The organism is Thermostichus sp. MS-CIW-37 (genome assembly GCF_054060065.1).
On the sequence record NZ_JBSSCV010000002.1, the window covers coordinates 168308 to 212613 of the forward strand.

Here is a 44306-nt window from a genome sequence, read left to right on the forward strand (position 1 = left end):
TCCTTCCACAACCAGATGGTGCTTCAGATACTGCAAATACAGCCCCTGAAGACTGGCCCAAACTAGGTTGAGGCCCTCGCAGATGGGAACCGTGATCTCCCGTCCCAGGTGAACGGGGTTGTCTCGGACTTGTTGGAAGGAGCGAGTCGAGGGGGATGGAGTGCTCATTGGCGCTACCAAAACGAGGTGAACAGGAGAAGCAAGGAGGCAAACGGCAGAGGTTCAGGGGTGGTCATCCCCTCCTGCAGATCTCTCAGGGGGATCCCAGGTTTGGAGAGACCAGCAGCGATCCAACCAATTCAGCCAGCCAGAGCGGTCAAGGGCGAAAAGGCGGAGCACACTGTGGACGAGGAGGGCTTCGGTGGGGGTGCGAATCATCACCCACAGTTGGCCGGTCGGGGTACAGCCACAGGTCAAATCCAGCTCCTGCAGACGGTAGAGAATCCGCCAGCGATCGCAACGGGGCACCTGCAGCACTTCAGCCGTTTTCGGTGGGGGAGAAACAAGGGGGGACATAAGCTCACCGGTTGGGAAGCAGGAGGGAGTCTCAGCAGAGGGCAGAACCGTTGGGTTTCTGTTCCCCCGCTTATATCCCCCGCTTATAGCAAGCGGCTGCAGGGGCTCAGGCTTGGCAGCGGGCGATCAGGATTGATTGAGTTATTGCCGATGTACTCAAACCCTGGAAGCTTGGCCCAGAGGGCAAAAAAAGTTTTTCTGAGGGCAGGGGGTTGAGTCTTTTGCCCGCAGGGATCCGGTATTTTTGGGGAAGGGTATGGGTATTTGAGCGAGTACATCCCCCCTGTCACAACAAGAAAGTCCGACGGCCTGCCGCCGCAATAGTCTTCACTTCCTTGGCGAGGACTTTGCCCCAGGGGGATCTTTCCTCAAACTCAAACGGCTATTTTCAGTACACTTTTGGGCTGATACGATATTAAATCGTAGCAATTGATGCAAAACGCAGCCGAGGCTGCGGCGCTTGAGTGCATCTGAGCAGATTTTTAGTATTTCTTAAGCATTGCCCCAAGCCCTTGTCGAATCAGGGATTCCGGGGATCCTCCCCACAGCCGGATCCCCCGCCCCTTTGGGTCAAAATACGGCATCCCCGGCCTTGAAAAACCAGACCCTTGACCCCTAAAAAAAGTTGGATTTGGCCTGCCATCAGGCTTTGCAGGTCTTGAGTACAAAGCCAATAAACTCGATCAGTTCTACCGGGCTGAGTGCAACGGAGCGGGCAGAGGGCGGTTGATATAACCGCCAGTAACGTTCTATCCCCTGGTTGACCCCACTATGCCGCCCCTTTCAACTCCGCCCCGCCAGGGATCCCCTTCCCCATCGGCCTGCGCTTGCAGCAGCAGCCCCCGCCAGGCCCTCCCCCCTCATCTGCAGCAGCGCATCGCCACCCATCCCTGCTACAGCGAAGCGGCTCACCATCACTACGCCCGCATGCACGTGGCGGTAGCCCCCGCCTGCAACATCCAGTGCAACTACTGCAACCGCAAGTTCGACTGTGCCAACGAGAGCCGGCCCGGTGTGGTCAGCGAGCTGCTGACCCCGGCGGAAGCCGCCCACAAAGTGCTGGTGATTGCCGGCAAGATCCCGCAACTGACGGTGGTGGGCATTGCTGGGCCTGGGGATCCCTTGGCCAACCCCAAGCAAACCTTCGAAACCTTTGCCCGCATCGCCGAGAAAGCCCCGGATCTCAAGCTTTGCCTTTCCACCAACGGCCTGATGTTGCCGGACTACATCGACGAGATCAAACGGCTGAACATCGACCACGTCACCCTGACCATCAACATGGTGGATCCAGAGATCGGAGCCAAGATCTACCCCTGGATCCGCTGGCGGCGCAAGCGCATTCGAGGGGTGGAGGCAGCCCGCATCCTGCACGAACGGCAGATGGAAAGCCTGGATCTGCTGCGGGAGGCAGACATCCTCTGCAAAGTCAACTCCGTTCTCATTCCCGGCATCAACGACACCCACCTCTTGGAAGTGAACCGGGTGATCCAGGAGAAAGGGGCTTTCTTGCACAACATCATGCCCCTGATCTCGGCGCCTGAACACGGCACCTACTTCGGCCTTATCGGCCAGCGGGGCCCCACCCCTCAGGAGTTGAAAGCCCTGCAAGATCGGTGCTCCGGCAACATGCGGATGATGCGCCACTGTCGCCAGTGTCGGGCGGACGCGGTGGGCCTTCTGGGGGAAGACCGCAGCCAAGAGTTCACCAAGGAGCGCTTTATGCAGATGACCCCCGAGTACGACCCCGAAAAACGCCGCCAGGTACAGGCAAGCATTGCCCAACTGCAAGCTCAGCAGCAGGCAGCCCCGACCCACTGGACAGCCGACCTGCCTCCCGACAGCCCCTCCATCCTGGTGGCCGTGGCCAGCAAAGGCGGTGGCTTGGTCAATCGCCACTTCGGCCATGCGCGGGAGTTTTTGATCTACGAGGTCAACGCCCGTGGGGCGCAGTTTGTCGGCCACCGCAAGATCCCGCAGTACTGCCACGGGGGATCCGGGGAGGACAACAACCTAGAGCAAATCCTGGATCTCATCAGGGATTGCCGAGCCGTGCTGGTCTCCAAGATCGGCGATTGCCCCATGAAGCGTATTCGCGAGGCCGGCATCGAAGTGGTGGAAGACTACGACCTCATCGAAACGGTGGCCCTCAAGTTTTACCGCACCTGGTTGGTCAACCAGGCCCTGGACAGCAAATCTCCCCGATCCTAAAAATCTCGCTTTGGAGCTTGGCTATGGCTACTGCAACTGCTCTCACCAAAGGCGGACTGCCCTGGATCCCACAGTTTATCGAAAGCCTGGATATCACCCGCTGCCTCGGCTGTAGCCGTTGCCTCAAAGTCTGTGGCCGTGGTGTGTTTGCCCTCAGAGCCCTCAACGAAGACGGCGAGTTTGTCGACAACGAAGAGGAAGAGGAAAGCGAGCGTAAGGTGATGACCATCCTCAACGCTGCCCTCTGCATCGGCTGTCAGGCTTGCGCCCGCATTTGCCCAAAGCAGTGCCATTCTCACGCTCCGCAAGCCGTTTAACTTTGCCCAACCCCTATCTTGTACCGGAGCCTGTATGAACCCTGTGATCTACCTGGACAACAACGCCACCACCGCTGTGGATCCCCTGGTTCTGGAGGCGATGCTGCCCTATTTGCAGACCTTCTACGGCAACCCCTCCTCGATGCACAGTTTTGGCGGCCAGGTGGGGCGTGCCCTCAACCAAGCCCGCGAACAGGTGGCAGCCCTTCTGGGAGCCGACCCGACGGAGATCGTCTTCACCAGTGGCGGCACCGAAGGCAACACCACGGCCATTTATGCAGCCTTGGCAGCCCAACCCCAGAAGCGCCACCTCATCACCACGCAGGTGGAGCATGCTTCAGTGCTGAATGTCTGCAAGCACCTGGAAAAACAAGGCTACCGCGTCACCTACCTCTCGGTGGATGAGCAAGGCTGCCTGGACTTGCTGGAGCTGGAGGCAGCCCTGACCGGCGATACTGCCCTGGTGAGCTGCATGGCCGCCAACAACGAGACGGGCGTGCTTTTCCCCATCGAGGCGGTGGGATCCCTGGCTCGCAGCTATGGGGCTGTTGTCCATGTGGACGCAGTACAGGCGGTGGGCAAAATCCCCCTCGATCTGCAGCGCCTGCCAGTGGATCTCCTCACCCTTTCCGGGCACAAGCTGCATGCCCCCAAGGGGATCGGCGCCCTCTATGTGCGGCGGGGCTTGCGCTTCCGTCCTTTGCTGCTGGGAGGGCATCAGGAGCGAGGCCGCCGCGCCGGGACGGAAAATGTGCCGGGCATCATCGCCCTGGGCAAGGCAGCGGAGCTGGCCCAAGCCCACCTGGGGGATCCCCATGAGCGGCTGCTGCGGGATCGCCTGGAGCAGGGCTTGCTGCAGCGGATCCCGGATGTCCAGGTTAACGGCCACCCCACTCAGCGGCTGCCCAACACCACCAACTTGGGCTTCAAGTTCGTGGAAGGGGAAGCGATCCTCTTCTGGCTGAACAAATACGGCATCTGCGCCTCCTCCGGCTCCGCCTGCACTTCCGGATCCCTGGAACCCTCCCATGTGCTGCGGGCCATGCGCCTGCCCTACACCGTTTTGCACGGCTCGATCCGCTTCAGCCTCTCCCGCTTTACCCAGCCGGCAGAGGTGGAGCGGGTGCTGGAGGTTTTGCCGGGGATCATCGAGCATTTGCGGGCCATCTCCCCCTTCAGCCACGAGGCGGAAGACTGGCTGCAACAGCAGGAACGGGAACTGGCTCGCCGCTGACCCCCCTCAAACTCATCTTCCCTCGACCGTTAGCATCCTCAACTCAGGATCCAGCCATGTGGGACTACAGCGAAAAAGTTTTGGAACTCTTCTACCACCCCAAAAACCAAGGGGCAATGGATCCCAGCTCCGAGCCTGGTGTTCGGGTGGTGGTTGGAGAAGTGGGCAGCATCACCTGCGGCGATGCCCTGCGGCTCTACTTAAAGGTGGACGAGGCCAGCGAGCGCATCTTGGCTGCCAGCTTCCAAACCTTCGGCTGCACCAGCGCCATCGCCTCTTCCTCGGCTCTGACGGAGCTGATCACCGGCCTCACTCTGGATGAAGCCCTGCGGATCGACAACCGCCAAATCGCTGACTACCTAGGCGGCCTGCCCCCCGCCAAGATGCACTGCTCGGTGATGGGGCAAGAGGCTCTGGAGGCAGCCATCTACAGCTATCGCGGCCTTCCTCTGCCTGACCACACGGATGATGACAGCGCTTTGGTCTGCTCCTGCTTTGGCGTCAGCGAGCAAAAGATCCGCCGCTTGATCCGGGAAAACCACCTCACCTCCGCTGAGGAAGTAACAGCCTACAGCAAAGCGGGTGGTGGCTGTGGTTCCTGCCTGGCCCAGATTGAAGACCTGATCGCCGCTGTTCTGGCCGAGACTGACGCAACCCCTTCAGAAGATTCAAGAAATTCAAAAGGGAACTCCCAAAACCAGACAGAGCCCTCTCCCGCTGCTCCCTCTCCCCTCACCACCTTGCAAAAGATCGCCCGCATTCAGGCCGTCCTGGAGGAGGAAGTTCGCCCGCTGCTGTTGGCCGATGGCGGCGATGTGGAGCTTTACGACCTGGAAGGGGATCAGGTGTGGGTGCGCCTCAAGGGATCCTGCACCACCTGCCCCAGCCAGCAAAACACCCTGCGGTTGCTCATCGAAACCCGCCTGCAAGAACAGGTGTGGCCCACCTTAACCGTGCATGCCCTCTAGTTGCCCATTCTCGATAAGCCTGAGAGCCCTATGATCTGCCCCACTGTTACTCCCCGTCGCTTCCCCCATCTCCTGCCTCGATTCGGGAGAGCCCCACCGTTCAACCGGTTTGCTTTTGGATTCCAAGGGATCCAAGGCTGCCTTCCCGCGAGCTGAAATCCTTTGCAGTAAGGATCCCGTCTCGCTAATGCGACCAGTTGCGCCCATTGGCAAGAGATTTCTAACCCTTAAGTCGCCCTCAAGTTTTTCCTCAAGTCTTCATTAGGAGAACTGAACCATGAGACAAATTGCATTCTACGGCAAAGGCGGTATCGGCAAATCCACCACCTGTCAGAATACCGTTGCCGGTATGGCCGAATTGGGACAGCGGATCATGATCGTCGGCTGCGACCCGAAGGCCGATTCCACCCGCCTCATGTTGCACTGCAAAGCCCAGACCACCGTCCTTCACCTGGCGGCTGAGCGGGGATCCGTAGAAGACGTGGAGCTGGAAGAAGTGGTTCTCACCGGCTACAGAGGGGTGCGCTGTGTGGAGTCTGGTGGCCCCGAGCCTGGCGTTGGCTGTGCCGGACGAGGCATCATCACCGCCATCAATTTCTTGGAAGAAAACGGTGCCTACGAGGATCTGGACTTTGTCTGCTACGACGTGCTGGGGGACGTGGTCTGCGGCGGTTTTGCCATGCCCATTCGGGAGGGCAAGGCCCAAGAGATCTACATTGTTTGCTCCGGCGAAATGATGGCCATGTATGCGGCCAACAACATCGCCCGCGGCGTGCTGAAATACGCCTACTCTGGCGGCGTGCGTTTGGGTGGCCTGATCTGCAACAGCCGCAAGGTGGATCGCGAGATCGAGCTGATCGAGGCTCTGGCCGAAAAGCTCAACACCAAGATGCTGCACTTCATCCCCCGCGACAATGTGGTTCAGCACGCAGAATTGCGCCGCATGACGGTGATCGAGTACTCCCCCGACTGCAACCAAGCTGACGAGTATCGGGCCTTGGCCAAAAAGATCATCAACAACACGGATCTGAGGATCCCCACCCCCATCTCTATGGATGAGCTGGAACAGTTGTTGATAGAGTTCGGCGTTTTGGACGACGACCAGAAAATCGCCCACCTCATCGGCAAAACCGAAAAAGAGCTGGCCCCTGTCTGATCCCCGAAAAGACGGGCTGGGGGTAGCTGGTTTCCTCCCTCAGCCCCCCTTCGCACTGTGGCTTTTATCCATGACACCCAATAGCTGAGGTTCTCATGACTACTCTGAAAAGTACCCTCAAAGAGGAAACCCGGAAAATCGTAACGGAGGTTCTGGAAACCTACCCCGAAAAAGCTCAGAAAAAGAGAGCTAAGCACCTCAACGTCTATGACGAGGGCAAAGCAGATTGCGGAGTAAAATCTAACATTAAATCCATCCCCGGCGTCATGACCACCCGCGGCTGTGCTTACGCCGGTTCCAAAGGAGTGGTGTGGGGGCCGGTCAAAGACATGATCCACCTCAGCCACGGCCCCGTGGGCTGCGGCTACTACTCCTGGTCGGGACGGCGCAATTACTACGTGGGAATCACCGGGGTGAACACCTTCGGCACCATGCAGTTCACCTCCGATTTTCAGGAGCGGGATGTGGTGTTCGGGGGGGACAAAAAACTGGCCAAACTCTTGGTGGAAGCCAGCGAACTCTTCCCCTTGGCCAAAGGCATTACCATCCAGTCCGAATGCCCCGTCGGCTTGATCGGGGATGACATCGAGGCAGTGGCCAAGAGAGTTTCCAAAGAAATTGGCAAGCCGGTGGTACCGGTGCGCTGCGAAGGCTTTCGGGGGGTCTCCCAGTCCCTGGGCCACCACATTGCTAACGATACGGTGCGGGACTGGGTTCTGCCCATTGCTGACAAGAAAGCGAAGGAGGGATCCCTCAACTTTGAGCCCGGCCCTTATGATGTGGCCCTGATTGGGGACTACAACATCGGCGGCGACGCTTGGTCTTCCCGGATTTTGCTGGAGGAGATGGGCCTGCGGGTAGTGACCCAGTTTTCCGGCGATGGCACCTGGAACGAGATGCTGCTTGCCCCTCGGGTGAAGCTGAATCTCATCCACTGCTACCGATCCATGAACTACATCTGCCGCCACATGGAGGAAGCCTACGGGATCCCCTGGCTGGAGTTCAATTTCTTTGGCCCTACCCAAATTGCCAAATCCCTGCGGGCCATCGCCCAGCGGTTCGACGAGACCATTCAGGCCAAGGCGGAGCAGGTGATCGCCAAGTACCAGCCCCAGAGCGAGGCTGTCATTGCCAAGTACCGTCCCCGCCTGGAGGGCAAGCGGGTGATGCTGATGGTGGGCGGACTGCGGCCCCGCCACGTCATCCCGGCCTTCCGGGAGCTGGGCATGGAGGTGATTGCCACCGGCTACGAATTCGGCCACGGCGACGACTACAAGCGCACCACCCAGTACATCGACGACGGCACCCTCATCTACGATGACGTGTCCGGCTACGAGTTTGAAGAATTTGCCAAGAGGTTGAAGCCAGATCTCATCGCCTCCGGCATCAAGGAGAAGTACGTCTTTCAAAAGATGGCTTTGCCCTTCCGCCAGATGCACTCTTGGGACTACTCCGGCCCCTACCACGGCTACGACGGCTTTGCCGTGTTCGCTCGCGATATGGATTTGGCTTTGAATAGCCCCACCTGGGATCTGGTCAAAGCCCCCTGGAAGTCTTAGCTTGCCGCCGGGATCCCAGACGCCAACGGCCCTTCCTTCCCCTGCCCCTCATTAGGAGACCGACCATGCCGCAAGATATCCAAGACATCAAAGATCATGCCCGCCTGTTTCAAGATCCGGAGTATCAGGCGCTTCTGCAGTGCAAGCAAACCTTTGAAGATCTCCCTTCCCCAGAAGAAGTGGCCCGGGTGGCCGAATGGACAAAATCTTGGGAATACCGGGAGAAAAACTTTCAGCGGGAAGCTTTGACGATAAACCCTGCCAAGGCTTGCCAGCCCTTAGGGGCCATCTTCGCCGCTGTCGGCTTTGAGGGAACTCTGCCCTTTGTCCATGGATCCCAGGGGTGTGTGGCCTATTTTCGCACCCATCTCACCCGCCACTTTAAGGAGCCCTTTTCGGCGGTCTCCACCTCGATGACGGAAGATGCGGCGGTGTTTGGCGGCCTCAAAAACCTAATCGAGGGACTGGAAAATGCCTACGCCCTCTACAAGCCCAAGATGATCGCCGTGTGCACCACCTGCATGGCGGAGGTGATCGGGGATGACCTGGGAGCCTTCATCACCACGGCCAGAAATGAGGGAGTTATTCCCCACAACTTCCCGGTGCCCTATGCCCACACGCCAAGCTTTGTGGGATCCCACATCACCGGCTACGACAACATGCTCAAGAGCATTCTCAGCACCCTCACCGAGCCGGTGGGCCGCACGGGTAGCAATGGCTACATCAACGTCATCCCCGGTTTCGATACCTACATGGGCAACTTGCGGGAGATCAAGCGCATCTTCGGCTTATTCGGGATCCCGCTGACCCTGCTGGCGGACAACTCCGACTATTTGGATTCGCCCAACGACGGCACTTTCCACATGTATCCCGGAGGAACCCCTTTGGAGGCGGCTGCCCAATGCCTCAACGCCGAGGCTACTTTTTCCTTCCAGCGCTACACCACGCCCAAGACCCTGGAGTTTCTAGCAGAGGCCTCGGGTCGGCCCACCCTGACGGCGCGGCCAGTGGGTATTCGGGGCACAGATGAGTTTTTGATGCAGCTATCCCAGTTAACGGGCAAGCCCATTCCCGCCGAGCTGGAGATCGAACGGGGCCGGGCGGTGGATGCTTTCACGGACTCCCAAGCGTGGATCCACGGCAAGCGGGTAGCCCTGTATGGGGATCCGGATCTGGTGATGGGCTTGCTCAGCCTGTTGCTGGAGCTGGGAGCGGAGCCGATCCATGTGGTGGTGACCAACAGCAACGAGGAGTTCGAAGCCGAGGCGCGGGCACTGCTGGCCTCCAGTCCCTATGGGCAGGGGGCAACCGTCTGGGGGGGCAAGGATCTCTGGCATCTGCGCTCTCTGATGTTCACCGAGCCGGTGGATCTGCTGATCGGCAATTCCTACGGCAAATACCTATGGCGGGATACGGGCACACCTTTGGTGCGCATCGGCTACCCCATCTTCGACCGCCACCACCTGCACCGCTACCCCACCTATGGCTATGTGGGGGCGCTCAACCTCCTTAACTGGATTGTCAACACCATTCTGGATGAGGCAGATCGGCGCAGCATCATCCCCGGCAAAACCGACATCTCCTTCGACTTAATTCGTTGATGGCCAGAGCAGCGGGATCCCAAAGGCCGGACTTTGTCGGACTTTGTCAAGGATCCCCTGCTCCAAAGACTCCACCCCGCTAAGAGGAACAGCCAAGCCTTACAGGAATCTGATGAATTCTGCGGCAACTTGGTTGAGCTTTCTACCCTGGACATGATTGCCCTGACGCAACCGGGGTCCCGCTAGCGGTGCGGAGCACCATCGACGGTTACCGATTGCCTTGTCAGGCCGTAGGCCTTGGAGGATGGATCCCATGAATTCCTCTGTTACCATCAACGACACCACCCTGCGCGATGGGGAGCAAGCAGCAGGGGTAGCCTTCCAAATCCCCGAGAAAATCTCCATTGCCGCCCTCTTGGATGCCATTGGCGTACCCGAAATTGAGGTGGGGATCCCGGCCATGGGCGCCGTGGAAACGGAAGCCATTCGCGCCATGCTCAGCCTGGGGCTGCGGGCCCACCTGCTGGGGTGGAACCGGGCTGTGCCCAGCGATATCCTCGCCTCTATTCGTTGCAGCCTCAAGCGGATCCACATCTCCGTGCCGGTCTCGGATCGGCAAATCGCTGCCAAGTTCCAAGGGGATCGCCCTCGGCTGCTGCGACAGTTGCGCCAATGCGTGGAGATGGCCTTGGAGCAAGGGCTGTGGGTCTCGGTGGGGGCAGAAGATGCCAGCCGCACCCCCCTGGAGCAGGTGATCGAGTTGGCCCAAATGGCCCAGAGCTGGGGCTGTCGGCGCTTCCGCTACTGCGATACGGTGGGCGTTTTGGATCCTTTTAGCACCTACAAGCAGATTCGCCGTCTGGTGCGGGCCATCGATATCCCTGTGGAGATGCATACCCACGACGACCTGGGCATGGCCACTGCCAATGCCTTGGCCGGAATCCGCGCCGGCGCTCAGTCGGTGAACACCACCGTCAACGGCCTGGGGGAACGAGCCGGCAACGCCCCCCTGGAAGAGGTGGTGATGGCTCTGCGCTGCACCTTGGGGATCGACGTTGGGGTGGATACCTGCCGTCTGCGGGAGCTGTCTCAACAGGTGGCGCGGGCCAGCGGTGCTCCCCTCCCCCCCTGGAAGGCCATCGTCGGTGACAACGCCTTTGCCCACGAGTCGGGCATTCATGCGGCGGGAGTGCTACGGGATCCCCAGACCTATGAGCCTTTCCCGCCAGAGGCGGTAGGCAGCCAGCGGCGGCTGGTGTTGGGCAAACACTCCGGCAGGCATTTGCTGCTCCAGATCCTCAAGGAACACGGGATCCCTGTCGAGCAGATCCCACCTGGCCAACTGGAAAAGCTCCTGGAACAGGTGCGGCAGCACGTCACCCACTGCAAGCATCCGATCCCACCGGCGGAACTGGCCCGTTATTGCCGCGCAACGCTGACGCAATGGGCGCAACACACTCCAGAACCCATCCCAGAGGAGAGCCATCCCGATGTTGTCTAACCGCTTGTCCGGAAAGGAAACTTCCAAATCTCAGGCCATTTTGGCAGCCGTGTCTCGACGGGCGCGCCAAGTAGGCCGCAGCCTAACCCGCCAAGAGCTTTGTCAGGTGCTGGCAGAAATCACAGGAGGTACCCCATGAGCGACGAACTGGAGCTGGATCGCCCTCCCCAATTTGAGCTGGGCGACAAAGTCCGCATCCGTAAGGTCATCCGCAACGATGGCACCTTCTTCGGCCAGCCGGTGGGAAAAATCTTAGCCGTTCCCGGCGACGAAGGCTATGTCATCTCCATTGGCACCTTTCTACAACGGTTTTACGTCTATGCCGTCCACTGCTTGGCCAAAGGCTTGGTGGTGGGGTGCCGTGCCCAAGAGCTGGAACTTGTGGAGAAAGGGCTATGAAAGTCATCCTGCACGAAAGTGCCTACGGGCATTTGATGGTCTACGTTCCCAAAAAAGATCTGGAAGAATCGGTTGTGGCCACCCGTTCAGAGGCCGGGGAAACCATTTTCACCTTGAGCAACGGTTGGGAATTGTCCATCCCGGAGCTGCCGGAGCCTTTGTCTCTGCCCAAGACAGTAGAGGCCAAACGCCTCTAGCCAACGGTTGGCTGAACAATTCAAGCAATTCTATTCCTATCGGCTCATCCTCGAAAGGGCTGAGAGAATGGGTTGAACTCAGCTCTAACAAGCTCCAAATACCCATGAAAAGGGTTGGATCCCCCATTACTTTGTATAGACAACCAGCCTATGGAGGGAGATGGCTTTTTATCCTCCTGGGGCTCCTGGTTCTTCTTTGCCTGGGAACCGTCTATTCCTGGAGCATTTTCCGCAAGCCTCTGGAAACAGAGCTGGGGATCGGGGCCAGTGAGAGCCTGCTGCCCTACACCGTTGCCCTCGTGTTCTACGCTACCCTCATGCCCATCACAGGGTTTGTCATCCCCCGCTGGGGATCCCGCCGAGTACTGGCTCTGGGGGGCAGCTTGGTGGGCCTGGGCTATGGGCTGGCCAGCTTCGCCCCCTCCATTGGGTGGATTGCCCTCTGCTATGGGGTGATTGCCGGTAGCGGAGTAGGGGTTGCCTATGGGGTGCCGATGGCCGTGGCAGCCCGTTGGTTTCCCGATTGCAAGGGATTGGCGGTGGGATCCACCATTGTCGGCTTTGGCCTATCTCCCCTGCTCACTGCTCCCCTGGCCAACTGCTTGATCGAGGCACTGGGGGCTCGGCCTACGCTGCTGATTTTGGGGATCCTCTTTGCAGCGGTGATCTTGGGGATCGCAACCCAACTGAGATTTCCTCCCCCCGATTGGATCCCTTCCTCACCTTTTCCAAGAAAATCCACGAATGGCCCAGATCGCTCTCCGTTGACTTCTCGGCGCTCTCTCCCTCTGCTGAGGAACCCCTCCTTCTATGGCCTGTGGATCTGCTATGCCATCGGCACCCTGGTTGGTTTAAGCGCCATTGGGATTTCTGGTCCTGTGGGGGAAGAGCTGATCGGCCTGGATCCCCCTGCGGCTGCCAACAGCGTGGCTCTCTTCGCCATTTTCAACGGGATCAGCCGTCCTCTGTTTGGCTGGTTGGCCGATCGCTTACATCCCCATCAGGTCACTACGGGATCCTACGGGCTCATCCTGCTGGCCTGTGGGCTAATGCTCCTGCCTCCCCAGGGATCCCTTCTGGGCTATTGGGTAGCCTTTTCCTTGCTTTGGTTTTGCCTGGGGGGGTGGCTGGCCATGGCTCCCGCCCTGACCCTGCGCTTGTTTGATCCCGAACGCTACGCCCAGAACTACGGCATCGTGTTTACCGCCTATGGAGTTGGGGCCTTGGTGGGAACGATGATCGCGGGGCAAATTCGCGATAGGCTGGGCAGCTATAGCTATACCTTTTATGGGATGGCCGCCTTGGCGGTGGTGGGGATCTGGGTGGCCAACGTTTTTTTGAAAGAGAAGTTGTAGGAGCTTCAAGCCAGCGGGCACAGCAGGGATCCCATCAGCAGGGGCAGCAATCCCCTACTTCATACCCTCCACTGCAGGGCTGGGTGAACCAACTTAAAGACTTGCCCCCCCAAGGCAAGCAGTTTGGTAGAGTAGTACGGCTATTGCCGACAGATTGGGATCGTGGCGGAATGGTAGACGCTACGGACTTAAAATCCGTTGTTCCTCAAGAACGTGAGGGTTCGAGTCCCTCCGATCCCATCATCCCTTGATCCCTGTCTGTTCCAGCACATTCAGCAAGTCCGGGATCCGAACCCAGGCATCTTCTCGATCCAAATCGGGGCTGGAAAGAAGAGCCACCAAAGCCGGATCGCAAACAGGCGCCACCAAGGGGAAATACCTTAACCCTGCCACCTGAGCAATACTCCAAAAATAGGGAAGCACTGCATTGCTGGGCAAGATCTCGATGACGGTGGTGCCGGGTGGACAAAAGGCGAGGTTGGTTAGGCCCGCCCCGTGGATCCCGATCACCGCCTCTGCCCCCTGCATCAGGGCTATTTGCTCGGGAAGAGAAAGGGTTTCCATTTGCACCGGTGCAAATCCCCAGGGGCGCAAGCAGGCCAGCACCTCCGCTTCGTTGATCACCCGCCGCCAGCGGGCAGACCGACGGCTGATGTAAATCCGCCGCGGCTGCAGGGGGTCGATGGAGAAACTCGGCTGGGCCAGTTGCCGCAGCACCTCCAATCCCCTAGGCGTCAAGCACCCCACCGGAGCGCCTGCCGAGGGCACGATCAGGTTTTGGGCTTGCAGATGGGATCCCCCCAACTGCTCAAAGCTGAGGATGCGCTCGGCTGGGATCCCCAAAGCAGCCAAGCTCTGCACCTGAAAGGGCTTTCTTTGATACCCGTGGATCAAGATGGGGATGTCCTTTTCCAGGGCGCCCGACCGCTGCAGGATATCGAGGGCCGGCAGAATATCCACCATCCAGTGAAAGTAATTAACTGCCCCCAAGGGCAAAAGGGCAACGGGGCCATCCAGTGGGATCGGCGGGGGAAGATGGGGCAAGCCCAGCAGGGGGTGGTGTCGCAGGTGATCTGGCCTGTAGTCCCAGTCGAGGAACTCCGGCGGCGGCAAGCTCAGGGATAGATCGGCGAGCAATTCTCCCCGGCGGGTGAGCACCCCGCTGGCAAAGCTGGCGTAGAGGTGGCGGGGATAGTGGCCCACGTGGACGGATCCTCGGGGGATCTGGGCGACAAAGGTCTCTGCCAAGGGGATGCGCTGCGGGCGCAACTTTTGCAAAATGGCGGGATCAGCGGCAGGGGGCGCTTTTAGACAGAGAACCCCCCCTGGATCCAGCAGTTGGTAGTCCCCTTCGCCCGTGGCCTGATGCCACTGTCGGGTGGTGAGGTAGCCTTGGGTTGGCACTGGCCAGAAGTCGGTTGTAGGGGGGGTGTTCTGGGAAAAAGAGTCCGCTTGAAGGGCAACGCCTTCTGGAGCCCAACGCTGCCGCCAAGCCGAGTACAGCAGGCAATCGGGGCCCTCCCCTCTGCATGCCTGCTCCAGTCCAGACCGCAGAGGGCTTTCTCTGCCACTGCCCTCGCACCACGCCTGCACCCAATTCCGTTCCGCTGCCACCGCTCGGCAAACCTTCTCCCAAGCCGCCTCAGGGTGAGCCAACCGCACTTCCGCTTCCGCCCAGTAGCTGTAGAGCTGCGCTGTCCCGGTGCCCCGCGCCTCAGCCGCCTGGAAACACCCCACAGCCTGAACTGGATCCTGCAGATCCAGCCACGCCAGGCCCATCTGTACCCAGGGATCCCCCCACTCAGGGCGCAGCCGCGCAGCCTCCTGCAGAGGGGAAATCGCCTCTCGCAAACGGCCCAGCTTCATCAGGGCCAAGCCCCAGCGCCAAAAACTCTCTGCCGCCGTCGGATCCTGCTGGCAAGCCCGCTCAAACCACTCCGCTGCCGCAGCCCACAGCCGGCTCCGCTCTTGGGTCAGGCCAATGCGGTGAGCAGCCAAAGCCTGGCCAGAAGACAGCTCCAGCTGTCCATCCCCCAACTCCAGAAGCTGCCGATACAGAGCTGCTGCCTGCGGCCAATGGCCCTTCTCCCACAGGCTTTCCGCCAAAGCCTGCAAGCTCCTCAGCAGGTGGTAAGCGGCCTCGGATTCGGCCACGCCCTCTGCATGCAGCATTGCCAAGCCCTCTTGCCACGCAAGCTGCCCCTCCAGTTCCCGACCCAGCAGGAGATAGGCAGATCCCAGATCCCAATACAGCTCTGGAGACAGGGATCCCTGCTCGAGCCGCTGCTGCAAGACCTGAATGACGTGCTCGTAATGCCCCTGCTCCCAATCCTCAAGGAGAAAAGCAGAAGACAACAGATGGGGGGGTAGAGCTGGGTTGGGAGCCATGTCTTTGTGGATGAGAAACAGTGTTACAAACTGCAACAATCCTCCCCCTCTGGGCCCATGCCCCTAGTATTCTAGGCTTGGCCTCCCATTCAGGGATCGGACAGCGATCCTTCTCAGCTCAAAGAGGGATACTTGTCCGGTCGCGGGTCAGCCTCTTCATCCCCTTCGATGGCACTGTCCTCGGCCTTTGTCGGCAGTTTTTTCGATCAAAACGGAGTTTAAGAGATCGATGGGTATCAACGTATCCGCTGGCGCAGTCGTTTCCAGCCCCCGTCTGTACCAAACCGTGCCTGTATCGACCATCTCCCAAGCGGAACAGCAGGATCGCTATCTGGGACGCACCGAGTTGGATCGCCTCGAGGATTTTTTCTCCAGCGGCCTGAAACGGCTGGACATTGCCCAGGTGATTGCAGCCAACTCCGAAATCATCGTCAGTCGCGCCGCCAACCGCATCTTCACGGGGGGCTCGCCCATGGCCTATCTGGAGCGGCCCGAAGTTACTCAAGATGAGAAGGAAGCCTTCAAGCTGGGCACTGCCTTCTATGTGGAATCCACCGGCGGATTCATCGAGGCCATCCGCAACATCTTCAGCGCCAGCGGCGTGGAGATTCCCCCCAACTTCCGCCCCATCAACATCTCCCGCTACGGGGCTGCCAACATGCGCAAATCGCTGCGGGATCTGAGCTGGTTTTTGCGCTACGTCACCTACGCTTTGGTGGCCGGGGATCCCAGTATCATCGCCGTCAACACCCGCGGCCTGCGGGAGATCATCGAAAACGCCTGCTCCGCCGAGGCCACCATTGTCGCCATTCAAGAGATGAAACGGGCGGCGGCTGGCTACTTCCGCAAAGATGCCGAAGCAGTTGCCATCATCAACCAATATTTCGATGTTTTGCTGAGCGAGTTCATCGCCCCCGCCCCTTCCGACAAGCTGCGGCAGCGCAATGCCAGCACCGCCGACGGGATCCCTCTGCAAGGGCTGCAGCTACCCCAGATCTACAACTTGGCTGCCGAGAAAGTTCCCGTTTTTGCCATGAAGCCGGGGCTGTCCAACGCCGAGAAGGAAGAAGTCATCAAGGCCGCCTATCGACAGGTGTTTGAGCGGGATATCCGCCGCGCCTACGGCCTCAAGCTTTCCGACCTGGAGTCGAAGGTGAAAAACGGCGAGATCTCCATGAAGGAGTTCATTCGCCGCCTGGGCAAATCGGAGCTGTATCGCAAGCAGTTCTACGAGCCTTACATCAACAGCCGCGTTGTGGAGCTGGCCTTCCGCCACTTCCTGGGGCGGGCTCCCGAAACCCGCGAGGAAGTGCAGACCTACTTCTCCATCGTCTCCAGCAAGGGTCTGGCTGGCCTGGTGGACGCGCTGGTGGATAGCCGCGAGTACGGGGACTACTTCGGCGAAGAGACGGTACCCTACCTGCGCAAGCTGGGGGTAGAAGCGCAAACCAGCGCCAACTGGGGGGCCAAATTCGACCTCTACAACTACGCTGCCCCCCGCCGCAAGGTGCCCCAGTTCATTACCCTCTTTGCCCGCTACAACCGGCCTCTGCCGGATCAGCATGCCTATGGCTCCGGCAACGACCCGCTGGAGATCCAATTTGGGGCCATCTTCCCCAAGGAAACCCGTTCCCTCAGCGCCCGCCCTGCTCCCTTCAACAAAGATGTCAAGCGCATCCTCATCCGGCGCGGCTTTGCCCTGACCAACGAGCGCACCAATCCCAGAGCAGCAGGGGATCCCGGCAGCCTTGGCCCGAAGGTTTTCAAGCTCACCCAGACTCCGGGAGATCGCAGCCGACGGCTGGGGGTGCGGGCCGGCATTGTTGGCAGCGAGGGATCCACCCAGGCGGTGATCCGCGCCTGCTACCAACAGGTATACGGCTATGTGCCCTACGAAGGCCAACGGCTGACCCGCTGGGAGATCAAGCTGGAGTCGGGGGAAATTCCCGTCAAAGAGTTTGTGCGCCAACTGGCCAAGTCGGATCTCTTCCGCAACAAGTACTGGTCCAGCTTGTATGTCTGCAAAGCCATCGAGTTCATCCACCGCAAGCTACTGGGCCGACCCACCTACGGACGGCAAGAGATGAACCGCCTATTTGACATCGCCTCCAAGCAGGGGTTCTACGCGGTGGTGGATGCCATCTTGGACGGCGAGGAGTACCAGCGGGTCTTCGGGGAAGATATCGTGCCCTACGAGCGCTACCTCACCCCCGGCGGCCTGGCGCTGCGGCGGATGCGCCCCGGCTCCACCGACATGGCAGTGACCAAGCCCATTCGCACCGACGAGGACATTCCGCTATTTGTCAAGTTGGGCCAGCCCCAGGACATGCCTTCCGGCGAGCTGGAAATCCAGCGGCGGGCTCAGCAGGGGGTGCCCAAGGTACGCCAAGAGATCCCCATCTTCAAGCTCACCAGCCTGGCCAACAAAGCGGAAGTGAACAACCTCATCCGCGCCGCCTATCGGCAGGTCTTCGAGCGGGATATGGACATCTACAACATCAGTGCCGAGCTCAGCTCCGCCGAGTCCAAGCTGCGCAACGGCGAGATCACCGTCAAGGAGTTCATCGAGGCGCTGGGGTGTTCAGAGCTGTACCGCTCCGAGTTCTATGCCCCCTATCCCAACACCAAGGTGATCGAGCTGGGCACCAAGCACTTTCTGGGCCGTGCGCCCCTCAATCAGCAGGAGATCCGCAAGTACAACCAGATCTTGGCCACCCAGGGGGTGAAAGCCTTTGTGCGCGCCCTGCTGAACACCCAGGAGTATCGGGATCTCTTCGGCGAGGACACGGTGCCCTATCGCCGCTTCCCCACCTTGCCGGCGGCCAACTTCCCCAACACCCAGGAGCTGTACGGTCGCCTTACCAAGCAAAACCGCGAGCTGGTGGTGCCCAGCTTCAGCCCTGTGGGCAATGACCGTAGCTAGATGGGGCTCTCAACTGCTCTCTTTCTTGTGAGAGAGGGGTCGGGGGTGAGGGGAGAGACGAGTTAGCTCCACAAAGGCAGAGGAGACTGGGCTTCATAGCCCAGATGCCGTAGCGCAGCAGGGGTAACCACTCGACCCCGGGGCGTGCGCTGCAGGTAGCCGATCTGCAGCAGATAAGGCTCATACACTTCTTCAATGGTTTGGGGATCCTCACCCGTCACCGCGGCCATCGTCTCCAAGCCCACTGGCCCTCCACCGAACTGCTCCACCAGCACCGTCAGCAGCTTGCGATCTGTCCAATCCAGCCCCATAGGATCCACCTGGAACAGCTCCAGAGCGGCTGCTGCCACTTCTCGGCTAATGTGGCCGTCCCCTCGCACCTGGGCGTAATCTCGCACCCGCTTGAACAGGCGGTTGGCAATGCGGGGTGTGCCCCGAGAACGGCGGGCGATCTCTGCAGCCCCTTCTGGATCGGTGGAGACATTTAAGAGGCGAGCCGTGCGCAGCACGATCTGCACCAGCTCGTGAGGCTCGTAAAAGCGCAGCCGTTGCACATGGCCAAAGCGATCCCGCAGCGGAGAAGTGAGGGCGCCAATGCGGGTTGTGGCCCCGATGAGGGTAAAGCGTTCCAAGGGCAGAGAGGTGATGCGGGCAGAGCGACCTTTGCCAATGGTGATATCAAGACGAAAATCCTCCATCGCCGGATAGAGCAATTCTTCTGTAACCTTGGGCAGGCGGTGGATCTCGTCAATAAACAACACATCCCCCCGCTTCAAGCGCACCAAATACCCGGCAATGTCGCGGGGACTCTCCAAAGCCGGCGCGGTGGTCATGTAGAACTGGGATCCCATTTCTGCCGCCAGCACTGCTGCCACCGTGGTTTTGCCTAGACCAGGCGGGCCGTAGAACAGCAGGTGATCCAAGGGCTCTTGGCGAGCGCGGGCCGCTGCAATGGCAATGGAAAGCACTTCTTTAAGTTCCGTCTGGCCGATGTATTCCGCCAGAGTGCGCGGGCGAAGCGATTCTTCCTGGGCTTCACCGAGGTGGGCTTGCGGCTGCAACAGGGCAGAGGGATCCGCTTCCCTTTCCCCGGCAAGGCTCAACTCCTCGCTTTCTTTTCTCCAGGCTGAAGACTTTTGCTGCCGCCGCTTGGGGCTCTCAGCGTTCTGGCCTGCATCTCGAGAAGAAATAATTGCCATGTTCCTAAGTCACAGAGGCAATGGCCCCAATTTAACCCCAGAAAAGCTCTGGGAAAGATCACCCCAGCAAAGAGAACAAAAAAATCCCCCAGACCAAGCCGGGGGATCCACCAATGCTGTTGAAGCGTCAGGTCAGGCCATCAGCCACGCACCGCAGGCGCTACCTCCACCGCCGCCAAGTCCAGCGGGAAGTTGTGCGCATTCCGCTCGTGCATCACTTCCATCCCCAGGTTGGCACGGTTCAACACGTCTGCCCAGGTCCCCACTACTCGACCGTTGCTGTCCACAATCGATTGGTTGAAGTTGAACCCGTTCAGGTTGAACGCCATAATGCTGATCCCCAGCGCCGTAAACCAGATCCCCACCACCGGCCACGCCGCCAGGAAAAAGTGCAGGCTCCGGCTGTTGTTGAACGACGCATACTGGAAAATCAACCGGCCAAAATACCCGTGCGCCGCCACAATGTTGTAGGTCTCTTCCTCTTGCCCAAACTTGTACCCCAGGTTCTGGGACTCCTCTTCCGAGGTCTCCCGAATCAGGGTGGAGGTCACCAGCGACCCGTGCATGGCGCTAAACAACGCCCCACCAAACACGCCGGCCACCCCCAACTGGTGGAACGGGTGCATCAGGATGTTGTGCTCCGCTTGAAACACCAGCATGAAGTTGAAGGTGCCCGAAATCCCCAAGGGCATCCCGTCCGAAAACGACCCCTGCCCAATCGGGTAAATCAAAAACACTGCTGTGGCCGCTGCCACCGGCGCCGAGTAGGCCACCGCAATCCAGGGACGCATCCCCAGCCGGTAGCTCAGCTCCCACTCCCGGCCCATGTAGCAGAACACCCCAATCAAAAAGTGCAGCACAATCAGTTGGTAGGGGCCGCCGTTGTACAGCCACTCATCCAGTGAGGCGGCTTCCCAAATCGGGTAAAAGTGCAGGCCAATGGCTGCCGAAGAGGGCACTACAGCCCCAGAAATGATGTTGTTCCCGTACAGCAAGGAACCGGAAACGGGCTCGCGGATGCCGTCGATGTCCACCGGCGGAGCCCCGATGAAGGCGATGATGAAGCAGGTGGTGGCAGTCAGGAGGGTGGGAATCATCAGCACCCCGAACCAGCCGATGTAAAGGCGGTTGTCGGTGGAGGTGACCCACTCGCAGAACTGCTCCCACACGTTGCTGGTTGAGCGACGTTGGATAACAGTAGTCATGAGGACAAACTTCCCTAAGGAAGCGCGAAGATTGACAACCTAACCTTAAAACATCCGTTAAGTTTCGTCAACCACCCAATACAAAAAGGAGGGAGAAAGATCGTGTCCGCCCCTCGGTGGATGTTAGGGATCCACACCACCACACCCGTTTTGGGCCTGGCCCTGCTGCCGTTGGAGCCGGGGCTGGGAGAACCCCGCAGCCAGAGCTGGTGGCTGGATCGGGAGATGGCAGCGCAGTTGCACCCCTGCTTGAGAGACTTCTTGGCCCGTCAGGCTTGGTCACAGGTAGCCGGGATCGCTGTGGCTTTGGGGCCGGGCAGCTTTACGGGCAGCCGTTTGGGGGTGAGTGTAGCCCGCCTGCTGGGCCAGCAACTGCGCATCCCCGTGTTCGGCTACTCGGCTTTGGCCGTCCTAGCCCGCCATGTGTGGATCTGGCAGGGATCCCCGGCACAGCCCTTGACGGTGGCGGTGCAGATGGACGCCAAACGAGAAGAGTGGTATGGCGGCGTGTATCGGGTGACAGAAGAGGGTGTCGCTGCAGAAGTGGCCGATCGGCTCTGGGAGGAAGAGGCTTGGCAGGCAACTCTCCGACAGTGGCCGCAAGCTCTATCCGTGAATGCCGCCGATTTTGTGGATCCTGCACCTGTGGTGGCGTTGGCAGAATTGGCCCGCGCCGATTTTCGGGCTGGGTTGCGCCCTCAGTGGCAGGAGGTGCTGCCCCTCTACGGTCGCCAGCCCCCGATTGATCTCAGAGGGCTGAATCGGACTCCGCCTCCCCAGCGCGAACGGAGTGCCCCATCGTCACGGTAAGATTGGGAAGTCTAAGCAACGGATCCCTCTGCTGACATGATCTCAAGCAACGATTTGCGCCCTGGCGTCTCTGTAGAAATTGATGGAGCTCCCTACAAGGTGATCGAGTTCCAGCATGTGAAACCCGGCAAGGGGGCAGCCTTTGTGCGCACTAAGCTCAAAAACATGCAGACTGGCAACGTTGTGGAGAAAACCTTCCGCGCCGGTGAAACCCTGCCCGCAGCCACCATCGAAAAAGTCGAGATGCAGTATCTCTACGCGGAAGGGGACAACTTGGTGTTTATGGACATGGAGACCTATGAGCAGGCTCCAATTACCGCCGCCCAAATTGGCTCCGCCGTGAAATATCTGAAAGAAAACATGCAAGTGTCAATCCTGCGCTGGAATGGGCAGGTGATCGATGTGGAGCTGCCCAACACCGTTGTTCTGGAAGTGGTGGAAACAGATCCAGGGGTGAAAGGAGATACCGCCACTGGGGGAACCAAGCCGGCCAAGCTGGAGACCGGTGCCGAGATCCAGGTGCCTTTGTTCATCAAGGTTGGAGAACGGATTCGGGTCGATACCCGCACCGACACCTATCTGGGCCGGGAGTGAGTTCTCCCTCTCCTTTTCGGTTATGGATTTCTGTTGTGGACAGGTGATGCATCAGGAGTGAACCTTCCCTTGGATGTTGTCAATTGGCAGGAAATTCGTCTTCTCCTGGCCGCTCTGCAAGAGAGCGATGTTACCGAGCTAACTCTGGAGTTCAAAGATTTTCGCCTCACCTTGCGCAAAGGGATCCCGGCTGAGCTTTCCCCCACCCCCACCAGTCCGGCTGCTGTCTCCCCCGCACCTCCCCCTCCCACTCCTGCAGAAGCGCCCCCTCCTCCCACTGCTCCCAAATCCACCCCCAGCCATTGGATAGACGTGACGTCACCAATGGTGGGCACTTTCTACAGCGCCCCAGCTCCAGATGAACCTGACTTTGTGCGGGTTGGCCAACGGGTGAACAAGGGCCAAACCCTGTGCATCATCGAGGCCATGAAGCTGATGAACGAGATCGAGGCCGAAGCGGCAGGCGTGGTGACCGAGATTTTGGTGAGCAATGGGCAATCGGTGGAGTTTGGGCAGGTGTTGATGCGGTTGGATCCCACGGGTTAGTGGGCAAGGGAGAAGCCGGATTTTGGCGACCCAATTTCCTTTGCCTTGCCGGTGCAGCGCTCCCGAGAGGGGCCAGGTGAGCTTGACTTCTCTCTCAAGCAGGAAGAAAGTGAGTTGGCTTTAGAGCCAACATTGATGTCTGTCAGTTACAGCAAGAGCACGAGGCCCAAATGGCGCGGCTTTCCGGCTATGTTCCCCCAGAGCAGGTGGAAAGCTTACAGGTGCAGCTACAACAACTGCAAGCGGAAATGGCGCGGCTGATGGCAGCCAACCGTGACTACGAAGCGCACATTGCCCAACTGGAGGAGCAACTACAGCAGAGCCAAGCCCTGATCCTTCAGCTCAGGACAAAACAGGCCGAAGCCGACCAGCGCATTGTCCAACTGGAGGGATCCCTGCAAGCCCGCCAAGAAGCCTTGGAGCAAGCTCAACAACAACTGAAAACCACGGGATCCCGCCTCAGCGCCCTTCAACAGCAGCAGGCCAACTTGACGGTGGAACTGCGAGACGCGCGAGAGCTGCTGGCGGCCTATCGGCAGAGCCTGGAGTCCCTGCAAGAGAATCTCAAGATTGAGCAGAAAAGTGCTCCGCACCGCTAACGCGATCGCAACCGTCTGCTGCAGGTGAGTTACGAACAGCAAAAGCTGATCGCCGAGGCAGCGCAGGCTCAGTTGAGAGCAGCCAACTTCTCTGGCTCAACCGCCAAAGATGGGCCAGCACGCTTGCGTGAGCGAAACGCAGTCCTTACAGGGAGACCGGAGGAACCCGAGACCGACGCCGACACTCCTGAGGATACGCCGACGGATCCCTTGTTGGCAGAACTCACCCCATGGGCCAGGCATCTGTTCCAAAACTTACAGGCGGCGGGCCTGCTGGATCGGCCCCAGATCCAAGATATTCTCAGCCGCTGGCAACAATCAGGGGGCAAGCTGACTGCGGTCATCGGCGAGTGTACCGGCCTGAAGGCAACCACGGTCGCGTTAGCGGTGCGGTTCCCGGTAGGGTGCCGGAGGCATAGCACTTTCAAGTTCTTTGCCGATGGGGGGTATTCTGCCCGTTTGTCGGGGTGCCGCATGGTGGGAGAGTTTCTCAGGGCTGCCGACTTGTTGGCTGCTGAAGTGCTGGAGTCCTTGCCGCCGATGGATGAATCTTCGCCCCACTGGGGGGATCCCTTGGTGGAGCGGGGGTTATTGCGACCGGAGACGCTGCAGTATTTTCGCAAACATTTTCTGCCAGCTTCTGCCAACGGTTGACCAAAAAAACTGGGTTTAGCGCTCCGCCCTTGAGGGCGGCTTTGTGTTATGGTGCCGGTTGAACTCCGCCAACTTGAATAGGGCGCAGTGTCAGCAGGGAAAGTATCTGGGAGTTCATCCCAGTGGTTGGGGTCATGGCATCCCTCATCATTGGCAAGGGCGGTGTAGCCCAGGAAGTAGGAATCATCCTGCGACCTAGAAGGAATTCTTGCCCTTTAGGGCAGGAAGAAGGTCAACTCGTCCTCTCCTGCTGAGATGATGCAACGACTCTGTCCGAGTAGCGCGAATGGAGTTGCAGCCGCCGAGACCGCTGACCGGGTGAAGGTCTTGCCTCCGCAGCACATTGTCGGGCAGGAGATGGCGGCACGACTGCTTGTGGCGGCCCTGGAGAAGGGGCGGGTGACTTCCAGCTACTGCTTCTTGGGCCCCCAAGGGGTGGGGCGGAAGCTGATGGCCCGTTGGTTTGCCCAGGCCCTCTTGTGCGAATCCAGCTCCGGGATCCCTTGCGGCAAGTGCTCCAACTGCCATTGGCTGCTGGCGGGCAACCATCCCGATCTCCATTGGGTCAGCCCCACCTACCTACACCAAGGCCGCCTGATCGCGGCAGATTCCCCGGAGGCGCAAACCTTGCAACGGCGCCCGCCGCCCCAAATTCGCTTGGAGCAGGTGCAGGGGGTATCCCGCTTCTGTGCCCGCAAGCCGATTCGAGCCCAGCGAAAGGGCTCCGCCCCGCTAAAGGACTCCGTCCCGCTTACGCGATCGGGAGCGGTGGTGGTGCTGGAGGGAGCCGAAACCTTGGCGGAAAGCGCTGCCAATGCTTTGTTGAAAACCCTGGAGGAGCCAGGCCCAGCCCATATTATACTCATCGCCCCCCAGGCGGCCTCGCTGTTGCCGACGCTGTTGTCCCGCTGCCAGATGGTGCCTTTTCGCCGCCTCAGCCCAGAAGAGGTCGACCGGGTGCTGAGTGGGTTGGGTTGCCCAGATCTGGCAGGGATCCCTCGATCCGAGCTGATTGCCTTGGCCCAGGGCAGCCCCGGCTTGGCACTGCTGGCCCACCAGCACCTACGGCAGATCCCGCCGTCGCTCCTTGAGGAACTCAAACGTTGGCCCTGGCACTCTTCTCTCCAGCAGGCGTTGGAATTGGGCAGGGCGGTGGCCGGTTTGGAGCTGCCGACCCAACTGTGGCTGATCGATTATTTGCAGCAGCATTTCTGGGCACAGGGATCCCGTCAGCCGCTCGCGTCAGGGGTACGGGGTGCCATCCGGCAATTGGAACGCATTCGCCAACAACTGCTGCAATCGGTGCAGCCACGCCTCTGTTGGGAAGTCAACCTGGCCAACGAAGGACTCCGTCCCGCTAGCGCGAACAGTCTGGGTGGGTGATGTGGTAGCTGCCGTCAGCCTGTACCCAGGCGATCTCTGGGATCCCACATTGGCAAGCATAGACTTCTATCTCTTCAGGAGCTCGATCCAGCAATTCCAGCTCCACTGCCTCCATTCGCGTCAGCGGTGCGGTTCCCGTTAGGGTGCCGTAGGCATAGCACTCTTCTCGCCAGCGGGCGGCCAAGGCCAGCGCCGCCGGGATCCCTGCCGGCACCAGGGGCACCACCAACCGTTTGCAGCCCATCTCCTCGGTTTTGGGGTCGGGGGGCAAGAGCCGGAGCAGCGTATCCGGCAGAAGGGTAAAGCCGATCCCCGGCTGTTCGACCTGCTGAGGGCTGTAGAGAGCATGCAGCCGGTCGTAGCGTCCCCCCAAGGCAATGATCTCCCCGCCTGCCACTGCCTGAAAAACGATGCCGGTGTAGTAGGCCAGGGTTTGCAACAAGCTCAGATCCAGCACCACCCGCACCCCATGTTCCTCCAGCACCTGGCAGAGCTGCCGCAGATCCCGCAGCCGCTCAGGCGGCACAGGCAACTGAGCCAGGTCAGAAAGAACTGAGCCGGGCTGGCCCCGCAGCCCCAGAATCTGCAAGCCAATCTGGCGGGCGGCTTCCGGCAGAGGGGCCGATTCCAGGTAAACGTAGTCGAGCTGGGCAATGGCACGGCGCACTGCCGCTTGAGCCGTGGGGGCAACGGCGCTGAGCAAACTCTCGGTGAGGCTGACATCTCCCAGCAGCAGCGTCCAGGCGGCCTCCGTCCCGTTTACACAAGAAGAGATGCCGATCGAGCGAATGCAATCGGCCAGCAGCAGCAGAATCTCGGCATCTGCCAGCCATCCCCCTGCCCCGATCAGCTCCACTCCGGACTGAAAAAACTCCTGGCTACTGTAGGATCCCTCCTCCCGCCGGCTGTTGCGAAAAACGCTGCCGTGGTAGTAGAGCCGCAACGGCAAAGGCCCACCGGCTAGACGGGTGGCTGCCGCCCGCACAATGGAAGCAGTGAACTCGGGGCGCAGCCCCAGCATCGTCCCTTCGCCATCCCGCAGTTGCAGCACCGACTCGGCACGGATGGATCCCCCCGCCAGCAGCGTTTCCAGCCGCTCCAGGGTGGGAGTGATGATGCGCTGGTAGCCGTAGCGTCGGAAAACCTGGGTAAGCTGAGCCTCCAGCTTCTCCCGCCGTTGTACCTCCCGCGGCAGGAGATCCCGGGCACCGCTGGGGGGGCGCAGGCTGCTGGAGACGGTAGAACTGGCTTCAGGGCGCTCCGCACCGCTAACGCGAGAGTGCTCCGCACCGCTAACGCGATTGTACACAGGGCAACTCCGACAGGCTGTCCTGCCGCATCCTACCACTTGGAAGGGAGATCGACCGGGATCTTTGGGCTTCCCTCTAGTCCTCGATTTACCGGGCTATCGGTTAGCTTGCAGCACAATGCTCAACCTCGCTGACGAACCTTCCGACAGACGTTGTTGGTCTGGGCGATAGCAGCTTGACGTGGATTGGCCAAACCGGTGAGCTGGCTGGCACATTTTTTGTAGGCATTTCGCCTAGGCTAAAGTTTGCTCCACCTTCAGCCTGTGTGCTCTTTCAGAGCGAGGAGCAACTACCTGCAGCTTGCGGGGAAGTCGCGCCTGTGGAGATCCCTTTGGCGGGGTGGTAGAGGTGAGCTCTACCACTGGCCATGGGTCGTGGAAGCAAAAAGAAACCATCAACCTGCGCGAAAGTCCGCTTTTGCTCGGTGTTGTATAAGTCTTTCAGAGCGGAAACTCAGGCCACTCCCGGATGGGATCCGTGGAGCGTACTCGGTGCATTCCTGCTTCCGCAAAGCGGGCGAAAGCGGCCTCCGCCTGTTCGCTGAAATCCACAACGCCGGGGATCACCACCGCCGAGGTGCAGTCCTCCAGAAGATAAACTTTCTTGGCCAAGCTGGGATCCGTGGCTTGGATTTCCTGCAGCAGGTCACTCACCGTCCAGGCCACGCAATGGCTTTTGGCTTGGCCAGCCACGATCAGCGCATCAAACTGCAGCAGGTGGCGGATAAGAGGCTCATTTTTCTCGTCGATGGGATCCCCTTCCGGCCCGGTCAAGACCTCCGGGCTGAGTACGGAATAATTCTCCGTCAAGGGGTTGGCTCCCTTGAGCTGCAGGCTGGGCTGGCTAAGGCGGGCCATGCCGTGAAAGAAAATCGCCTCCTCCACCGCCGGCACCAAGGCATGGCCGATCCCCCCCAGCATGGAGTGGTAGGGCCAGACGATGAGGGGATATTTCCCCCCCTGCTCCAATTGCTCGGCGTAATGCAGAGCGTAGACCTGCAACCGGGTTAGATCCCCTTGGGTCAGGCTGGCGGCTACAGCCGGGTTCACCCGCCACCGCCCGCAGCGGATATCGGCTGCCGAAATGGCCGTGGCCGGCTCAGGATGGGATCCCTGTGCGTCCACCCAAAAGACGGGGTGGAAGATCTGCATGGCCGTGTGGGTGTCGAGGGTGGCAACAATCTGGGTGATGCAGGCCAAATTGCGGTAGATGAACTGACAAAGCCGGCGATTATCTTCCACCGCTCCCAACCCGCTGGAACCGGCCACAAACAGCTCAAAGCCGGGAATGCAAAAGGTGTTCTGCACATCAATGAGCAACAAGCCCACCCGCACCTGATCGGCCTCCGCCGGCGGGATCCCTTGCTCCTTGGCCCAGCGCTCGGCTTCTGCTGCCCGCTGTTGGTAGGGCACGCGCCAAATCTCCCCCACCCGCTCCGGATCAAAGTGGGTGGGAAGGCCTGCTGGAGCCGCAACCGTTAGCTCCTGTAGAGTGGCATTCATGGCGTTCTCCCGGTGGGGGCTGGATTGACCAGGCTTGCACAAGCTTGATCTAAGGTTAAAGGAAGTCGGGCTGGTACTTATGGTTGGTTTCACTATAAGTTGGGGAAGAGGTTTTGTCCAGATGGCCGCCTGTGTTCTCGGCTAAGTTTGGATTTGGCGTCTTGTTGAGACCGATTTTTCGAGCTTTTCGGGGGTTGCGGTGCTTCTGGTGGATCCCGGACAGGCAGGCTTACTTATGGTAAGTTTCACTATAACCTTGGCGACAGCTCTCTGCTCGATCCCATCGCTCCCCATCGGCTTCTGCCTTGAGGTTTTTTCATGTTGAGCCCTGATTTCTCGTCGTTGCAGCCCCAAGACTATGGCTTGCTAACCGATCTGTACCAGTTCACCATGGCCGCTTGCTATGTGGGGGAAGGGCTAGAGGCTCAGCCCGCTGCCTTTGAGCTGTTCGTGCGGCGGCTGCCCACCGACTATGGCTATCTGATTGCCATGGGGCTCACCCAGGCGGTGGAATACCTGCAGCAGCTCAGCTTCGCCCCCGAGGCTTTGCGAGCACTGCGGGAAACGGGCATTTTCGCCGATGCGCCGGAGCGCTTTTGGGATCTGCTGGCCCGCTGCCGGTTTGAGGGGGATATGTGGGCGGTGCCGGAAGGAACGGCCATTTTCGCCAACCAGCCCCTATTGCGGGTGGAAGCCCCCCTCTGGCAAGCCCAACTGGTGGAGACCTATCTGCTGTCCACCTTTAACTACCAGACCCTGATTGCCACCAAGGCGGCCCGTATGCGCGATGCAGCAGGGGATGAGGCCATCTTGCTGGAGTTCGGCACCCGGCGAGCTTTTGGGCCCCAGGCGGGGCTATGGGCAGCCCGGGCGGCTCTGGCGGCAGGGTTCAATGCCACCTCCAATGTTTTGGCAGCCCTGAAATTGGGGCGCAAGCCGGCAGGAACCATGGCCCATTCCCTGGTGATGGCCATTGCCGCTCTTTCGGGAGATGAGACCCGCGCTTTTCAGTCCTTTCGGCGCTACTTTCCCCAGGCTGCGCTGCTGATCGATACCTACGACCCCATCCAAGGGGCGCGCACGGCAGCCCAGCTTTTTGCAGCCGGAAGCCCGGATCAACTGGGATCCCGCGGGGAAATCGGCGGGGTGCGCATCGACTCAGGAGATTTGGAAGATCTCTCTCGCCGGGTGAAACAGATTTTGCCTCAAGGAGCCCCGGTGTTCGTCAGTGGGGATTTGGATGAATACGAGATCGAGCGCCTGCATCGCTCCCAGGCCCCCATCAGCGGCTATGGAGTGGGCACCCGCCTGGTGACCGGAGAAGGCGTGAACGGGGTGTACAAATTGGTGGAAATCAACGGGATCCCGGTGGCCAAAGCTTCCTTTGCCAAAGCCACCCTTCCCGGTCGCAAGCAGATCTTTCGCGGCCCCGAGGGAGACTTGCTGGGCCATGCCGACGAGCCCCCGCCCCCCGGCTACGAACCGCTGTTGCGCAAAGTCATGGAAAAAGGGCTGCTGCTGGATCCCTTGCCGGATTTGGAAGCCATTGCCCGCACCAGCCGCGCTTCTGTGCTGCGCCTGCCTCAGGGGGTGCGACAACTGCGCCAGCCGGATCCCTGGCCCATGGCCCTGACTGCAACTTTGCAGCGGTTGAAAGACCACACCCTCGGTCAGGACTGTGCCTCGGCGGGCACTGCCTGAGGAGCGGATTCTAATCCAAGCAACATTGAACCATGCTGAACATAGTATTCAGCATGGCGCGATATGTAACTCCCAAAGAAGTTGCTCGTCGGCAGTACGAACACCTTCAGGACGAGCAAGGCGATATGACCTCGATAGCTACATCAAGTTACCCGGAAAGCAGAAGCACATTGTTCTCTACGCCAGAGTTATCAGCCGAGCGCAAAAACCCGACTTGGAGCGACAGATTGCTCGATTGGTTAGCCTCCATTCTGGAGCCGAAGGGGTCGGAGACATTGGCGGCGGTCTCCACTTCCAAAGACCACGGTTCCTTGCCCTACTGGAACGAATCGGTGCAGGAGATGTCGGCACACTTGTGGTCGCCTATAAAGACCGCCTCTGCCGCTTTGGATTTGAGCTTGTTGCCTGGTACTGCCGTCAACACGGGTTCGAGAAAGAGCTCCGCTCCGCTGACGCAAACGTGGTTCTCAATCACCAAGACCACTCTCCCCAACAGGAATGGGTTGAGGATATTCTTGCCATTTTGCACGGCTTCAGTCATCGGCTCAGCGGACTCAGGAAGTACCGAACTGCAATCCAGGAAGATCAGGATTTATCCCGAACCCGCTCTGGCTAAGGTGTGGAAACACTGGCAAGCAGCGTGCCGGTATTGCTACAACCAAGCGATTGCCCATCAGTGCCAGCACGGTGCCCCAAAAACGGCTAGAAAGCTGCGGGACATCATCCTGCACTCCGACCTGCCCCGGTGGGTGAAGGACGCCCCCTGCCACATCAAGCAGAACGCGGTCATCGAGGCGTGGTTGGCGTTTCGCCGGAGCAAAGACGCGAAGTTTCGCAGTGTGCGGGACAGGTCGCATACGCTGCAATTCAACGCCGGCAACTTTCGCAATGGGACGTGGTATCCGAAACTCACCCGAGGTTTGGCGTTTCGTGCATCCGAGGAGATGCCCAGAGAATGGGCACATGGAACTGAGCTAGTGCGGGTGAAAGACAGGTGGTATGCCATCTTCCCTGAACCTGTGAACGAGCAGTGCTCGTTGGCAACGGGAATCATAGCGCTTGACCCTGGGGTGAGAACTTTCCTCACCGGGTTTGATGGGGAAGGTTTTGTGGATATTGCCAAAGGCGACTTTGGCCGGATAACACGGCTGTGCCACTACCTGGATGAGTTGCAATCGAGGCTGAGCCAGGCACCGAGGCAAAAGCGTAGGCGAATGCGGCAAGCAGCGTTTCGCTTGCGTCAAAAAATCAGGAACTTAGGTCGTGTTGATCTTATGTTAAGATAGAGAGAATAATTTATGGTGGAAAGAGGATGAAGTTGGTTTTTTAGATGAAAACAAACGGCAGAAGATATTGGCTTTTTTACGGACAGAAGAGAGAGTTAACATTGGGAAAGAAGCAAACTGTAAACAGTTTATTGAAGCAGTTCTTTGGATAGCCCGTTCCGGTGCTCCTTGGCGCTACCTCCCAGAAGGATATGGCAAATGGTACACCATCTATCAAAGATTCCACCGGTGGAGTCGTTTTGGAGTGTGGGAACGGATGTTCAAGTATTTTATTGACGACCCTGATTTAGAGCATCTCATTATTGATTCAACCATGGTTCGAGCGCACTCCTATGCTGCTGGAAAAAAGGGGAGCAAGCTTTGGGGAGAAGCCGGGGGGATACAGCACTAAGATTCATGTGAGTGTAGATAGGTTGGGAAATCCGATGGAATTGAGGATAACTGGCGGAGAAAGGAACGATATTACTCAAGGGGAAGAATTGATAGAGGGCTGGCAGAGAGAGGATACCAAGGTAATTGAGGATAAAGGATATGATGCCAATAAGTTGATTGAGAAGATAGGGGAAGCTCAAGCGGTTATTCCGCCTAAAAGAAATAGAAAGATGCAGCGGCATTATGACAAGCATTTATATAAAGAAAGGCATTTAATCGAATGCTTTTTTCATAAGTTGAAGCAGTACCGGCATCTATGTTCTCGTTTTGACAAATTGGCAAGAAACTTCTTGAGTTTTCTCTATCTCGTCAGTGCTCTCTTTTGGCTCAAATAAAAGATCAACACAACCTAGTTTGAATCGAAATGACTATGACGACAAAAAGTTGAACCACGCACCTCTGTATGGAAGGGCTCCCCTTCCTGGGGAAAGTCCTCGCGGAAATGGGCTCCTCGGCTTTCTTCCCGCAGCAGCGCCCCCTGCGCTACAAGACGGGCGAGCAAAAGCAGACTGCCTGCCTCAGCCTCTTCCCGGCTGGCCCAAGGCTTTTCCTGCAGGGGAAGTTCCTTGACAAAGGCCAGAAAAGCCCGCAGCCGTGTTCCCTCGCGCACAACGCCCAAAGCTTCCCCAACTCGCTGCCTCAGAGCCGGCACGATGGAGGGAGATGCCGCCAGAACGGGTAGCCTTTGCAGTCGCCGGGCGAAGCTCACCTCTCCCAAGTCTTGCAAGGCAGCCAAAGCAGCCCGCTTGCCCATAACCAGCCCCTCCAAGAGACTGTTGGAAGCCAAACGATTGGCCCCGTGTAGCCCCGTGGAAGCCACCTCCCCGGCAGCATAAAGGCCCGGCAGTCCGGTGAAGCCGAAAGCGTCCGTTCGGATCCCACCCATCACGTAGTGAGCGGCGGGAACAACCGGCAGCAGATCCTTGGTGGGATCCAACCCCAAGGCGCGGGCAGAAGCAACAACGGTGGGAAAACGCTCCTCCAGATGTTCGACGACCCGCAGATCCAGGTAGGTTCCCCCTGTCTGCTCCCGCTCCCAGAAAACGGCTCGAGCTACCACATCCCGCGGCGCCAGCTCTCCCCGCTCCGCATACCGAGGCATGAAACGCTCCCCAAAGGCGTTGAGGAGAACGGCCCCTTCTCCTCTTACTGCCTCGCTCACCAGCGCTCCATTGGGCAAAGCCGTGGGGTGAAATTGCACAAACTCCAGATCCCTGAGGATGGCCCCTGCCCGCCAAGCCAGCACCATCCCATCGCCGGTAGCTCCCGAGGGAGCTGTCGAGACGGGGAAGAGGCTGCCAAATCCTCCCGTAGCCAGGAGAACTGCCCCGGCCCTCACCTCCACCGGCCCCTCAGGGCCAAGAAGCAAGGCCCCCGCCACCCTGTCCCCCGCCAGCAAAAAGCTGAGGGCTGTGTAGCCCTGCAAAGGCAGCCTGTTGAGGCGAGCCAGCAAACCTCTCAGGAGCCACAGTCCGCTCCGATCCCCCCCCAGATGGCGAACCCGCGCTTGGGAGTGGCCCCCTTCCCGGACAGGTTGGGGATGGAAAGGAAGGCCCCAGCGTAAAAGCCTCTCCAGGTGCAAGGGTGCTTCCTCCACAATGGAGCGGGCCACCTTTTCTTCCACCAGGCCACGGCCCGCTTGCAAGGTGTCTCGGAGATGGGCCTCTACATCCGCCTCATCCACAGGAAAAGCCACCCCACCCTGTGCCCAAGGGGTAGAGCCAGAGGGAAGGGGATCCTTGCTTACCACCAAGGTTGTCGCCCCCTGGGTTTCGGCCCACAGGGCTGCGTACACCCCCGCCACCCCCGCTCCCAGGATCAGCAGATCAGTTTGCCATCGCACTAGCGGTGCGATTTCCCTGCCGTAGGCATAGCACTCTTGCAGCAGCGCCACGTAGTCCTTGCGCTCCAATTTAAGCCCCGGCAGGCACTGCCAGCATGGCCAGAATCGACCGGCGAGCCTTCTCAGCCACGTCCTGGGGTACCTGAATCACGTGGCGCATCTCCTGCAGGGAGCGATAAATCTTTTCCAAGGTAATCTTTTTCATGTACTCGCAAACGGCCTCTGCCTTGACAGGGATGAAGGTCTTGTCTGGAGCTTCTTTCTTGAGCCGGTGGAGAATGCCCACCTCAGTAGCGACCACGAACTCGCGGCTTTCCGAGGTTTTGGCGTAGCGCACCATGCCCTCGGTAGAGAGCAGCTTGGCATCCGGTTTGAGAAAGAGACAGCTAGAGCCGCAACTGCACTCGGGGTGAATGAGGAACTCCGCTCCAGGGTGCTCTTCCACCATCGCCTTGAGGTGCTCTTCCCGGATGCCGACATGCACGTGGCACTCTCCCGGAAAGAGATCCAGCTCCCTCCCGGTTACCTGAGCAACGTGGGCTCCCAGAAACATATCCGGCACAAAGAAGATGGGGCGATCCCGGGGCAGGCTGGCCACCACTTGAACTGCGTTGGCGCTGGTTACGCAGACATCCGCCAGGGCCTTGATCTCTGCAGCGGTATTGACGTAGGCCACCACCAAGCCCTCAGGGCAGGCTTCCTTCCACCGCAGCACATCTTCTGGGCGAATGCTGTCGGCTAGGGAACAGCCCGCCTCCAGATCCGGCAGCAGCACCGTCTTTTCGGGGTTGAGGATGGCAGCCGTCTCTGCCATAAAATGCACGCCCGCAAAGACGATCACCTGGGCGCTCGTCTTTTGAGCCTCTCGAGCCAGCCCCAAGGAGTCTCCCACAAAGTCTGCTACCTCTTGAACTTCGGGGAGCTGATAGGAATGGGCAAGGATGACCGCCTGCCTTTCCTGTTTGAGCCGAACAATCTCCTGGACGGTCACGTCAGCGTTGCGTAGCAATAGAGTCTCTCCTTATCATTCTCGACTTCTTGTCGCGACAGCGTTGCGTAGCAATAACGGCTTTGTTCCTCTGTAAGCTGGACGCGATCTGAGGACTTTGTCCCGCTAATGGGCTCGCAGGAGCAGCGCGCAGCGATAGCAGAAAGCGTATCTCCTGCAGTTGGCTGACTCTGCTTTAGCCAAGACGCTCGGAGAAGCCTTTCGCGGCGCTCGGTTGAGCTGGAGCTGGGCCTAGGTTGTTTTCCCAAAGTAGCATCGGTTGCGACGGCGTTGCGCAGCAGTAAAACAGCATCTAGCGAGGACTTGGCTCAGGTTGATATTCCCCCCTGCATAAAGGTAGGGGATTCTTTCAAGCACTCCGCGCCGTCATAGGCGTTCGCGAAAGCGTCGTGTAGCAATGAAGCAAAGGCCGTCCCAGGGGGCGGGGCTTGTTCGCTTTAGCAGCGCGGAGCGCTAAACCCGGTTTTCTTGGTCAGGCAGTGTAGTAGGCCGTGCCTTTGTTGACGAAGTCCAGCGTATAGGCAGCCCGGTAGTTGATGGTTGGCTCAAACACGCCGGCCACTGTCATGCTGTCGAAGAAGTCTTGCCAGCGTTTGTCGGTCATGGCGCCAATGCCTTTTTCCAGCGCATCGCCGGACAAGATGATGCCGTACTCCTGCAGTTTCTCGAAGCTATAGGCCAACTGGGCATCGGTCATTTCCGGGTTGTCCTGCTTGATCAAGCGATAGGCCGGACGGGGATCCTCCAAGAAGCTGTACCAGCCCTTAATCGAGGCATCCACGAATCGCTGCACCAAGTCGGGCTTGGTTTCCACCAGTTGACGACGGGTTTCGATGGTGGTGGCGTAGGGTTTGTAGCCCAAATCGGCCAGGAGGAAGACCACCGGCTCAAATCCCCCTTCCTGTTGGATGGCAAAGGGCTCAGACGTCAGATAGCCTTGCTGAGCTGAGCTGGGATCCGCCAAAAAGGGGCCGGGGTTGAAGTTATAGGGGCGAACTTGGTCGTCGGTGAAGCCAAAGCGGGCCTTCAGGTAGGGCCAGTAGGTGGCAAGGCCACCTTTCGAGACAAAGATAGGCCGGCCCTTGAGCTCTTCAAAGCGCTGGGTGCCAGGGTGGGCCATGATGATCTGCGGGTCTTTTTGAAAAATGGCCGCCACGCACACCAAGGGGATCCCTTCTCGCACGGCATTGATCACCCCTGTGCTTCCTCCCATGGCAAATTCGGCAGCTCCACCGGCCAAAACTTGGGTGATGTTGATGCCAGGGCCACCCATCTTGATGGTCACATCCAGGCCATGCTCGCGGTAGATGCCGGTCGCCACCGCCTGATAAAAGCCGCCGTGTTCCGCCTGGGCATACCAGTTGGTAGCGTAGGAAACGCGATCCAGACCGGATCCCTGAGCCACGATCAGGGTGGGAGAGGGTTTGCGCTGAGCTTGGGCACCCCCTGCAGCCAACAGACCGCCCCCAAGGGCTGCGGCCCCCACCTTGAGAAGTTGACGGCGGCTCAGAGCGTTGGTGTTCGAGTCAGAGGGTCGAGGCGAAGCCATATCCATTCTTCCTAAACCTAATCCTTGCAAGGTGTGAGGGGGCCAAAGATGCAGGTAATTTGTAACACTCCATTAAACCAAAAAACCTTGGACAGAGCGGTATCTCCGGCTACCGGTACTTGCAGACGAGATCCGCCGGCATTGGGTTCCATCGGCTAGAGACCAAGTTGCCCAGCAGCCAGCACCTCAGTTCGCAAATGGCAAGAGGAACAAAACCCGAAACCAGCCTTGCCCTGGTCTATCCCAAACCTGTAGCCACCGAACATGACCGGCGCTCGAAGTAACCTGCAGATCTCATTCTGCCGCAATCTTGCTGGGTCAAAGAGCCCCACCCCTTGAGCATTTGCCGGAGCTGTTGGCAATTTATCCCCGGTCGGGATGGAGTTGCGGCCAATTGGAGAGCTTGCTTTCTAGAGCTTGCTTTCTGCTAAGGCAACCCGCTATGCTACCGCCCAGATTGAGGCATTCTCCCGTGGCAAGTCAGCAGCTTCGTGTTTATGTCCCCCCTCACCCGCTCATTAAGCATTGGCTAACTGTGGCTCGGGATGCGGAGACTCCCATGCCCCTGTTTCGCACGGCCATGTCGGAGCTGGGCCGTTGGCTGACCTATGAGGCGATGCGGGAGTGGATCCCCACCCAGACCGTTCAGGTGCAAACCCCTTTGGAACCCGTTGCCGCGGAGGTCATCGCGCCGGATACCCTGCTGGGCATTGTGCCTGTATTGCGAGCCGGTTTGGCGATGTTAGAGGGTTGTCAAGCCCTTTTGCCCCAGGCGCGGATCTTTCACATCGGTATGGTGCGGGATGAGGAAACGCTGCAGGCTAGTTGCTACCTCAATCGCCTTCCAGAGCGGATCCCTGAGCAGATGCGCATTCTCATTCCCGAGCCGATGTTGGCCACCGGGGGCACGCTGCTGTGGGTTTTGGATGAGCTGAAAAAGCGGGGGGCGGATCCCAGCTTGGTCCGGATTGTCTGCGCATTGGCAGCGCCCCCAGGGTTACAGCGGTTGGGATCCCACTACCCGATGGTGCAAATCTTCTGCGCCATGATTGACGAGCGGCTGAACGATCGAGGATTTATCTTGCCCGGGCTGGGGGATGCAGGGGATCGCGCCTTCGGCACAGAGAACTAGCCACTGACCCACTCAATCTGTCTGTCTTCTCTGCTGCTGGTTTTTGAGCCAAGATCTTCGGCGACACACGCATTCTGTAGTGCTCAATCGAGATTTTACCACTTCTGGCGCACGGATTGCCCATTCACCCAGATGCTTTGAGGGAGAGCATTTGAGGCTAACCCCCCTCAGATTGGTCAAGCTATTGGATCATGGGTAATGTTGGCCGCTTCAGGGATCCCGGTCGCGCTACTTGCAATTCTGACGGGGCCAGCACCTTTTCCCTTCCTGCGCCTATGCGACTTGTCCTTACCAGTTTGGATGGCAGCTTGCTGGATCTGGAGTCCAACAGCTATGGTGCTGCCCGACAAGCCTTGGCTGCCCTAGAGCGCCGCTCCATTCCCTTGGTGCTCTACAGCCTGCGCACCCGTGCTCAACTGGAGCAGGTGCGGCGGCAGTTACGCCTGGAGCATCCGTTCATCTGCGAGGATGGATCCGCCGTTTACGTGCCTGAGCATTACTTCCCGGCGGGCATTCTGGATGAGCAGTGGCAACACCGACCGCCCTACTACGTGTATGCCTTGGGTCTGCCCTATTCTCGCCTGCGCAGCATCTTGCAACAGGTGCGCCAAGATTTCCACTTGGACTTGATCGGGTTTGGGGATTGGACTGCCTCTGAACTGGCCGCTGCCACCGGGATCCCTTTGGAAGAGGCGGAGCGGGCGCAGCAGCGAGAGTACAGCGAGATTTTCAGCTATTCCGGGGATCCCGAAACCCTACGGGAAGCTTTTGCCCAACAAGAGGCCAACCTCACCCAACATCTGCTGCGGGTGCGTCAGCTCCACTTCTCCAGCCTGCCGCAATGGTATCTGACCGGATGGATACGGCCAACGATGGCCGCAGAACCCAATTTCTCGCCGGGGGAGCAGGCGGTGCGGCGGCTGCTGGATTGCTATCAACGGCATTTGGGCCCTATCAAGGCTTTGGGCATTGGTTGTTCCCCGCCCGATGTGGCCTTTTTGCGGTGGACGGAGCAAAAAGTGGTGCTTCCCAGCCCAATTGCGGATAGCCTCTGGAGTGAGGCCCTGCCCCAATGGCAATTGGCTCAGCTCCCCGGCCCAGAGGGGTGGAATGAAGTGGTGTTGATGTGGTTGGAGGAAACAGATCATGGTGATGAATAAGCAGCAGAGCGGTTGTCAGGCTGTCCCCCTGGGCTTGAGAACGGCGGGATGCTTGCTGAGTTTGGCGATGGCCATGCCCGCCTACGCACAACCGCCCATGACCCTACTGACAGGAGAACCGACGGTCGCCCAACTGAAGGAAGACGGAGCCCGCTACCTGCAGATGGGCTTTCATACCTTGGCCATCAACGCCTACCGGAGCGCGATTGAACTGGAAGAAAAAACCTTGGTGCTGCCCAGCGAACGGGATCCCGATGTGCCTTTTAACCTCGGCTTGATCTACGCCCGTCAGGGCAAGCTGGCGGAGGCGCGCGCTGCCTTTCAACGCTCGGTAGAGGTGGATCCCAGTAGCTTTAAGGCCCGCTATCAACTGGCTTTGGTGGATCTCAAGCTGGGGAACCTGGCCGCAGCCAAAGAGCAGCTCACCCTTTTGGCCCATGCCGCCAGCAACCATCCGGAAACCCACAGCCATATTCAATCTTTACTGGCCACTCTGGAGTCTGTGCCCCTGCCCGGCCAACAAGGGAAAAACCCGGCTCGTCCTCCAGCCGTCGAGTCAGAAGCCGCCAAGCTCTTGCTCGAACCTCAGAAAACAGAAACAGCCGCCCTGCCAACTGCGACTGAAAAGAAAGGGCCAGAGGAAGAGAAACCCCTCTCGCTTCTGCAGCGGCTCCGCCAACAGGAGCGGGACTAGTTCTCTCTCGGCCCAGACTGACAACCCATGAAGGCATGTAGCTGGATGCCAGGGATCCCACTGGTCACCGGGCCTTGGGCTAGGCTCACCCCTTTTTGGGATCCGACTGAGAATCTTCGGGCTGGGGCCCTTTGGTGGTGAACACCGTGGTGAACATCATCAGCATGCCTCCCCCCAAAATCAGCAGGGCCAATCCTCCGAACATCCAATTCATCCAGGCTTGGATTTCCATGGGGGGCTCTCCAGAATGCATAGGCAACCCTGATCCTACATCTGGAAAAACGGTGCCCAGCAGCTACTGATTGGCTCGGTAAAGCAACCCCAGTCCTACGACGGCACAGATGAAGTTGGGCAACCAAGCCGCCGTTGCCGGCCCCAGCGTCCCAATTTGTCCCAGCGCCTGGGTGATGAACAGCAGCACATAGAAGGCAAAGATAATCAGCACACTGATGCCCAACCCCAAAGAGGAACCGGTGCGCTGCGGGCGCAGCCCCAAAGGCACCCCAATCAGGGTAAACGCCAGACACGCGAAAGGAATGGCATACTTTTGGTTGAGGCTGACCTGCAGACGGCGCACCCGTTGCAGATCTCCAGAACTGGCGATCACCTCGATGTAATGCTTCAGCTCCCGAATGTTCATTTCCTCAGGGCTGCGAATCTCCTGAGCCAGCTCCAGCGGCGCGCGAGGCAGACGCAACTCCTGCCGGCTGAAGGTGGCAATGTTGCTGTAGGTGCCATCAGGAGAAACGATGTAGTTGGTGCCATCCTCAAACACCCAAAGATTCTCTTGGGGATCCCAGCGTCCCCGTTGGGCCAGCAGGATTTGGTTGAGCGCTTCGTTGGAAAAATCTAGGACGATAATGCCGCGCATTTGCTTCCCATCGAAGCTGCGGGCGTAGAACTGACGGGTTAGCCCTTGTCGCCGGGAAAAGGTGCCGTCCGGCTCAGGCATGAGGATCTCGCCAAATTCTTGGTAGAGGATATTCTCCCGCCGGAAGTCGGGATCCCGATTTAAAGCTCGATTCAAAGTCGTGGCCGCTTGGCGATTGCTCACCGGCACCACCAGCTCATTGAACAGAAACGTTAACGTCGTCACCAGCAAGCTGAGGACGAGGGCAGGCACCATGAGGCGGTAAAGGCTCACCCCGCATCCGCGCAAGGCCGTGATCTCGTTGTCGGCAGACAAGCGCCCATAGGCCAGCAACGTCGCCAGCAACATGGACATCGGGAACGTCAAAACGATGATCCCCGGCGCCCGCAGCACGAACACCTGCAAGGCTGCTGAAATCGATAACCCTGCCTCCACCACCAGGCGCACCAGCTCGAACAGGGATCCCACCGCCATCACCAAGGTTGTGAAAGCCCCCACCCCAAAGAGAAACGGCAGCAGCATTTCCGAGAGGACATAGCGATCCATCAGGCCCACCGCACAAGCGAGGGAGAACGTGCTGGAGGAACGGCCAACCGGATGGGTGGGGGGAGAATGAAGTTTCACGCAACCCAAGGAAGTAGTAGGCAGGACAGCCGAAGGCTGTTAACGACTCTAGACCGGAACACTGGGCAATGAAAGGCTATCGCCTTCCTTTCTCAACCTAACCCGCCTATGATCGACCCCAAGTAAGCTCAGGCATAGAATTGGGCCGGGTTTGTCTTGGGAAGACTTTCGACATGGTTTCCTCCTCTTCCCCCTCCTGCAATCTTAGGAGTTTGCTGGAGCGGCTCCTGGAGCTGCGGCAGCAGGTTGTAGAGGGATCCCAGAGCTACTTGGCTGCTTGGGGCTGCCCTACCGTCCCCCCTCCGGCCATTCATAACCTGGCGCGGTATCTGGCTCTGCGACAACAGGATCTGCGCAGCCTGCAGTTGGAATTGGCCGCCCTCGGACTGTCGTCGCTGGGGCGATGTGAATCACGGGTTTTGGAAAACCTAGATGCTGTGATTGCCGTTTTGGCAGCAACTCAGGGCTTAGCCTATCCGGCGCCCAGCTATGAAGAGTTTTATGCCGGGGATACGGCACTTGAGCAGCACGCCGAGGCGCTGTTTGGCCCCCCTTCTCCCCATCGCCGCGCCCGCATCATGGTGACCCTGCCCAGCGAAGCCGCCGAGCAGCCGGAGCTGTTGCTGCAGTTGTTGGAGCGGGGCATGAACGTGGCCCGCATCAACTGCGCCCACGACGAGCCCTCGGTGTGGGAGAAAATGGTGGCCCACTTGCGCCAGGCCGAAGCCCAGACCCAACGGCGTTGCAAGATTTTGCTGGACCTGGCTGGCCCCAAGATCCGCACCGGCCCAGTGGCCATGCCCCCCGGCAAAACCAAGGTGTACCGCGGGGATCGCATCCTGCTCACCGCGAAGGTTCCTGAAGCCAGCGCCGATATCTCCTGCCAGGTGACCTGCAGCCTGCCGGAGGTTTTGGCGCACCTGCAGGTAGGGGCAAGTGTTTGGATCGACGACGGCAAAATCGGCGCCCGCGTGGTAAGGATCGAGCCGGCAGGCGTGGTGCTGGAGGTGGACAAAGTTGCCCCTCAGGGCAAGAAGTTGCGAGCAGAAAAAGGCCTCAATTTTCCTGACAGTCAGCTCCAGATCCGTTCCCTCACCGACAAAGACTGCCAAGACCTGGACTTTGTGGTGCGGCATGCCGACTTGGTGGGCTATTCCTTCGTCCAGCAGCCCGCGGACTTGCAGTTGCTGGTTTCTGAGCTGGAGCGGCGGCAGGCTCGCCCCGATTTGGGCTTGATCCTCAAAATCGAAACCCAACAGGCCGTGAAAAACCTGCCTGCCCTCATTGCGACCGCCGCAAACCGCAGGCCCCTAGGGGTGATGATTGCCCGCGGCGACCTGGCTGTGGAAATGGGTTGGCTGCGCTTAGGCGAGATCCAAGAGGAACTCCTGTGGATTTGTGAGGCAGCCCGCGTGCCGGTGGTTTGGGCTACCCAGGTGCTGGATCAACTGACCAAGGAGGGTTTGCCCTCACGAGCCGAGCTTTCCGATGCAGTGATGTCCGCCTGCGCCGAATGCGTGATGCTCAACAAGGGCCAGTATTTGCTGGAGGCGGTCGCCCTCCTCGATGAGCTGCTGGCCCGTATGCAGACCCACCAACACAAGAAAAGCCAACGTCTGCGGGCTCTGTACTCTTGGCGCTAGAGGCGGAACTTCTCTCCTAGGTAATACTTGCGCACCAAGGGATCCGCTGCCAACTCAGCAGAAGTGCCTTTGGCCAGGATTGCCCCGTCGTTGAGGATATAGGCGCGATCGGTGATCTCCAGAGTCTCCCGCACGTTGTGGTCGGTAATCAACACGCCGATGCCCCGCTGCTTCAGCTTGGCCACCACCTCCTGAATATCCGCCACCGCAATGGGATCCACCCCCGCAAAAGGTTCATCCAGCAGCAGAAATTTCGGCCCGTGGATCCCAGCAGCCAAGGCACGGGCGATCTCCGCTCGGCGACGCTCCCCCCCTGATACCTGTAGGCCCAAGCTGTGGGCGACATGGGCGATGCGAAACTCCTCCAGCAGTTGGTTGAGCCGCTGCTGCCAAAGGCGACGGGGCACCCCTGTTTGCTCCATGATCAGCAGCAGGTTGTCTTGAATGCTGAGGCGACGAAAAATACTCGGCTCCTGGGCCAGGTAGCCGATCCCCAATTGGGCACGACGATGCATGGGCAGGTGGGTAATATCTTGGTCATCCAACCAGACATGGCCTCGGTTCGGCTGGATCAGGCCGGTCATAATGTAGAACGTGGTGGTTTTCCCCGCCCCATTGGGGCCCAGCAGCCCGACGATCTCCCCCTGCTGAATGTTCAGGCTGACGTCGCTCACCACCTCACGGCGGCCATAGCGCTTACAGATGTTTTCTAAGTAGATCTGCATAGGACGCTGATCAATGCTCACCGATTCTGAAAGGGGCTTCTCGCCCAGACAGGGATCCTGTAGTAAGTGTCTCTCCCGAAGATGCCCCAAATCTTGCCCACAATCCAGAGAGATCTGAGCAGAATTGATCCCCTCAGGCTGACCCTGGAAGTCTTCGATACTATCATCATGACGGCGTACTGTAACTGGTTGCACCACCGCTTCAGGATGGGATCCCTGGCCTTCCCATGCTCCGCTGCCCAGACTGCTCTTGGCTCAACCCCGACTCCGATTATCGCTGTCGCCGCTGTGGGCACTTTTTGCGCCATCGCCCGCTTCCTGTTGCCGGGAAGGGATCCCAGCTCAACCCAAGAAGGCCAAACACCAACCCTGCCGACTGGCGGGAAATCCGCTGGGATCGCGTCCTGACTTCATCGGCGATACTCGGGGTTTTGGTGGGGTTGGGGCAACTGTCTTGGCATTGGGTACAACTGCTGCTGAGAGATCCACCCCTTCCCAGTGTTGGCAACGGCCCGGCAGCTTCGGGACGATAGGACTCCAAACGCCATCGCGCCTTAAGAGAGCTTGTTATCAGGTGGGCCAGACAAACCTGTGGAGTGGCCGAAGTCGGCAGATGCCACTATCATGTGACCAACGCAGAACAACCCCGCTCTGCTGTGTCCCTTCACTTAAACCTTCAAAATTGCGAGGCTTGGTAACCATGAACCTCAATCTCAAAGTTCCCGCCATTTGGGCACTGCTGACCACGGCGGCCTTGGCTTCCACTGCCGCAGCCACAACCTACAACTCTTGTTTCATGCGCTACCTCACGGCTTCCCGAACCTGTCCTAATTGCCGCCTGGGATCCATTGAGCTGAGCAACTTGGATCTGGCGGAAGCCAATTTCAGCGGCTCCGATCTGATCGAGGCTAATTTGGAGCGCACCATCTTGACAGGTGCCGATCTCAGCCAGTCCTACCTGGTGGGAGCCAATTTGCGACGGGCCCAATTGAGCGGAGCCAACCTGAGTGGCGCTTACCTGGAGGGAGCGGATTTGCGGGGGGCCAACCTCCGGGGGGCCGATCTCTCTTCTGCATCCCTGTACGGCGCGGACTTGCGGGGGGCCGATCTGCGCGATGCCAATCTAGTTGGGGCTGACCTGCGCTTTGCTCGCACCTGGGGCGCACGCCTGCAGGGCGCCGTTCGGGAGTAGCGCAAGAGGCCGAGGTTACAAAAAACTGGATCCAAAGCCCCGCCCTTCCAGGGCGGCTTTGTGTAGCTTTGCTAGCAGCGGTAGGGTAGTCAACGGCTATAAAAGCTCGACAGTTTCCAACTAGAACACTGCACCCACACCTATCACCCTAGCCTGAGACGACCATAGCCGCAACTTTTACTCAGTAAATAACCCCCCAGTGATGGGGGGCAGTGGTGGGCCTGGCACCGAGCTAGGTTGCCAGCAGGTCGCCCTGCCAGTAGATTCGCCGCTGATGCGTTTCACATCCGAGTTCGGGATGGGTCGGCGTGGTTCCACATCGCTATAGGCACCAGGACAGCCTCAGCCACCCTGAAAGCTGCATAGCCAGAAAGGTAGAAC

40 protein-coding genes, 1 tRNA gene, 1 rRNA gene and 2 pseudogenes (1 of these 44 cut by a window edge) are annotated in these 44306 nt (G+C 59.2%); 30 read left to right on the forward strand and 14 right to left on the reverse strand.

The features are described 5' to 3' along the window. On the reverse strand, window positions 1-168 hold the 5' portion of the coding sequence (locus ACVWYZ_RS01930; protein ID WP_011430658.1) for a ferritin-like domain-containing protein. Its footprint begins 378 nt before the window's first position; 168 of the gene's 546 nt are visible here — the first part of the coding sequence; its start codon is at window positions 166-168; its stop codon lies beyond the left edge, outside the window. Window positions 169-222: 54 nt separating this feature from the next. Next, window positions 223-516 (reverse strand): Asr1405/Asl0597 family protein, encoded by a 294-nt coding sequence (locus ACVWYZ_RS01935; RefSeq protein WP_011430657.1) that lies wholly within the window; start codon window positions 514-516, stop codon window positions 223-225. Window positions 517-1287: 771 nt separating this feature from the next. On the opposite strand from ACVWYZ_RS01935, the gene nifB reads away from it, so the two are divergent. From nifB to ACVWYZ_RS02000, 13 genes are all read left to right on the forward strand, one after another. Beyond that, complete coding sequence (gene nifB / locus ACVWYZ_RS01940; RefSeq protein ID WP_457465728.1) at window positions 1288-2724, forward strand: nitrogenase cofactor biosynthesis protein NifB; 1437 nt, start codon at window positions 1288-1290, stop codon at window positions 2722-2724. 23 nt (window positions 2725-2747) lie between these two features. After that, window positions 2748-3041, forward strand: a complete 294-nt coding sequence (gene fdxB, locus ACVWYZ_RS01945; RefSeq protein ID WP_414373898.1) for a ferredoxin III, nif-specific — start codon at window positions 2748-2750, stop codon at window positions 3039-3041. A gap of 34 nt (window positions 3042-3075) precedes the next feature. Further along, window positions 3076-4275 (forward strand): cysteine desulfurase NifS, encoded by a 1200-nt coding sequence (gene nifS / locus ACVWYZ_RS01950; protein WP_457465729.1) that lies wholly within the window; start codon window positions 3076-3078, stop codon window positions 4273-4275. A 56-nt stretch (window positions 4276-4331) separates the two neighbouring features. Continuing rightward, on the forward strand, window positions 4332-5243 hold the full coding sequence (gene nifU / locus ACVWYZ_RS01955; protein ID WP_414355673.1) for a Fe-S cluster assembly protein NifU: 912 nt from the start codon (window positions 4332-4334) through the stop codon (window positions 5241-5243). A gap of 277 nt (window positions 5244-5520) precedes the next feature. Then, window positions 5521-6399, forward strand: coding sequence for a nitrogenase iron protein (gene nifH / locus ACVWYZ_RS01960; RefSeq protein ID WP_011430651.1), 879 nt, complete (start codon window positions 5521-5523; stop codon window positions 6397-6399). Window positions 6400-6494: 95 nt separating this feature from the next. Next, the gene (gene nifD / locus ACVWYZ_RS01965; RefSeq protein ID WP_457465732.1) at window positions 6495-7958 is read left to right on the forward strand and encodes a nitrogenase molybdenum-iron protein alpha chain; all 1464 of its coding nucleotides are present in this window, start codon (window positions 6495-6497) and stop codon (window positions 7956-7958) included. 65 nt (window positions 7959-8023) lie between these two features. Next, a complete protein-coding gene (gene nifK, locus ACVWYZ_RS01970) occupies window positions 8024-9559 on the forward strand; it encodes a nitrogenase molybdenum-iron protein subunit beta (protein ID WP_414355676.1) in 1536 nt (511 codons plus the stop codon). Between the two features lie 253 nt (window positions 9560-9812). Beyond that, window positions 9813-11000 (forward strand): homocitrate synthase, encoded by a 1188-nt coding sequence (gene nifV / locus ACVWYZ_RS01975; RefSeq protein WP_457465734.1) that lies wholly within the window; start codon window positions 9813-9815, stop codon window positions 10998-11000. Further along, entirely contained in the window at window positions 10990-11139 is a 150-nt protein-coding gene (locus ACVWYZ_RS01980; protein WP_011432085.1) for a hypothetical protein, read from the forward strand. Before nifV ends, ACVWYZ_RS01980 begins: the two co-directional genes overlap by 11 nt. Then, on the forward strand, window positions 11136-11399 hold the full coding sequence (locus ACVWYZ_RS01985) for a nitrogen fixation protein NifZ (RefSeq protein WP_011430646.1): 264 nt from the start codon (window positions 11136-11138) through the stop codon (window positions 11397-11399). Before ACVWYZ_RS01980 ends, ACVWYZ_RS01985 begins: the two co-directional genes overlap by 4 nt. Continuing rightward, window positions 11396-11596 (forward strand): putative nitrogen fixation protein NifT, encoded by a 201-nt coding sequence (nifT, locus tag ACVWYZ_RS01990; protein WP_011430645.1) that lies wholly within the window; start codon window positions 11396-11398, stop codon window positions 11594-11596. The genes ACVWYZ_RS01985 and nifT overlap by 4 nt, the downstream gene beginning before the upstream one ends. Window positions 11597-11694: 98 nt before the next feature. Further along, on the forward strand, window positions 11695-12951 hold the full coding sequence (locus ACVWYZ_RS01995) for an L-lactate MFS transporter (RefSeq protein ID WP_457465772.1): 1257 nt from the start codon (window positions 11695-11697) through the stop codon (window positions 12949-12951). 156 nt (window positions 12952-13107) lie between these two features. Beyond that, window positions 13108-13191, forward strand: a tRNA-Leu gene (locus ACVWYZ_RS02000). On the opposite strand, the gene ACVWYZ_RS02005 is transcribed toward ACVWYZ_RS02000, so the two are convergent. Beyond that, window positions 13192-15375, reverse strand: coding sequence for a glycosyltransferase 61 family protein (locus tag ACVWYZ_RS02005; protein WP_457465736.1), 2184 nt, complete (start codon window positions 15373-15375; stop codon window positions 13192-13194). A gap of 193 nt (window positions 15376-15568) precedes the next feature. Between ACVWYZ_RS02005 and ACVWYZ_RS02010 the strand changes: the two genes are divergently transcribed. Then, window positions 15569-18262 carry a phycobilisome rod-core linker polypeptide gene (locus tag ACVWYZ_RS02010; protein WP_457465738.1) on the forward strand — a complete coding sequence of 898 codons (2694 nt, stop codon included), beginning with the start codon at window positions 15569-15571 and terminating at the stop codon, window positions 18260-18262. Window positions 18263-18324: 62 nt separating this feature from the next. Here ACVWYZ_RS02010 and ruvB read toward each other — a convergent pair whose 3' ends face one another. Further along, on the reverse strand, window positions 18325-19461 hold the full coding sequence (gene ruvB, locus ACVWYZ_RS02015) for a Holliday junction branch migration DNA helicase RuvB (RefSeq protein WP_414355682.1): 1137 nt from the start codon (window positions 19459-19461) through the stop codon (window positions 18325-18327). Window positions 19462-19601: 140 nt separating this feature from the next. Beyond that, window positions 19602-20666, reverse strand: a complete 1065-nt coding sequence (gene psbA / locus ACVWYZ_RS02020) for a photosystem II q(b) protein (RefSeq protein ID WP_414351839.1) — start codon at window positions 20664-20666, stop codon at window positions 19602-19604. 102 nt (window positions 20667-20768) lie between these two features. Between psbA and tsaB the strand changes: the two genes are divergently transcribed. The 6 genes from tsaB (at window position 20769) to ACVWYZ_RS02050 (ending at window position 25252) form a co-directional block, all read left to right on the forward strand. After that, window positions 20769-21476, forward strand: a complete 708-nt coding sequence (gene tsaB / locus ACVWYZ_RS02025; protein WP_414357897.1) for a tRNA (adenosine(37)-N6)-threonylcarbamoyltransferase complex dimerization subunit type 1 TsaB — start codon at window positions 20769-20771, stop codon at window positions 21474-21476. Window positions 21477-21512: 36 nt separating this feature from the next. Further along, the gene (gene efp, locus ACVWYZ_RS02030) at window positions 21513-22070 is read left to right on the forward strand and encodes an elongation factor P (protein ID WP_457465740.1); all 558 of its coding nucleotides are present in this window, start codon (window positions 21513-21515) and stop codon (window positions 22068-22070) included. 69 nt (window positions 22071-22139) lie between these two features. Beyond that, the gene (accB, locus tag ACVWYZ_RS02035; protein WP_457465742.1) at window positions 22140-22616 is read left to right on the forward strand and encodes an acetyl-CoA carboxylase biotin carboxyl carrier protein; all 477 of its coding nucleotides are present in this window, start codon (window positions 22140-22142) and stop codon (window positions 22614-22616) included. 170 nt (window positions 22617-22786) lie between these two features. Continuing rightward, window positions 22787-23215, forward strand: coding sequence for a hypothetical protein (locus ACVWYZ_RS02040; RefSeq protein ID WP_457465744.1), 429 nt, complete (start codon window positions 22787-22789; stop codon window positions 23213-23215). A 24-nt stretch (window positions 23216-23239) separates the two neighbouring features. Further along, window positions 23240-23869: a hypothetical protein gene (locus tag ACVWYZ_RS02045; RefSeq protein WP_457465746.1), complete on the forward strand. Its 630-nt coding sequence runs from the start codon at window positions 23240-23242 to the stop codon at window positions 23867-23869. 255 nt (window positions 23870-24124) lie between these two features. After that, window positions 24125-25252, forward strand: a complete 1128-nt coding sequence (locus tag ACVWYZ_RS02050; protein WP_457465747.1) for a DNA polymerase III subunit delta' — start codon at window positions 24125-24127, stop codon at window positions 25250-25252. Here the strand turns inward: ACVWYZ_RS02050 and ACVWYZ_RS02055 are convergent. Beyond that, window positions 25227-26561, reverse strand: a complete 1335-nt coding sequence (locus tag ACVWYZ_RS02055) for an ATP phosphoribosyltransferase regulatory subunit (protein ID WP_457465749.1) — start codon at window positions 26559-26561, stop codon at window positions 25227-25229. The two genes, ACVWYZ_RS02050 and ACVWYZ_RS02055, sit on opposite strands and share 26 nt — an antisense overlap. A gap of 441 nt (window positions 26562-27002) precedes the next feature. Then, on the reverse strand, window positions 27003-28064 hold the full coding sequence (locus ACVWYZ_RS02060) for an isochorismatase (RefSeq protein ID WP_457465751.1): 1062 nt from the start codon (window positions 28062-28064) through the stop codon (window positions 27003-27005). A gap of 318 nt (window positions 28065-28382) precedes the next feature. Between ACVWYZ_RS02060 and ACVWYZ_RS02065 the strand changes: the two genes are divergently transcribed. The 4 genes and pseudogenes from ACVWYZ_RS02065 to ACVWYZ_RS02080 all read left to right on the forward strand — a co-directional run bounded on the left by ACVWYZ_RS02065 (window position 28383) and on the right by ACVWYZ_RS02080 (window position 31818). Further along, entirely contained in the window at window positions 28383-29765 is a 1383-nt protein-coding gene (locus tag ACVWYZ_RS02065; protein WP_414357891.1) for a nicotinate phosphoribosyltransferase, read from the forward strand. A 73-nt stretch (window positions 29766-29838) separates the two neighbouring features. Next, window positions 29839-30381 (forward strand): annotated as a pseudogene (locus ACVWYZ_RS02070) (IS607 family transposase); the annotation flags it as partial. Then, a pseudogene (locus tag ACVWYZ_RS02075) lies at window positions 30269-31024 on the forward strand (helix-turn-helix domain-containing protein); the annotation flags it as partial. The pseudogenes ACVWYZ_RS02070 and ACVWYZ_RS02075, both read left to right, overlap by 113 nt. Before the next feature lie 91 nt (window positions 31025-31115). Further along, window positions 31116-31818, forward strand: a protein-coding gene (locus ACVWYZ_RS02080; RefSeq protein ID WP_457465774.1) for an IS5 family transposase whose coding sequence is annotated in 2 segments (ribosomal slippage) — window positions 31116-31408 and window positions 31407-31818 — 705 coding nt in all. Because the reading frame shifts where the segments join, the coding sequence is not laid out codon by codon here. Window positions 31819-31832: 14 nt separating this feature from the next. On the opposite strand, the gene ACVWYZ_RS02085 is transcribed toward ACVWYZ_RS02080, so the two are convergent. The 3 genes from ACVWYZ_RS02085 to ACVWYZ_RS02095 form a co-directional block, all read right to left on the reverse strand. Then, entirely contained in the window at window positions 31833-33326 is a 1494-nt protein-coding gene (locus ACVWYZ_RS02085) for an L-aspartate oxidase (RefSeq protein WP_457465776.1), read from the reverse strand. Between the two features lie 70 nt (window positions 33327-33396). Continuing rightward, window positions 33397-34335, reverse strand: coding sequence for a quinolinate synthase NadA (gene nadA / locus ACVWYZ_RS02090; RefSeq protein WP_414358379.1), 939 nt, complete (start codon window positions 34333-34335; stop codon window positions 33397-33399). Between the two features lie 472 nt (window positions 34336-34807). Beyond that, on the reverse strand, window positions 34808-35884 hold the full coding sequence (locus ACVWYZ_RS02095) for an ABC transporter substrate-binding protein (protein ID WP_414358382.1): 1077 nt from the start codon (window positions 35882-35884) through the stop codon (window positions 34808-34810). Between the two features lie 442 nt (window positions 35885-36326). Between ACVWYZ_RS02095 and upp the strand changes: the two genes are divergently transcribed. The 3 genes from upp (at window position 36327) to ACVWYZ_RS02110 (ending at window position 38870) form a co-directional block, all read left to right on the forward strand. Continuing rightward, window positions 36327-37016 carry a uracil phosphoribosyltransferase gene (upp, locus tag ACVWYZ_RS02100; RefSeq protein WP_414344397.1) on the forward strand — a complete coding sequence of 230 codons (690 nt, stop codon included), beginning with the start codon at window positions 36327-36329 and terminating at the stop codon, window positions 37014-37016. A 275-nt stretch (window positions 37017-37291) separates the two neighbouring features. Continuing rightward, on the forward strand, window positions 37292-38176 hold the full coding sequence (locus ACVWYZ_RS02105; RefSeq protein WP_414398481.1) for an HAD hydrolase family protein: 885 nt from the start codon (window positions 37292-37294) through the stop codon (window positions 38174-38176). Beyond that, on the forward strand, window positions 38163-38870 hold the full coding sequence (locus ACVWYZ_RS02110) for a tetratricopeptide repeat protein (protein WP_414375473.1): 708 nt from the start codon (window positions 38163-38165) through the stop codon (window positions 38868-38870). Before ACVWYZ_RS02105 ends, ACVWYZ_RS02110 begins: the two co-directional genes overlap by 14 nt. A gap of 85 nt (window positions 38871-38955) precedes the next feature. On the opposite strand, the gene ACVWYZ_RS02115 is transcribed toward ACVWYZ_RS02110, so the two are convergent. After that, complete coding sequence (locus ACVWYZ_RS02115; protein ID WP_187147235.1) at window positions 38956-39102, reverse strand: hypothetical protein; 147 nt, start codon at window positions 39100-39102, stop codon at window positions 38956-38958. A gap of 63 nt (window positions 39103-39165) precedes the next feature. Beyond that, window positions 39166-40365, reverse strand: coding sequence for an LptF/LptG family permease (locus tag ACVWYZ_RS02120; RefSeq protein ID WP_457465754.1), 1200 nt, complete (start codon window positions 40363-40365; stop codon window positions 39166-39168). A 173-nt stretch (window positions 40366-40538) separates the two neighbouring features. On the opposite strand from ACVWYZ_RS02120, the gene ACVWYZ_RS02125 reads away from it, so the two are divergent. Beyond that, on the forward strand, window positions 40539-42008 hold the full coding sequence (locus tag ACVWYZ_RS02125; protein ID WP_457465757.1) for a pyruvate kinase: 1470 nt from the start codon (window positions 40539-40541) through the stop codon (window positions 42006-42008). Here ACVWYZ_RS02125 and lptB read toward each other — a convergent pair. Continuing rightward, window positions 42005-42733, reverse strand: a complete 729-nt coding sequence (gene lptB, locus ACVWYZ_RS02130) for an LPS export ABC transporter ATP-binding protein (RefSeq protein WP_414344406.1) — start codon at window positions 42731-42733, stop codon at window positions 42005-42007. The genes ACVWYZ_RS02125 and lptB overlap by 4 nt on opposite strands. 227 nt (window positions 42734-42960) lie before the next feature. Here lptB and ACVWYZ_RS02135 point away from each other — a divergent pair, with 227 nt between their 5' ends. Both ACVWYZ_RS02135 and ACVWYZ_RS02140 read left to right on the forward strand, forming a co-directional pair. After that, window positions 42961-43266, forward strand: a complete 306-nt coding sequence (locus ACVWYZ_RS02135) for a hypothetical protein (RefSeq protein ID WP_457465759.1) — start codon at window positions 42961-42963, stop codon at window positions 43264-43266. A gap of 167 nt (window positions 43267-43433) precedes the next feature. After that, window positions 43434-43925 (forward strand): pentapeptide repeat-containing protein, encoded by a 492-nt coding sequence (locus ACVWYZ_RS02140; RefSeq protein WP_414358407.1) that lies wholly within the window; start codon window positions 43434-43436, stop codon window positions 43923-43925. Between the two features lie 219 nt (window positions 43926-44144). Here the strand turns inward: ACVWYZ_RS02140 and rrf are convergent. Next, a 5S ribosomal RNA gene (rrf, locus tag ACVWYZ_RS02145) occupies window positions 44145-44261 on the reverse strand. Window positions 44262-44306: the final 45 nt, after the last annotated feature.

What these genes read in the sequence shown, in the direction of transcription:
- ACVWYZ_RS02065 (WP_414357891.1), top strand. Translation starts at nt 28,383, where the DNA reads ATGTTGAGCCCTGATTTCTCGTCGTTGCAGCCCCAAGACTATGGCTTG.
- nifV (WP_457465734.1), top strand. Translation starts at nt 9,813, where the DNA reads ATGAATTCCTCTGTTACCATCAACGACACCACCCTGCGCGATGGGGAG.
- ACVWYZ_RS01935 (WP_011430657.1), bottom strand. Translation starts at nt 516, where the DNA reads ATGTCCCCCCTTGTTTCTCCCCCACCGAAAACGGCTGAAGTGCTGCAG.
- ACVWYZ_RS02010 (WP_457465738.1), top strand. Translation starts at nt 15,569, where the DNA reads ATGGGTATCAACGTATCCGCTGGCGCAGTCGTTTCCAGCCCCCGTCTG.
- ACVWYZ_RS02040 (WP_457465744.1), top strand. Translation starts at nt 22,787, where the DNA reads ATGGCGCGGCTTTCCGGCTATGTTCCCCCAGAGCAGGTGGAAAGCTTA.
- nifD (WP_457465732.1), top strand. Translation starts at nt 6,495, where the DNA reads ATGACTACTCTGAAAAGTACCCTCAAAGAGGAAACCCGGAAAATCGTA.
- nifT (WP_011430645.1), top strand. Translation starts at nt 11,396, where the DNA reads ATGAAAGTCATCCTGCACGAAAGTGCCTACGGGCATTTGATGGTCTAC.
- ACVWYZ_RS01980 (WP_011432085.1), top strand. Translation starts at nt 10,990, where the DNA reads ATGTTGTCTAACCGCTTGTCCGGAAAGGAAACTTCCAAATCTCAGGCC.
- ACVWYZ_RS02135 (WP_457465759.1), top strand. Translation starts at nt 42,961, where the DNA reads ATGCTCCGCTGCCCAGACTGCTCTTGGCTCAACCCCGACTCCGATTAT.
- ACVWYZ_RS02115 (WP_187147235.1), bottom strand. Translation starts at nt 39,102, where the DNA reads ATGGAAATCCAAGCCTGGATGAATTGGATGTTCGGAGGATTGGCCCTG.
- ACVWYZ_RS01985 (WP_011430646.1), top strand. Translation starts at nt 11,136, where the DNA reads ATGAGCGACGAACTGGAGCTGGATCGCCCTCCCCAATTTGAGCTGGGC.
- nifH (WP_011430651.1), top strand. Translation starts at nt 5,521, where the DNA reads ATGAGACAAATTGCATTCTACGGCAAAGGCGGTATCGGCAAATCCACC.
- nifB (WP_457465728.1), top strand. Translation starts at nt 1,288, where the DNA reads ATGCCGCCCCTTTCAACTCCGCCCCGCCAGGGATCCCCTTCCCCATCG.
- ruvB (WP_414355682.1), bottom strand. Translation starts at nt 19,461, where the DNA reads ATGGCAATTATTTCTTCTCGAGATGCAGGCCAGAACGCTGAGAGCCCC.
- ACVWYZ_RS02060 (WP_457465751.1), bottom strand. Translation starts at nt 28,064, where the DNA reads ATGAATGCCACTCTACAGGAGCTAACGGTTGCGGCTCCAGCAGGCCTT.
- nifU (WP_414355673.1), top strand. Translation starts at nt 4,332, where the DNA reads ATGTGGGACTACAGCGAAAAAGTTTTGGAACTCTTCTACCACCCCAAA.
- ACVWYZ_RS02140 (WP_414358407.1), top strand. Translation starts at nt 43,434, where the DNA reads ATGAACCTCAATCTCAAAGTTCCCGCCATTTGGGCACTGCTGACCACG.
- ACVWYZ_RS02050 (WP_457465747.1), top strand. Translation starts at nt 24,125, where the DNA reads ATGATGCAACGACTCTGTCCGAGTAGCGCGAATGGAGTTGCAGCCGCC.
- efp (WP_457465740.1), top strand. Translation starts at nt 21,513, where the DNA reads ATGATCTCAAGCAACGATTTGCGCCCTGGCGTCTCTGTAGAAATTGAT.
- ACVWYZ_RS02105 (WP_414398481.1), top strand. Translation starts at nt 37,292, where the DNA reads ATGCGACTTGTCCTTACCAGTTTGGATGGCAGCTTGCTGGATCTGGAG.
- fdxB (WP_414373898.1), top strand. Translation starts at nt 2,748, where the DNA reads ATGGCTACTGCAACTGCTCTCACCAAAGGCGGACTGCCCTGGATCCCA.
- ACVWYZ_RS02125 (WP_457465757.1), top strand. Translation starts at nt 40,539, where the DNA reads ATGGTTTCCTCCTCTTCCCCCTCCTGCAATCTTAGGAGTTTGCTGGAG.
- nifK (WP_414355676.1), top strand. Translation starts at nt 8,024, where the DNA reads ATGCCGCAAGATATCCAAGACATCAAAGATCATGCCCGCCTGTTTCAA.
- psbA (WP_414351839.1), bottom strand. Translation starts at nt 20,666, where the DNA reads ATGACTACTGTTATCCAACGTCGCTCAACCAGCAACGTGTGGGAGCAG.
- lptB (WP_414344406.1), bottom strand. Translation starts at nt 42,733, where the DNA reads ATGCAGATCTACTTAGAAAACATCTGTAAGCGCTATGGCCGCCGTGAG.
- upp (WP_414344397.1), top strand. Translation starts at nt 36,327, where the DNA reads ATGCTACCGCCCAGATTGAGGCATTCTCCCGTGGCAAGTCAGCAGCTT.
- ACVWYZ_RS02095 (WP_414358382.1), bottom strand. Translation starts at nt 35,884, where the DNA reads ATGGCTTCGCCTCGACCCTCTGACTCGAACACCAACGCTCTGAGCCGC.
- ACVWYZ_RS02110 (WP_414375473.1), top strand. Translation starts at nt 38,163, where the DNA reads ATGGTGATGAATAAGCAGCAGAGCGGTTGTCAGGCTGTCCCCCTGGGC.
- nifS (WP_457465729.1), top strand. Translation starts at nt 3,076, where the DNA reads ATGAACCCTGTGATCTACCTGGACAACAACGCCACCACCGCTGTGGAT.